Genomic DNA, 56,417 nt, shown 5'->3' with positions numbered 1-56,417 from the left:
AATATTGGTCCTAATGGAACGGTTACAGTTGACGGCGAGAAATACCCATTAAATAAACGTGATTGCTTATATGTCGGCTTAGGCAACAAAGAAGTGACATTTGAAAGTGATGATCCTACTAACCGGCTCGTTTCTATTTAGTCTCGTGTCCTGCTCATAAGCAATATCCAACAAAAGTACTTCCGATAGCGGATGCGGAGCCAACGAAGCTTGGTTCAGATGCAGAATCAAATAACCGAACCATTTATAAGTATATTCATGGTGATGGCATTCAAAGCTGCCAGCTAATGATGGGGATGACATTGCTTGAGCCGAATAACATGTGGAATACGATGCCAGCACATGTACATGACCGTCGTATGGAAGTCTACTTATACTTTGATATGGAAGAGGAATCAAGAGTGTTCCATTTCATGGGAGAACCGAGTGAAACTCGTCATCTAGTTGTGAAAAATGAGCAAGCAGTTATTTCTCCACCATGGTCAATCCATTCAGGTGTTGGAACTAATAACTATACATTTATATGGGCAATGGCAGGAGAAAACTATACATTTAAGGACATGGATTTTGTGAAAATGGAAGATCTGAAGTAAATTGATAATGGAAGGTGTTTTAAAGGGATCATCCTTTTAAAACACCTTTTTTTAAAAAACGTAATTAAAGAACTGAAAAACTCTGTCTGTATCGTAAATGTACAGGCATTGCACGTAACTAGTCTTAAAAAGATGTTCTTCTTATAGTTGCCGCGTTGATTCCTTAATATTGATTTCCGGCTCTAGAACGACCGAATTTATCGGTTCTTTCGTTTCAATCATTTTCAAGACGTACTTTGCAATTTCATTGGCAATTCTCGTCGTCGGCACACCTACTGTTGTTAAATGAATTTGTAAATCTTTTGATTGAGGTATGTTGTCATAGCTTACAATTGAAAGCTCTTTAGGCACATTAATTCCGAGCTCAGTTGCCGCACGTAAAATACCTCGTGTCAAATCATAGCTTCCACTCACAACAGCGGTTACTTTGTTATTACTGTTAAATAGCTGTTTAGCTGCCATATAGCCGTCGTGAAGCTCTAATCCGTTCGTAGCAATAATGAAATTATGTTTCTCTTTCGTGTTTTCAATTCCCGTTTCTTCAAGAAACCCCCGCAGTTTGGCAAGTTGTAATGTATTTCCCTTCGACTGGTCCCGATAAAGGCAATGTTTTGATGTCCTAATTCCTTTAAATGTTTAACGGCTAATTTAATGGCGTATTGACGATTCACATCGATTGTTGGAGCATCCTTCTTTGTTTGTACACCATAATGTAAAATTGGCACCGTTGATTTTTCGGAAAGTTCATTTACATTATCATGTTCACCAAATACGATGATCGCATCAACTTGAAAACGATTAAATGTCGCGATTGCTTGATCAACTTTATTAATAGAAAGTAAGGTTGTATAGGAATATTCCTCAAGTAATTCATTTAACTTTGTAATTAATAAAGCTGGTGCTAGACGTTCCACAGTGGGCCATATGACTCCTACTGTAAAGGACTTTTTCTGAACTAAACTTCTAGCTGCAACGTTAGGTTGATAGCCTAATTGTTCAGCTATTTGTTTAATTTTCACTTTTGTCGGTTGTTTAACTAAAGGGCTATCTCGTAAAGCCTTTGATACGGTAGAATAACTAACACCAGCTTTTTTAGCAATATCTTTAATTGTTACACTCATTTGTTCCTCCACTTATGAAAACGTTGTTATATTTACTAATTATAGCAGAATAGAGTATGATTGATAAGAGAATTATGACTGTCTTAGAATGTGGGGAATGCAGCAATGTTAAAGCAAGTAAATTCATTTTTAGAAAAAAGAATGCTATTTTTAACTCCAACGGCAGTCGTTATTGGAGTAATTTGTTCAAGCTGGCTTCATACAATGGCTCCTCTTGTTCCATGGATTTTTGCATTTATTACGTTTGTTAGTAGTTTAGGGATTAAAGTTACCCAATTAAAAAGGTCGCTTCTCCATCCATTACCGATTTTATTCTCATTAATGATTATCCAATTAATCATGCCGCTCATCGCTCTTTGCATCGGGCATCTCTTTTTTACAGACGATCTGTATACAATTGTTGGATTAATTATTGCCTTTATTATTCCAACAGGAGTTATAAGCTTAATGTGGGTATCAATATATAAAGGAGATTTATCAGTCACATTATTAATTGTTTTGATTAATACATTACTCTCACCGTTATTCGTTCCTCTATCCTTACAGCTATTTGTCGGTGCTAGCATTGAATTGGATATAGTACAATTGATGTCAAGTTTGTTTTGGATGATTGTCGTTCCTTCATTATTAGGAATAGTAATGAATGAATTTGTTATAAAATCTAGTAAAACGGTAAAGGGAATGTTATCCCCTTTTGCAAAGTTTAGTTTATTAATCGTGATTGCTGTTAATAGCTCCGTTGCGGCACCTGCATTTCAATTAAATGGACATTTAATGAAAATAACGTTTACAGTATTCATCTTAGCATCACTCGGGTATTTACTAGGAGCAGTATTTGCAAGGCTGATTCGTTCGAATGATCAAGTTACGATTAGTATGCTTTTTAATAGTGGAATGAGAAACATTAGCGTCGGAGCAACGATAGCAATTGTATATTTTCCTCCACAAGTATCTGTGCCAATTGTAATAGGAACCTTGTTCCAACAAACACTAGCAGCACTTTCGGGTAAAATATTGACATCATTCTTACATAAAATGAATCAAAATATGAAATCTATAAGTTAAGTAGTAGCGTCATTTTTGTTTAGAGAAAAGAAGTGTAGTATGATATGGAGGAATCTTTGAATTTGCAATGAAAGGGTATTATGATGAAACATTATACAATCGGTCTAGCCGGCCATATTGACCATGGGAAAACAACGTTAACAAAGGCATTAACAAATATAGATACCGACCGATTAAAAGAAGAGAAAGAACGGAAGATTTCAATTGAGTTGGGCTATGCGCCGTTACAACTAAGTGAAGATATGGAAATTTCAATAATAGATGTTCCGGGGCATGAACGATTTATTAGACAAATGATTGCCGGTGTAGCTGGGATTGACCTAGTCCTTTTAGTTGTTGCGGCTGATGAAGGGGTTATGCCGCAAACGCGTGAACATCTGGAAATTCTACAATTATTAAATATAAAACGTGGTCTAGTTGTCGTGACAAAGGTAGATCGTATTGATGAAGAGTTGAGGGAGATCGTTGAGCTCGATATTCGTGATTCCATTGAGGGGACGTTTTTAGAGGAGGCACCATTACATTTTGTAGATAGTGTAGCTAAGGATGGAATCGAAGAATTAAAAGCTACGATAAAAAAAGAGTTAGACGCTGTACCGAATCGTGATGATAGCGGTGCTTTTCGTTTACCGATAGATCAAGTTTTTACGGTTCATGGACAAGGTACGATTGTTCGGGGAACTGTTTATGAAGGCAATGTTCAAGAAGGAGATATGCTAGAGCTATACCCACAACAAATTCCTGTACGTGTTAGGCAGCTCCAAGTACATAGGCAAGAGCGAAAACAGGGAAGGGCAGGTCAACGTGTAGCAATTAATCTCGGAGGATCGCACGTGATCAAATGAAACGTGGGAATGTATTAGTAGAAAGTGGACATTTTGATCAGACGAACATTATTGATGTTTCCTTAAAAACGGTTAACGACCTGCAATATGTATTAAAACAAAGAGGAGCAATTAAAGTTCATATTGCAACAGCAGAAGTATATGGGGAAATCGTCTTTTTGATCGCAACGAACTAGTTGAGGGCGGTGTTGAAATCGTTTGTCAACTTCGTCTTGATGAGCCAATAGTGGCGAAAAGAGGTGACCGTTTCATCATTCGCCGCCCTACACCTCCAGAGACAATAGGTGGTGGGGTAGTTATAGATGCCCATGGACAAAAGTATCGTTTCGGTTTGAAAACAATTGAACGATTACAGCAAAAAATGCAATTAACGCCGAAAGAGCAATTACTAGAGCGCTTGAAGACAGAGAAGCTACTATCTCAACTAGAGGCTTGTAAAGAATTACACCTTTCAGAGGTAGAATTTAAGCGGGACGTTCTACAATTTAAATCAATTTGTATATTACCTAGTGGAGATGTAACAAGTCTTGCTGTTGTAAGCTCACTAAAATCACATGTTGCAGCAGAGCTTACTCGTTATCATAACGATTTTCCGTTACGTTCAGGAATGAATAAAGCAGAGCTTATTTCACGGTTCGTCGATCAATACCCAAAGAAACTAATAACTTGGCTAGTAGATGAGGGAGTAAAGCAAAATTGGTATAAAGGGGTGGGGCCCTACATTGCATTAACTTCCTTCAAACCTCATCCACCAGAACAATGGAAAAAAAGAGTTGACCATGTCCTTCAAGCTTTAGAGAAGGAACATGTAAAAGTTACACCACTACTAGAGCATTTGGAGGTACAACATATTCCAAATGAGCTTCATTCGGATATAAGTCATTATTTGGTTTATCAAAAGCTTGTGTTTCAATTAGATGAGAAGCTTTTTATTCATGTAAAGCCATTTAAACATGCTATTTCTTGCTTGTATAAGCAAACAGGTCAGCAATTTTCGCTTCAAGATGCCAAAGAGATTCTTGAATTATCGAGGAAATACGTCGTTCCATTCGTTGAAAAGCTTGATCAATTAGGGCTAACGATTCGTCATGAGAAGGAAAGGGAATGGAGAGTAGATCAGCTTGAAAATTGGCTCAATTCAACATCCTAAATGTTTATTTTTTACCCCTTATTATTACTCGCAGCGCGGCAATGCAATAACAGCAAGACGTCTTGTTAAGGGCTTTAAAAAGTTGGGAATGACAATTCATGTTTTTGCTTATGAGGAAGAAGTTTGGACTTCAAAATGGGAAGACTATTTAAGAGAAGCTGATATTTATCATATTTTACATTTCAAACGATTTTCCAACTGGTTAACGAAAAAAGCGGCTCATTTACAAATGAACAAGCCATATATTATCACCTCTGGTGGAACCGATATTAATGAAGATCTAAAGCATGAGGAAGTCGTTCGTTTAGTAGAATCTGTTATCGATTTGTCATGTGCGATAACGGTTTTTAGTCAAGATGGATATCAAAAATTAATCAATGTATATCCGGAACTTGTGGACAAAGTTTTTGTGATTCCCCAAAGTGTTTGGCTACCTGAAACGGACCAAAGTGTGTCTTTCCAATTAGACGGCTCACCGGCCTTTTTGTTACCTGCTGGGTTACGTGAAGTGAAGGATATCTTTTACTTATTTGACGAACTCCATTCATTGCGAGTTGACTATCCTTATTTAACATTCACGGTTGTAGGCGAGCCACTCGACCATACTATATTGAGACAGGTTAACGAATTAAGGAAAGAGCATGATTGGTTTCGTTATATAGAAGGTGTACCATTTGAACAAATGGCGGCTGTCTATAAGCAAGCAGAGATTGTTTTAAATACGTCTAAATCGGAGGGGCAATCTAACGCTTTACTTGAAGCAATGTATTGTGAAAAGCTCGTTATGGCACGCCGGAATGCGGGGAATGAAAGTGTAATAACCGATTTCGAAACAGGTCTGTTGTTTGATCACCCATCCGAATTTAGAACGAAATTTAAAGAAATTTTTCATTCAAACAAGAAAACAGAACTAAAGCAGCAAGCAAAGGCCTATATTGAAAGGAATCATTCTTTAAAAAAGGAAATGAAGCAGTTTTTGAAAGTATATGAACATTGTTTAAAATGAATAGGGAAAAGGAGAGAGAAATATGAAGAAGTGGTTACTAATATTTTCGATTGTCGTAACGTTAACGGCATGTGGAACGGTAGATGAAGCTGATGAGAATCGTGATGTAGAAGGGGTGTTTGAAATCGCCGTTATTCCATCACAATCAACAGGCGAGATGCAAACAGGGTTAAACAATCTTGAGGAATTTTTAACAGAACAACTAGGTCGCCAAGTTGTTGTTGAGCAATACCCAAATTACAATGCGGTTGTTGAAGCGTTAAATTATAATCATATAGATTTAGCGTTTTTAGGTCCATTAACGTATTTGATAGCCCATGAACAAAGTGGGGCACAAGCCATCTTAACGATCGAAGTCGATGGCAGCTCTTTTTACCATTCCTACATTATTACAAATAATAATGAGAATTGGGAAGACTTAGATGATTTATTAGCTGATGTGAATGAAGTTGACTTTGCATTTGCGAGTATTAGTTCAACATCAGGCCATTTAATTCCTGGCTTGCATTTACGACAGTTAGGGTACTATGATAGCGAAAACGAGCATTCCTTCAATCAGATTCAATTTGCCGGTTCACATGACATTGTAGCTAGTTTAGTTCAAAGTGGTGAGGTAGACGCTGGTGCAGTCGATAGTGCCATATTAGAGTCGTTAATAAATGAAGATGAAGAGGAAGGTGGAACATTAGGTGAAGATTTGAAAATAATTTGGCAGTCTGAGCCATTGTATCAATATCCATGGGTTGTTCCTGCTGAAACGAATGATGAAATAATTACGGAGATACAAAAAGCTTTTTATGAAATTGATGATCCAGAGATTTTACGAGTTTTTGGTGGAGCGAGTCGATTTGTGGAAGCTGATGACAGTCAATATGCAGATGTTTTAGAAGCAGCACGCGAGTTTGATATGTTGGATTAGAATTGGGGTCATCGACATGGTTTGGTTTAAAAAGCGCTATATCCTTTATACGCTATTTCTTTTGCTTGCTCTTTTCTGGAGTATGAACATGACCAATTTTGAATGGAGAAAGTTGCTTCAAGTTGGCAATATGATTGATATGACATCACGTTTTTTTCCGATCGAGTGGTCACTTTTTCCAAGTATGGCTTATCACAGTCTTGTTACGTTATCAATGGCCTTCCTTGGGTCCTTTCTAGCACTGATTGTGGCACTTCCATTAAGTTTTTTAGCGGCAAAAAATACGAGTGGCAACTTAGGAATGTACACAGCGGTTCGTGGTGGGCTTAGTGCCTTACGTTCCATACCAGAGATTGTATTTGGGCTTATTTTTGTTACGGCCTTTGGTTTAGGACCTTTTCCAGCTGTATTAGCGATTATTCTTCATAATATCGGAGTATTAGGGAAACTACTATCAGAATTAATTGAGGCTGCCGATGATGGCCCGCAAGAAGCGATGCGCTCTGTTGGTGCGACAAGATGGATTGGTCATATATTTGCGATCGTTCCTCAAATATGGCCTAACGTGCTCTCGCATTATTTTTATCGATTTGAAGTGGCCATTCGTACATCGTTGATTTTAGGCTTTATTGGCGGAGGAGGGATTGGCCAGCAGCTATTCAATCATTTCCAAAGCTTTTATTATTCAGCTGTTGCTCTCGATATTGTTCTTATTATGATCCTTGTTATTTTTGTAGACTTTGTTGGTGCAAAGGTACGGGCTAGGGTTATTTAAGACAGTCAAAAGTATAATCAAAGTTGGTTTATTGTTAGTTGTGTTTACATAAGAAGAGAGGGGGGTTGTTGTGTTAACAATAAATAATTTAGTTGTGCGTTATCCGAATACAAATGAAAATGCAATCGATCATTTACATCTCAAGATGCAACGTGGTGAATTTATCTGTGTTCTCGGTCAAAGTGGTGCTGGGAAGTCTACGTTTATTCGTACAATCAATCGTTTGCAGCAGCCAACCTCAGGTGAAATTATATGGGATGGTGTTGATGTTACAACTGTCACAGAAGGAAAAATGAGAGAAATTCGTTCAGATATGGTGATGATCTTTCAGCATTTTAATCTAATACCTCGTATGACTGTCTTTCAAAATACGTTAACGGGTGCGTTTGGGAAAAGACCGCCGCTAAAAAATTTACTCGGTCTATTTTCGGAAGAAGAGAAACAGCGAGCGTACAAGGCATTAAAAGAAGTAGGCTTAGAAAAACATGCTCATAAACGAGTTGAAGCACTAAGTGGAGGTCAAAAGCAACGAGTTGGAATTGCTCGTGCCCTACTTCAAGATCCCCAACTACTATTAGGAGATGAGCCTGTTGCAAGCCTTGATCCGTCAACGTCAGAAAAGATTTTTGCGTTGTTAAAGAGGATTCATGAGGAGCGTAATTTATTATCGATTATCAATGTACATGATGTTCATCTTGCCAAGCAGTTTGCGACAAGAATTATAGGATTACGTGAAGGAAAGCTGATCTTTGATGGAAAACCCGAGGATGTAGATGAACAGCAGTTTTCTATTATTTATAAAGATATTGTTTGACAAGAAAGTGAATAAAAAAGAAATCCGAACTGAATCAAATGATCGTTCGGATTTCTCTTTATCTAAAAAATTTGTTGCAACTAACATTTTCTCGACGTAGACGAATTGCAGGAAATAATAAATTGTTCCATTCTAAAGATTAATCTTGTAACGCAACTTTATTTTTAACAATGATTGGAACGCTTTGACGTTCGATAACTTGTCCGATGATCGTAGCTGTTTTTCCGGCTTGATTCATCCGCTGTATATACTCTGTTGCTTCATTTTCTGGCATGGAAATTAATAGCCCACCGGACGTAATCGCATCACATAAAATGTGCTGTTCTACCTCCGTTAGTGACTGATCATATTGGACAGAGTCCTTTAACCAGCGTACGTTTGCTTTGGATCCTCCGGGAATAATCCCTTCCTTTGCAAGTTGAATGGTACCGTCAAGCATTGGAATCGATTGATAATCAAGCTTAAATGTCACGTTACTACCTCTTGCCATTTCAAAGCTATGACCTAATAACCCAAAACCAGTAACATCAGTAACAGCATTTGGATGTAGACACTCGAGCTGGCTCGCTGCAACTTTATTTAGTTCAGCCATTGTATCAGTAACTGCTCGTTCTTGCTCATCAGTCACAGCAGCCCGTTTAATACCTGTCGTTAAAATACCAACACCAATTGGTTTTGTTAATATTAATTGGTCACCAGCTTTTGCACCGACATTTTTAAAAATGCGTTTTGGATGAGCTAGACCAGTAACTGATAAGCCAAACTTCGGCTCTTGATCGTCAATCGAATGACCACCAACTATGACGGCTCCTGCTTCTTTCGTTTTATCAGCAGCCCCTCGCAAAATATCAGCTAATACTTCATGAGGCAGCTGAGTGATAGGGAAGCCAACGATATTCATGACAGTTGTCGGTTTTCCTCCCATCGCATAAACGTCACTTAAGGCGTTAGCGGCGGCAATTTGCCCGAACATATATGGATCATCAACAACCGGCGTAAAATAGTCAACCGTTTGGATTAAAGCTAAATCTTCCGTTACTTGATAAGCTCCGGCATCATCAGATGTATCTAGACCAACGAGTAGATTTGGATCGTGTGATTGTTTAGGTAAATGTCGCAAAACTTGCGACAGGTCTTCAGGACCAATTTTGCATCCTCAACCTGCTTTTGTAGAAAAAGAAGTTAAACGAATCATATCTTTCTTTTCCAAGGTGAGCACCTCCATTTAAGGGTATAATATATGTTTTGCATCCTATCCTGTATTATCCTACAATAGAGATGAATTCAATGTAAAGGAGTTTGATTATAATGGAATTTAAAGTTAGTGTAGAATTTTGTATGATGTGAAACTACGCTCCAAAAGCCGTGAGTTTCACGGATGAAATATTGGAACATTTTCGTGGGAAAATAAAGGAAGTTACGTTAATCACAAGCTCTGGTGGTGTCTTTGAAATTGTTGTCAATAATCAATTGATTTATTCAAAAAAGGAAACAGGGGAATTTCCAGATCCAAAGGATATTATCACCATAATGGAGCAGCTTTCTTCGTAACCCCGTTATTCTTAGCTCCTTCTTGAAAGAATAATTATTCTTCGGAAGGTGCTAATTCTCTACTATTATTTAAAAAGGTGATGAAATGAATCATTTATTAAGGCAAATACCAGCCATTCATGAACTACAACAGGACAAGCGATTTAGTCAGCTATTAGAAGGCATGTCGAAACAAAGAGCAACGGAATGCTTACAAGAGGCGGTTGCTGAATTACGAGATCAGCTAGTAAATAGTCAAATAGATGACCAACAGCTACATATAACAGACGAGATCTTTTCCATTTTATCAGAGCGTCTCAGTGAGCATTCCTTACAACGATTACAAACGGTTATTAATGGGACTGGCACAGTGTTACATACTAACTTAGGTCGTGCACGACTAAGTGAAAAAGCGATGCAAAATGTTCGCGATGTAGCGATAAATTATTCAAATTTAGAATACGATTTACAAAAAGGTAAGCGTGGTTCCCGTCATGATGTCATTGAAGGGGTATTAAAAGCAGTAACTGGTGCTGAGGCAGCGATGGTCGTTAATAACAATGCAGCAGCTGTTTATTTCATTTTAAAATCTCTTGCAAAGGATCGTGAAGTGATCGTTTCAAGAGGTGAGCTTGTAGAGATTGGTGGTTCCTTTCGAGTGTCATCGATCATGGCTGAAAGTGGAGCGAAGCTTGTTGAAGTAGGTACAACGAATAAAACTCATCGCAAGGATTACGACGAAGCGATAACAGAGCAAACGGCAATGATTATGAAGGTTCATACGAGTAATTTTAAGGTGATTGGTTTTACGCAAGAAGTCCCACCAAATGAATTAAAGCAGATTTCCGAAGATAGGGGCCTTATCTTCTATGAAGATTTAGGCAGTGGTGCTTTATACGATTTTCGTCAAGATGGAATTGGTGCTGAACCGACAATTGCAGCAGCGTTAAAGCATGCGGATCTTGTTAGCTTTAGTGGCGATAAATTACTAGGTGGTCCACAAGTAGGGTTAATTGCTGGGAAAAAGCAGCTTATTGATATGCTAAAAAAGACCAGCTTGCCCGTGTACTAAGAGTTGATAAAATGACATTAGCTGCACTTGAGGCAACGCTTATCGCGTATCAAGATAAAGATCAGGCGAAAAAGGAGCTCCCAACATTACGTGCGATTTTGCAAACAAAAGCAGAAATCTACGAAAAAATACAGCGATTTATACCCCTTATAGAGGGTCATTATCAATTTGAATTACTAAGTGGCACATCACAAGTTGGCGGCGGAACGATGCCGGAAGTTAAACTTGATACGTATTTACTCGCTTTAACTAGGCATTCTCATAAATCGACACTACTTCATACCCGATTGCGTACTGGGTCACCAGCTGTTATAAGTCGAATACAGGATGGTACACTTATGTTTGATTTTCGGACGATAGAAGAAAATGAGTATGACTTGTTAGCTAGTCGACTAATTGATGTACTTAAATGATAAAGGTAGGGGATCATATGGAAGGGAAGAAAGCTTCAGAATCGAAGGCAGTAATGACCGATCTTGTTTTGCCTCCAGATACAAACTTTTTAGGCTCGATTTTTGGAGGGAACGTAATGGCATACATTGATAAAGTGGCTTGCATAAGTGCGATGAGGCATGCTCGTTCAATGGTCGTTACGGCATCAAGCGATAGCTTAGATTTTATTGCTCCAATACAGGCAGGAGAAGCGATTTGTTTAGAAAGCTTCGTTACGTTTACACATAAAACCTCAATGGAGGTGTATGTAAAAGTTGAGGCTGAGAATTTATTGACAGGTGAAAGGCGGTTAACCGCTACCTCTTATTTAACGTTTGTTGCATTAGATGAATCGGGAAAGCCAACCGAAGTTCCCCCGGTTATTTGTGTATCAGACGAAGAAAAATGGCAATATAACGGGGCAAAGAAGCGTCACTTATTACGACAGCAACGTCGTGAAGAACGGAGAAACAGATCCGCTACTGAATGAATAAATTAGCCCCTAAAATGGATGATAGGGGCTTGTAAGATGATTACTAATTCTTCCTGCGTGTGCTTGATGTGTATGGTTACGTTTTTTTACTTTTTTTGAGCCACTTAATGGAGCTGGTTGGCTGTTTGAGTGGTGATTTTTTTGGGCATTTCTTCTTTGATCTGCGTACGTATTATGCTCTGTCATCGCTGTTAACTCCTTTTATTGTCGTTTCTTTCGTTTTCTTATTATTTTGTCTTTGCATTTCTGTTAAAGGTTCCCCGCTTGCTTCTTCCATATAGAAACTATTTATACCGGCATCTTTGCCTTTGGCATTTTTGTCTGTCATGTTTGTGACTTGATGATTTGATTTCTTTTTGACCATTGATAACACCTCCAATATGTATTGTTTGTCCAATGATCGGAACTATTCACTTAACCAGATTTTAGCGAGTGTTCTGTCATAACTTTAGTATTTTGAGTAATAGTAAGCATACGTGCTATACTACGTAAGGGGAATGAAAAGATTCACCAATATCAAGAAAAATAGAAAAAGACGTTTATTCTTTTGACAACTTTTGATATTCTTAAATAGGGCTATTTACAAGTTAGTGATTAAAGCGCTTCATTTACTTGTAGACCACATATTTAGACAATAGAAAAAAGTTGATGTATGATAGTTTTGTAAAGGAGGGGCATACATATGTCGCAAAGTAAAGATGTATTTAACGCACGTTCATCCTTTTCTGTGGATGGAAAAACAATTAACTATTACTCTTTGAAAGCATTAGAAGATGCTGGTGTTGGAAACGTTTCAAGTCTTCCATATTCAATTAGAGTTTTGCTCGAATCAGTCCTTCGCCAATACGATGGATACGTAATCAAAAAAGAGCATGTAGAAAATCTCGCTAATTGGGGTACTGACAAGTTAAAGGATATTGATGTACCTTTTAAACCATCACGAGTTATTCTTCAAGATTTCACAGGGGTTCCTGCTGTTGTTGACTTAGCTTCTTTGAGAAAAGCAATGGCTGATTTGGGCGGAAATCCTGATCAAATTAACCCAGAAATCCCGGTTGATCTAGTAATTGATCACTCTGTTCAAGTTGATAAAGCAGGAACAGATGATTCATTAGAACACAATATGTTCCTTGAATTCAAGCGTAACCAAGAGCGTTACGAATTTTTGAGTTGGGCGAAAAAAGCATTTGATAACTATCGTGCGGTTCCACCAGCAACAGGTATCGTCCATCAAGTAAACTTAGAGTATTTAGCAAATGTCGTTCACTCTGTCGAAGAGGACGGTGAGACAGTTGCCTTTCCAGATACTTTAGTTGGTACTGACTCTCACACTACAATGATTAACGGTATCGGCGTACTTGGCTGGGGTGTTGGTGGTATTGAGGCTGAAGCAGGAATGCTTGGTCAACCTTCTTATTTCCCAGTACCTGAAGTAATCGGTGTGAAATTTAATGGTACGCTTCCAAGCGGAACGACAGCTACAGATGTTGCGTTAAAAGTGACACAAGTACTACGTGAGAAGAAGGTAGTTGGTAAGTTTGTTGAATTCTTCGGCCCAGGTCTTGCTGTTATGCCGCTTGCTGACCGTGCGACGATTTCAAATATGGCTCCTGAATACGGTGCGACATGTGGTTTCTTCCCAGTAGATGAAGAAGCATTAAACTACATGCGTTTAACTGGACGTTCTGAAGAGCAAATTAAGCTTGTTGAAGAATATTGTAAAGCGAATGGTTTGTTCTACGTACCTGGTGAAACAGCTGATCCTCGCTATACGGATATTGTTGAAATTGAGTTAAGTACAATCGAAGCAAATCTTTCTGGTCCGAAGCGTCCGCAAGATTTAATCGAATTAAATGACATGCAATCGTCATTCCGTAATGCAGTTGTTGCACCACAAGGTACACAAGGACTTGGTTTAACGGAAGCAGAATTTGATAAAGAAGTCGAAGTGAAACTTAACGATGGTCGTACAACGACGATGACAACAGGTTCTATTGCGATCGCAGCGATTACTAGCTGTACGAACACATCAAATCCTTATGTGTTAATTGGTGCAGGTTTAGTTGCTAAGAAAGCAGTTGAAAAAGGTTTACAAGTTCCTGATTTCGTCAAAACATCACTAGCACCTGGTTCAAAGGTTGTTACAGGATACTTAACGGATTCTGGCCTGCTTCCATATATGGAGAAGCTAGGATTTAATATTGTCGGCTACGGCTGTACGACATGTATCGGAAACTCTGGTCCACTTGCAGACGAGATCGAAGAAGCTATAGCTGCAAACGACCTAACGGTAACTTCTGTTCTTTCAGGTAACCGTAACTTTGAAGGACGTATTCATCCGTTAGTTAAAGCGAACTATTTAGCTTCACCTCCACTCGTTGTGGCATATGCTTTAGCAGGAACGGTTGATATCGATCTCCGCAATGATTCACTAGGAAAAGACCTAGAAGGCAATGATGTTTTCTTTGATGACATTTGGCCTTCTGCTGAAGAAATTTCGAAAGTTGTTAAAGAAACGGTTACTCCAGAATTATTCCATCGTGAATACAAAGACGTATTTGATAGCAATGAAAGCTGGAATAAGATTCAAACGACTGATGAGGCTCTTTATAAGTGGAATGATGACTCTACTTATATTGCTAACCCACCGTTCTTTGAAGATCTTTCTCCAGAACCTGAGGATATTAAACCATTGTCCTCACTACGTGTCATTGGTAAATTTGGAGATACGGTTACAACAGACCATATTTCACCAGCTGGTGCGATTGGTAAAGATACACCTGCAGGTAAGTATTTGATTTCAAAAGGCGTAGAGCCAAGAGAATTTCAACTCATATGGTTCAAGACGTGGTAACCACGATGTTATGATGAGAGGTACATTTGCTAACATCCGTATCCGTAACCAAATTGCTCCTGGTACAGAAGGCGGTTATACAACTTACTGGCCAACTGGTGAAGTAATGGCGATCTATGATGCAGCATGAAATATAAAGAAGATCAAACTGGACTTGCCATTTTAGCTGGGAAAGATTACGGAATGGGTAGCTCTCGTGATTGGGCAGCTAAAGGAACAAATCTACTTGGTATTAAAACAGTTATTGCTGAAAGCTATGAGCGTATTCACCGCAGTAACCTTGTACTTATGGGTGTATTACCTTTACAGTTCAAGGAAGGTGAAAGTGCTGATACTTTAGGATTAACTGGTGAAGAAGCATTTGATGTTAAAATTACAAATGATGTAAAACCTCGTGAAGTTGTTAAAGTTGTTGCAACAGCTAAAGACGGTACAACGACTGAATTTGAAGTGGTTGTTCGCTTCGATAGTGAAGTTGAAATGGATTACTATCGTCATGGTGGTATCTTACAAATGGTTTTACGTAATAAGCTTGCACAAGCAAAAGCTTAATTCAATAAAAAAGTGTCACAAAGACTTTTTAAATGTCTTTGTGGCATTTTTTTGAGTAATTTTAGAAACACGCACTTATTTAACGATCATGATAAATTTGCATGAATGACTAATACAATGTACAAACTAACGTTATCAAGAAAAGGAGTGGTTATAATGGGAAGACAAAAAAAAGGAAACGCAAATGCCGAGCGTAATAAAAATGCAAAAAAATATGGAAAAGAAAATCATCCAGAAAATAAATTTGCATCTTATGCCGAGGGTGAAGCAGAAAAGATGAATAGTGAACAAAAATAGCGAGTAACGGAGGATAATTCATTGTTCGAATTTTGGACAGGTGGCGAAGCATTGCCTGTGTGGGGGTTTGTCATACGGGCAATTGTCGTCTATTCATATATATTTCTCATTGTTAAAGTGCTAGGTCAACGTTCTATGAGTTCAATTGATGCACTTGATTTTATATTTGGTGTCGTAATTGGGGACATCTTAGGAGAACCACTCACGGATGGTTCATTACCTTTAGCTGGCCCTGTCGGAGCCGCAGCAACGATAGCAGCCCTACATCTAGGTCTTTCCTATTTTGCGTTAAAGGCACCAAGATTCAGAAGAATTATTGAAGATGAACCATTATATTAATGAGGCACGGTGTTATTTTATATGAACAATTAAGAAAAGCGAAAATTACACTTGAAGCTTTTATGATGGATTTACGCTTGAAAAGTGCAAGTGATTTAACTGAAATTGATTATGCGATATTAGAAATGAATGGACAAATAAGCATTATAAAAAAGTCGAACTATGAAAGTGTCACGTTACGTGATATGAATGAAAGTAAAGTGTCAAAAGGTTATTCTTCAGTTCTAATTGAAGATGGTAGAATTATTGAAGCTAATGTAAAAAAGTACGGAACGATTAACTGGTTACATGATGAAATTCACAGACAAGGCTATGCAAATACTAAAGAGATTTTTGTCATGACAATTGATGAAGCGGGGCAAACATACATTAGTCCGAAAAAAATACCAGATTAAAGTATAAATGCGACGTTACTGCTTCCAAATGGTCTTATGAAACAAAGGAAGAAACAATCACTATCTTCATTCATGAATATCGTTGGGAAGAAATAAGAGCTGTAAGGGATTTGGTAAATTAATGGTTGGATAGACGTAAACCGGTTTGAAATACTAAAGGTAAGGAGGGGTTACATGAAAACGAGAAGTACAAAATCAAATTTTGCACAATTTCGTCCTGACCATTTAGGTACTCAGCCTGTTAAATCCAACTCCAACAATGGGAAGAAAATGAATACGAAAAGTTCAAAACAGCCTCATTATATCCCACCTAAAGGATAACAGTTATATAGGGGTAATCCATTGAATATTGGATTACCTACCTAATACAGCCTCTTAACTTACATTAAATACTCCAATTCATTACAAATCCTTTTCATTTCACACATTCTTCAAAAGATCTGCTAAAATTTCTTCGATATGATAAAATGTTAATTTGATGCGTCTTTATTAGCTCGTCAATGCATAAAACAACTAATAGGACGAGTAATGGGAGGGGAGAAACTAGGTTGAAACGGCGTCACATATTAACATTACTATTTATTATTTACATGATGGGTTTAGTTTATATTACGTTATTTGCATGGAATTATGGTGCTTCACTTGGGCCAGAAGGGCCAGGGGGGAGAAATTACAATTTGATTCCGTTTCGCAGTATTTATCGAATTTCAATGTTTAGTCCGACAATAATGGATCCGATTCGAATATTAATAGGGAATATTATCCTTTTTATCCCATTTGGGATTTTATTAGCTGCCATTTTCCCTAAATTACGCCATAGTGCTATAGTCATTCTATTTGGTTTTATGACATCATGTTGTATTGAAATTTGTCAATTTTTATTTACATATCGTGTAGCAAATATTGATGATGTTTTATTAAATACGTCTGGTACGCTAATCGGATATTATTTGTTTTCCGTATTGTATTTCGTTAGAAAGCGTGTCATTATTTATGTCAATTAGCTCAGGCAGAGAGCTTTTTTCTGCTTGTGTATTTATATAAACGGAAAAAGAAATAAACAAACGCTAAAAAAGCTCCGTAAAAGAGCATGATATGCAATAAATCTCTTGGCTCGTTTACGATGGAGTTTCCGACAACGGCGAATAAAATCATTGATGGCATTTTTCCTAATGAGGAAGCGATTGTGTACTGTAAAAACGAAACTTTACTTAATGAAGAATAAATGTTAACGATAATGGAAGGAATGATTGGGATCAAACGTGTAATGAAGATCGTCATAAATGCATTCCGTTCAAATAAAGTCGTTATTCTTGCTAAATGTTCATAGCGATAGAGCACTTTTCCCCAAGATCTCGATAGCCATAACGTACGAAGCTAAACATGATAATGGAGGCTAGAGAAGAGCCTGTCCATGTAATTAAACTTCCTAGTACTGGACCATAAGCTGCACCAAGGACACCGCCGACGAGGGATATGGATAATCGGGAATAAAGAAAATAATGTTGCGAGAATGGCAGTTGCCAAAATATAATCGGTCCCACCAGAGCGAATCCATTGTAAAAGTGATTCTCCATATCGATATATAAATATTCCTATTATGATGTATGCGAGTAATACGATTAGCTTTTTCATGAACATTTCAATCCTTTCGAAAACATAACGTATCTATTCTCTCATGTTTATAACGTTTTGTCTTTGAGAAAAAATAATTGTGACGGAAAGTTTAAAAAATCCATATTGATTATACAAAATGGGAAGGGAGAATTAGAAATTGAAAATAAGGTTATTTTGTTTAGTTATACTTGGTTTTGCTTTTGTCTTAATGTCGCCGTTAATGGTTTTTGGACATTCGTATGTATCCGAATCTGTACCTGAGGATGGTGCAGAAGTTGATGTTGTTGAAGAAATTAATTTAACATTTAATGCAGGTATTGAAAATGTTAGTACAGCAACTGTCATTGGTGAGCAAGGCGAAATTGATGGAAGGGTTGAAGTAAATAGTCCAGTTTTAACGATTTATTTTGACGAAGCATTACCGCCAGGCAGTTACGAAGTTCAATGGCAGGCACTAGGTGAAGATACACATACGACTGAGGGCATATTATCCTTTCATGTAGCTGAAACTGAAGAAGAAGTAGAAATAGTGGAAGAAACCATTGAAGAGGTTCCAAATCAAGCAATTGAAGAGGAAGCGGATCAAGAGAATGAAGGGGTCATTGAACAAGAAGAAATCACAGAAGAACTGTTTGAAGAAGACGAAGTTGGTGAATCAAAAGAGGATGGAAACTTTGCGATCCTATTCATTGGTCTAGCTGTACTAGTGGCGATCATTGTGATCGTGCTTCTTACAAAGAGGCGACGTTCATGATTGAAGCAATAACGAATTGGCTTTTGTATGGTAGTTTATCGTTTGTGATGGGATATACGATTTTACAAGCGATATCAACTGACCGACGACCTACTATACATGCAAAAACAATTTATCAAATTTCGCTATATATGATTCCAATTTTATTAATCGTTCCTGTCGTTAGGGTAATAAATGTGTTATATAGACAATTCGGCTTAACGGTGGGAGAAAGTATTCAAACCGTTTTATTTGAATATAATGTAGGACAATCGTGGTTTATTTCGAGCGTTATCTCGTTCATTCTAATTGTGTTAACGAAGAAGAACATGGGCTGGTTTCATGTCATTTTAGCAGGCTTGTTAATAGCGGTAACGAGCTGGTCGAGTCATGCAGCTTCGATAGAGGGATGGAGTGGTTTTCTTGGCAACTATATACACTTTTTAGCAGTTACCGTATGGATCGGGGTATTAGTTGTTGTTGCATGGTTTTCTTCCAATGAATCAATTCCACCTGCTTTTTTTAAATGGTTTTCATTCATTGCCGCATGTTCAGTATCGGCCATCATTTTATCTGGTTTTCTATTAATGGGTATTATTGTACCAGAGTACGTTCAATCTTGGCTTCTGACATATGGACAATTGCTGCTCATTAAACATCTGCTCTTTTTGCCGTTACTTGCATTCGGCCTTCATCATCTCTTGCTTGGTATGAGAGAAGAAGTGAAAAGTAGCTTAAAGGTGAAGAGATCGTTTAAAATTGAAGTAGTTATCGCGTTTATTATATTATTAATATCAGCCATTATGACGGAGCAAACGCCTCCGCATGAAGTTATACGAACGTTACAAACTGAATCGGTTACACCTATTATTCAATTATTCATAGGTGAGAATGCTCCTATAGGCGTAATTCATTTAGCACATTCTATAAGCGGCCTTTTATTCATGCTTGTAGCAATTGTTGCCTTTATAAATGGATGTTACCAATTGTTTAAAAACAAAAGTCTCCAATTGTCATTAGTTTCATATGGTGTGTTTGTATTAACGATTTATTTAAGCTTAATGATGTTTGTTCAAATTGGAGCGAACGAAGTAGATGAAAAAGTTTATCCAACCGTGAAAGATGCGATTATGCTAAATTACGAAGAAGCAGCGGAGTTGAGCATTTTGCAGGAACAGCTGTATGACGACGAACTTTTTGTTGTCTATACGGTAAACGATGATGATTTAGTGGCTGAACGTCTATTAAAGGTAGAAGGTGGTTACAAGCGTTTACCTGTAGCGATGTTAACAATAGGAGGAACGTCGGTAAGAGAAGAGGATCAAAAAATTAGAACGTTCCGCGTACAGAGCGGGAATTGGCATGATGACGATTTTACGTATACGTATGTCACGTTTGGCATGATCCAAGAGCCGCCAAATGTCGCTCGTGTTCAAATTCACTATGAAGGTGGTTCTTATATTGCGGAATTAGAGCAGGAAGTATTTCTAAATGTCACTTCAACCAATGAAGATTGGGACGATCAGCATCCGATTGATTTTCTTACAGATGATGGGACGGTCATTGAGACCTATGCTCGAAATGTTATGGAAGAAGGAGTGTATTGCCATTAGGCATACACTCTTTTTCAATGTTAACAGTCAAATAGTACAAACATCTTTCTTCACTGGAATCAAATTAAAATGGAACAGTTTGTAGAAGCGAAACGTATAGTATTTTTCTTACTAGCTAGAATGATGTATCATATTTAAGTAGAAACACTTTTGACTTAAACAGAATGATAACTATACGTTTTGCAAAGCTGTGAAACATTTATAGTAGAACAATCATAATCATATTTTCTTTTGAAAGAAGGTGAAAAAGCATGATCCAAGAAAAATTGACTAAAGAGCAACTAATGAATTTGTTAAAAGAAGTGGAAGAAGGAAAGCGAGATTGGAGAGAGGCAGACCTTTGGGAGTGGCTTAATATTGCTGAAACGTATGAGGATTTTCCGACACAATTACTTTCTAAGCTCTACATATGGTTGGCGAAATCACGTTTCAAACGAACAGGTTATGTAGATGCTATTACTTCGGAATGGTTAAAGGCAGCTGAACAATCAGAGGCGATTAGTGCAGAGGTAACAGACATTTACGTCGATCAGCTCTATTCAATGATGCGTCATTTACCTCTTCCACGGCGTTTCCAGCCAATCCGTGAAACAGATAATAGTGTAACAAAAAAAGAAACAGCTGGTACATATTTCAAAGCAATAACTGAATTTCAACAACAATTCACAAAGATGAAAGATGTTTGGGAAAGAATTAAAGACCGTGTGCTAGAACAACAGACGAATCAGGAGCAAATGAACATTGTAGCTGGAATGGAGAAACTTTATGAGTTAGAGGATATGTTTCAAAAACTAGAACGACGAACGAAACGTTATTTAGACTCATTACAAGGAATTTACCATTCTGTACAGTTATATGGCGAGTTGCTGAACTTGTTAAAGCAAATAGAGGCGTTTAGTAAGAAGTGGCATGCTTTATTGAATCCGATAACGAAAAACATCAAGAGAATGCGATTCATGAGCTTGAAAAAATGGTCGGCTTGAAAGAGATCAAGTATAGGATCAAAAAGCTTTATCAATATTTAGATTATCAGCAAGAACGATTGAAAAAGGGCTATCAAACAAAAGATGGGATCAACTTACACATGATTTTAACAGGAAATCCAGGTACAGGTAAGACCCATTTAGCCCGCCTTATTGCCAAAATCTATTATGAACTTGGGCTTTTAGAACGGCCTGATGTATTAGAAGTTGATCGTTCTCAATTAGTTGGTGCCTATGTTGGGCAAACAGAAGAGCAAACGATGAGGCTTATTGAACAGGCTAAAGGCGGAGTTTTGTTCATTGATGAAGCTTATAGCTTAAAGCGTTCAGGCGTTTCAGCAAATGATTATGGACAAGCGGCGATTGATACATTAGTAGCGGCTATGACTGGTCCAATGGATGGCTCGTTTGCTGTCATACTGGCAGGTTACCCTACGGAAATGCGTGCTTTTTTACGGGCAAACCCCGGTTTGCGAAGTCGATTCCCTGATCATAATATGTTACATATTGATGATTATTCAATACAAGAGCTATTAGAAATCGGTGAAAAAATTGCAATAGAAAATGATTTTCTGTTAACAAGTCAGGCTACATTTGAGCTGAAAAGACGACTTGAAAAAGCAAAGGTCGATGAATCATTTGGAAATGCTAGAACAACTAAAGCAATTATTCTTGAATCCATTTTTCAAAAAGGAGCAAATGTTTCCATTGATTCAGCAAAAAAGGATGACTTTGTTTTATTACACGCTGAGGATTTCCGTGAAGAACAGCAGCAAGGTAAAGGGAAAAGCGGTTTAGAAGAACTTAACGATATGATCGGTTTAGAGCAAGTAAAGGAAGAAATCCATGCACTTGCTTCCTTTGTACGTATCCAACAAAAACGCCGAGAAGAAGGGTTGCAAACTCTTCCATTAGAGCTTCACTCAGTTTTTACAGGCGAACCTGGAACTGGAAAAACAACCGTAGCAAAGCTATTCGCGAAAGTACTTAACGAGTTAGATCTATTAAAAAGAGGTCATGTCGTTGTTGTTAGTCGTGCGGACTTAGTTGCAGGCTATGTTGGACAAACCGCAGAAAAAACAAAAGAGAAGGTAAAGGACGCTTTAGGTGGGGTTTTATTTATAGACGAGGCATACGGATTGATTTCTGGTGGACTTGGTGATTTTGGTCTAGAGGCAATTCATACTCTCGTTTCAGAAATGACGGAACATGGAGATAATCTAGTTGTCATTTTAGCTGGTTATGAGAGAGAAATCGATTTACTTTTAGATAGCAATCCAGGTCTTCGTTCACGCTTTAAAAAATTTATCCATTTTCATCCTTACTCAACCGACGAATTATTGCAAATCATTCAAAAGAATGCAAATGATTCTGGCTATTTACTTGCCGCTGATGCAGAGGAAAAGATGAAAGAGATTTACATGAACAGCCAAATGGACATGCGAGATTTGCTGTTGACCTCTTTAAAAAAGCAGTCCAAGCACAATCGGTACGATTAAGTTCGTTAGATTCTTTAACAAAGGAAGCATTAATGACTATTACAGCAGCAGACATTTAATAATGAAAGGATGATTCGTTTGTATATTTCAAAAAAAGAAATTCAAATTTTATATGCCGATACAGATATGATGGGTGTGATTTATCATGCCAATTATTTAAAATACTTTGAGCTAGGACGTTCAAGCTTAATTGAGGAGATTGGTTATAGTTACGTTGAAATGGAGAATAGCGGTTATTTTGCACCGGTATATGATGTGCAGGCAACCTATAAAAAGCCAGTTCGTTATGGCGACCGAGCCTTCGTTCATACGTGGATAGATATGAATGATGGCATAAAAACAATTTACGGCTATGAAATCGTCAATGGTGATGGAGATGTTTGTGTCGAGGGGAAAACTACACATATTGTTGTGAAGAAAGATACATTTAGGCCCGTTGCTTTTAAAAAGGCGTTTCCTAAGTGGTATCAAAAATATGAGGAAATCAAAAAGTAAATTCGCATAAATGAAGCAAACCTTTCCATACTATATGTGAAACCAATTCATTGGAAAGGAAGATCTTTGTGGCCAAACCAGATAACCGAAACGACAATGTAGAAAAATTACAGCAGATGAAACGAAACACGCAGCACAATATAGAAGCGGCTGAAGAAGCGATTGCCCATACGAATATGCCACAAGAGCAAAAGCAAGAAGTAAGAGCTAAGAACCAGCGTCGTGAAGAAAGTATTGCAGCATTTGAAGCAGAAATGAAAGATGAAAAGCAAGCAAGGCAAAATGGCTATCGCGAACAATAATTAAAGTTCGTCAAAAAGTGTGATGCTCACGAAGAGTAGACACACTTTTTTGCTATTCTCAAAAGAAGTGAAATTCGTTTTTCTTAATAAGGACATATGCTATACTAAAAATCAAATAGAGAAAAGGGGAAGAATATGGCTTTTGGAATTTCTCGCTCACAACTAAAAGATTGGAAAAACAAGGCTCGTCGAGGTGAGATCGCTTTTTTGACACATTATTGGTTAGATGATCGTTTTCCAGATTGTGATTCAGTCACTAAAGTAGCCTGTACAAATAAAGATTCATTAATTAAATGGGGAAAGCAATACGGTTTAAAAGAACAATGGATTCATGAGCGTGAAGAGTTTCCTCATTATGATTTGCTTGGAGAAATACAGAGAGAAGTTTTAATGAAGGAAGGGCAATTTGATCAATTAAATCGACTAAAACGAAAGGATGAGATTTTTGAACATTAAACAGCAAGAAATTATTTCTGACCTACACACAAAGCCAGAAATTAGTCCTAAAGAAGAAATTCAAAATCGGGTACAATTTTTAAAAGATTATTTGTTACATACAGGTGCAAACGGTTATGTGTTAGGGATTTCTGGTGGACAAGACTCAACGTTAACTGGGAAGCTTGCACAATTGGCAATTGATCAATTAAATGCAGAAACATCAAAAACATACGTCTTTTATGCAGTGAGATTACCATACGGAGTTCAGCTGGATGAAGAGGATGCACAAGATGCACTTCAATTTATTCAACCAACAAAAACGTTTACTGTTAATATTAAATTGGCTGTTGATGCATCTATGAAGGCGTTTGAGCAAGCAACAGGAGAAATATTATCTAATTTTAATAAAGGAAATACGAAAGCACGTGAACGAATGAAAGCACAGTATGATATTGCTGCTCACTACGGATGTCTAGTCATTGGGACAGATCATGCTGCTGAAGCGATTACTGGTTTCTTTACGAAACATGGTGACGGTGCTTGTGATATAACGCCTATTTTTGGACTGAATAAACGACAAGGACAAGCGTTATTAAAGGAATTAGGTGCACCAGAGCATTTATATTTAAAAGCACCTACAGCTGATTTAGAGGATGATAAGCAGGATTACCTGATGAAGTTGCATTAGGGATGTCATATAATCAGTTAGATAATTATTTAGAAGGAAAAGAGTTAGCAGAAGAGCTGACAACACAAATAGAAGAACGTTATGTGAAAACGGAACATAAACGTCATCTTCCTGTTACAATTTATGACCAATGGTGGAAAGCGTAAGCAAATATAAGCTAACCATGAAAATCACTCATGGTTAGCTAAATGCTTTTCATGCTTGCTTTCTATGATCGTACCATTTAATGCTTGTGTCGCTAATTTATGTGCTTCCTTATTCTGATTCCGTTCAATGAAATGGTATTCTAATTTTAGATTAATTTTGTCAGCAAGATCATCAATTCGTTTTAACCAATTTTGGTAATTTTCCTCATAGCAAGGCCACTCCCCAGATGCTTGCTTGATAACAGTTAGTGAATCAGAATAAATAGGGAAGAGTTGATTTCTCAATTCAAGTTCTTCACATGTTTGTAAGCAACGATATAGTGCAGCATATTCTGCTTCATTATTGTCAGTAAGCAAATCTAACTGGTCATTTTGACGATGTCGCCATTTTTGTTGATTTTGTTCATAATAAATAACCCAACCAATTCCTGATGCAGCTGTATGTGGGTTAAACCCACCATCTATATACGCATGAGCATTCTGAGGAATGGTTTTTTGTTGATTTAAGAAGTTTTTCATATCCTTTATAGACCACGATGAATCATATTGGTCAATAACCTGATAAGACTTCATTCGTCCTGATTGTTGTAAATCCTGTAACAGATGGAATGCGGCTTCAATCGTTAACCAATCTGTTGCCATCTCGTATCGTTTTTTTGATTTATGGATTACATAAACCCATTCAATTTTTACTTTCATTAGTTCACTTCCTTTAATAGTGGTAACAATTGCATCGATATCTCTTTCATGTTAAGGTAAATTATCGAAATAATCTATTTTATTTAGTATATCTTTACGTATGTAGTATGAAATCATACTATAATAACCATACATTTGAGTAAAAAGGAGTAAGTATCCATGCCGATTAAAGTACCTGATCATTTACCAGCTAAAGAAATTTTAAATAATGAGAATATATTCGTTATGGATGAGAGTCGTGCTTATAGTCAAGATATTCGACCTTTGAAAATTGTGATATTAAATTTAATGCCTATTAAAGAAACAACAGAAACGCAATTATTACGTTTATTAGGAAATACTCCTCTCCAAGTTGAGGTTTCATTCTTACATCCAAGTACACACGTATCGAAAAATACTTCTCATGAACATTTAAAGGCTTTTTACAAAACGTTTGATGAGATTAAAATGGATAAATATGATGGAATGATCATTACAGGTGCTCCTGTTGAAATGTTAGAATTTGAGTATGTTAATTATTGGGAAGAATTGACGCACATAATGGAATGGAGTCAAAAGTATGTTACGTCTACTTTACACATATGTTGGGCCGCACAAGCTGGCTTATATTATCACTATGGTATTTCTAAATATCATCGAAAAGAGAAAATATTTGGCGTATTCTCGCATACAATTGAAAAACAAAATGTAAAGTTATTACGAGGCTTTGATGACGAATTTTTGGCACCACATTCACGCCATACAGATGTGAAAATAGAAGATATTGAAAAGGTTGACGATTTAGAAATTCTAAGCTTATCTGAAGAGGCTGGAGTGTATATTGTTGCTTCTAAAAACGGTAAACAGATTTTTGTGACCGGACATTCTGAATATGATGCCTGTACGCTGCGCGATGAATATGAACGTGATCGAGAAAAAGGATTAAATATCCAATTGCCAGAAAATTATTTTCCGGAAGATGACGAGCGTAATCAACCACGTTTGCGTTGGCGGGCCCATTCGAATTTATTGTTCTCAAATTGGCTTAACTATTATGTCTATCAAGAAACACCGTATAATTTAAGTAATGAATCTTAGTAACAGAGTATGATATAGATTCATACAAGCATCTTACTTTTCATATTTCCTGCTCATAATACGTAAGAACGTTTGCTTTTTATTTATTCATTGAATCACTTGATCTGAATAAAGAATAAAAAGCATACGTTTTTTTTCTTTAGGCAAACTATTAAAACGAGCACCAATGTTTTTAAGGTGAGGCGAGGTGTTTATAATGGAAAATGAAATGGAACAGTCCACGGTATTTTTAAATGGTACAGACGTTTTTTATCAGTATGCTAAAGCAAAAGGGGAACTAAAAGGAACGATGGTCCTGATCCATGGGTTTGTTTCTTCTTGCTATTGTTTCCGAAAAATAATTCCAAAATTACGAAAGCACTATAACATTTATGCACTCGATTTACCTGGTTTTGGCCGTAGTGGCAAACGAAAAGATTTTGAGTATTCATTTCATAATTATGCGAATGTTATTATTTCGTTTTGTCGATTGTTTGAATTACAAAAAGTGATTTTGGTTGGTCATTCAATGGGAGGGCAAGTTGCCTTATATACGGCTTTGAATCAGCCAGATTTAGTGGAAAAATTAATTTTAATGTCAAGCTCTGGCTATTTAAAAACGTGTGAAACGTTCCCTTATTTATGCATCGTATCTCCCATTTGCAAAATCGGTTATGAGGTATTGGTTTGAAAAAAGAGATTATAAGCAATCGCTATTTAATGTTGTGTATAATAAGAAGCTCATAGACCAAAACGCGGTCTTAGAGTATACACGTCCGTTTTCAGACGAACAATTTTTTGATGCGTTAATTGGTTTAATGCGGCATCGTGAGGGAGATTTAGCGAAAGAGGATTTACAAAAAATTAAGCACCCCGTCTTGCTAATATGGGGCGAAGAGGATCGTGTCATCCCAAAACGTATCGGAAAAAGATTGTCGATTGACTTACCTCGTGCTATTTATGTTTCTATAAAGAAGACCGGTCATTTAATTCCTGAAGAAAAACCAGAGCAAGTTGTTGAGCTAATAAATACGTTTATTGAACATCATACACCTGTTCATGAAAGCGTATAAGAGTTTATGCTATACTAGATATATCGTCCGTTCATGTTCGATGTATCTTTAGGAGGTGACTAAATGGATCCGCTTGATATTATGATGAATAAAGAGAAAATCAAACCTTACTTTCAAGCAGTAGTAAGTGCGGATAAGCAGTTGGTCATTGGCTATGAAGTAATTCCTAAATATCAGTCTGGTAATGATTTCATCTCTTTAGATTGGTTTTTTCAAGATTCAACGATTCCAGATGAGTATCGGTTAGAGCTATATGATTATATCCAAATGCTAGCATTTGAAGAGCTACAACGGGAAAAACAGTCCGTTATTTTGTATTTTCATTATGATGTTGAATTGTTAGTAAAAGACCAAGGTGAGACTTTTTTAAAAAGACTGTCAACATTTGAGAAAGACGGATTTAGCTATGATAACTTTGCAATACAATTTAAAAGTGATGAAATAGTGGATAAAGCAACTGAATATAAGCACTTCTTTTTTTATTTACAAAGCTTAGGGTTACGGATTGTTATTGAGGAATTGGGTCAATCAACAAGTTCTCTTGATCATATCGTCCAGTTGAAACCTAATGTCATTAAAACAAACGTGTCTTTTATTGATGAGGAGGAGTTACCTCATATGTTTGGTGAAGTCCATCAAACGTTATCCATTTTGTCAAGAAAAATTGGTGCAACGTTGTTATTTTCTGGAATTTCAAATTTTAATCAATTGAATTATGCATGGCGTAACGGTGGTAGATATTATCAAGGAGATTATATTCAAAGCCCCCGTGCCACCTTCGTTCCATTAGATTGCAGTACGGTTCGTCTAAGAAAGAGCTTTAATCATTTCTTGGTGTATGAACGGAGGAAAATTGAAGCTCAAGTTACATTAACAAATGAGTTAAATACAAAGTTACGCGAGTCTTTGAAACTATTATCAAATGATGATGCGTTTGATGAAATGTTAATGAAAGTGGCTCAAGAGTTCAATCAGTACGCTTTTCGCCTTTACATATGTAACGCAGAAGGTTTTCAACAATCATCAAATGCACAAAAAAACGAAAACAATGAATGGGTGCTTTTAGAAGAAGGGCGTTATAAAAATTGGAGCTGGCGTCCGTATTTTTTAGAAAATATCGTACGAATGAGCATTGAAAAGAAAGGGATATTATCTGATTTATACACCGATATTGAGCGAGATGAACGAATAAGAACGTATTCGTACCCGATATCAGATGAATTATATTTATTTTTAGATATTCCATATGATTATTTATTTGAACAGGAAGGATTGCTGTAGTCTGACCTTATTCGTAAGGTCAGACTTTTCTTTCATAGGGGAGGGATTTTTTGCAAGAAGGGGCTGCTTTTCGTTTAATGGCATATTTATTCTTTATCCATTCTACGATGACCATCATTGTCGGCTATATTCCAGTTTATTTTCAAGGGGAAGGCTTATCCAATTCAGAAGTAGGGCTCCTAATGGCTATTGGACCAATAGCGACAATCATAGCTCAACCGTTTTGGGGATATATGAGTGATAAATATAAAAGTATTAAAAGAATGCTGCTTATTGCAATAAGTGGTGTTATTTTATCGGCCTTTTTGTTTCTTTTTATAAGTTTCGTTTTTAGGTTTTATGATGATTATGTTTGTCCTTTTTCTATTTATTTCACCAACAACTGCTCTAGGGGATTCATTAGCACAGCAAACCGCCAAATTGTCACAACGCTTTAGCTTCGGACAAATTCGAATGTGGGGATCGTTAGGTTTTGGCATCACTTCGTTATGTATCGGTTATTTGTTTACGATTATCGGAGTAGAAAATATTATGTACCCGATGATGATTATGGCAACGGTTGCATTCTTGTTTGCCTTACATGTTCAAGATGTACCACAAGCAAATAAACCGGTAACGATTTTTGATGCTTTTAAGTTAAGCACAAACCCCATGCTGCTCTTGTTCTTGGCTTGTGTCGTTTTTATATCCATTACACATCGCTCTAATGATACGTATTTAGGGATCTATATTGTTGAACTTGGTGGACCTGAAGCACTTATTGGATGGGCATGGTTTATCGGAGTTACGACGGAGGCTGTTGTTTTTGCGACAAGCGGATACTGGCTTAAAAAATGGTCACCATTGACTTATGTTATTATAGCTGGATTTCTTTATGCATGTCGGTGGTTTATGTTAAGCTTATTAAGTGACCCTTGGCTTTTACTCCCTTTACAAGCTTTACACGGACTGACATTTGGATTACTTTATTTAACCGCGTTTCAATTTGTAAATCAATTAATTCCAAAGCATTTACAGGCAACTGGGCATGTGTTGTTTATAACGATTGTTTTTGGATTTTCTGGAATAATTGGTTCGTTATTAGGTGGTTATATTATTGATTTAACATCTATGAATCATCTATATTTTTTCAAATCAATTAGTGCGTTCGTAGGGGCATGTGCGTTAATTTGTTTTAAACAGTTATACGATCATAGAATGGACAATAGTACGAAAGCTGCTGTATCATAATGGAAATGTAGGAGGTTAGCTAATGAATATCGAAATAACTCAAAATGCAATTGATTTTATATTACAAACAGCGTTAAATGGAAAATGTATAAGAATTCGAGCATATGATACGTATGAGTGAAGTACGATAATCGCGTACGACCTTGTTCTGGATGAACGAGGAGAAGAGGATGAAGAATTCCGAGTAGGTAAGCTTTCATTTATTTATAACAGGAAAGCAGTAGAAGAAATTGGCGATTATGTGAAGATAGATTATGTCCAATCTCAAGGGTTTAAAATGATTAATGCGAATCAAACATTAGCATACGGCTTGTCGCTTAAAAAATCGTAACTAGAAAGCTGATATTTATGAGTGGGCACTAAAGAAAGCTGAATTTTCCGCTTTTTTTAGTGCCTCTATCATTATTTTTTTACAAAAAAGCCACCCACTTGCTTAATAAGTGGACTTACTTGATTGACTGTCTTAATCACATGATCTACCGTCTGTACGGTATGATTCATATCAAATTTCCCTTCTTCGTTTGTAAAGAACGATTTTATGAATGAAGGCTTTTTAGGTGTAGGGTTTTGCATGTGCGGCATATGATAATAAGGGGCTTGATAGCCATTAGGTTGTTGCTGCATATAAGCTTGTTGCTGGTACGGTGGTGGCATATGATTCATTGGTTGTTGATATGAGTGATGCTGAGTTTGAAAATGATGATGTGGATGTGTGTAAAATGGTGGTTTCATTTAAACTTAAACCTCCTATTCAATTGAAATTTGTTTACGGTTATGAGGAATTTGAATGGTTAATAGTCCATTTTTGTAAGAGGCCTTCACGTCTTGCTCTCGAAAAGAAAATGTACATAAAGAATGCGTTCTCTGACATGGGTAGATGCTCGTTGTTGAATTTGTCCTGATTGTTCATCATTAATAATGGTTTGTTCATTATTGATCACTTGAATGCGAATTGATTGGTTATGAATATCTAGCTTAATATGATTCTTCTTAATTCCTGGAAGTTCTATGTCAGCACGCCATTGTTCGTTGTCTTCAGAAATATAAACAGGAAATGATGGTTGGAATAATGGATTATCTTGAATATGTTGGTAGCTTTGTTGGAAAAATTCATCGATTGATTGTAAAAAATCTTGATAACCTTGGGGAAGCTTTTTAATCCAAGGCTGATTATCAGACATGTTTTTCACCTCATTTATAAATAGTAGCTACTTATAATGTATGTGTTATTTCACTAAAAGGTGATTGTAATATAATTGAAAAGGTGGTTGATTCGTTATGCGATACCCTGTTGTAGATTGCCACTGTGATGCGTTATTAAAATTATGGGAACAACCTTATAGGAATTTTCGAAATTCAGAAGAAATTGATAGTAACTATGAACGTTTAGTAGAGGGACATGTGAAGTTGCAATTTTTTGCTATCTTTGTCGAACCGTGGATTAAACAGGAGCAGAAATTTCAGGTTGTAATAGAGCAAATTGATCATTTTTATAAGAGTGTATTAGTACAACCGAAAATACGCCATATTAAAAATTGGGAGGACATCAATTCTCTTCAAGAAGGAGAAATTGGTGCCGTTTTAGCATTAGAAGGTGTAGATGCGATAGGGGATGATATAACGAAATTATCGTTGTTGCGACACCTTGGTGTCTTATCGGTCGGTTTAACATGGAATCAAGCTAATTTAGTAGCTGATGGCGTCGATGAAGATCGTGGTGCTGGATTAACAAACTTTGGAAGAGAGGTCGTACAGTTTCTCAATGAACACAAACTATTAACGGATGTATCTCATATAAGTGTAAATGGATTTTGGGATGTTATGGAATTAGCTCATAAACCACTTGCGAGTCATTCAAATGCTAAGGCTCTTTGTTCACATCAAAGAAATTTAAATGATGATCAGATCCGTGCATTAGTAAAAAAGGAAGGCTTTATCGGACTCGTTTTTCATCCTTTATTTTTAATGAATGATGGTAAGGCGACGATTGAGCACATCGTTGATCATATTGATCATTTTTGTGCACTTGGGGCACGTAACTATATTGGATTCGGCTCCGATTTTGATGGTATCTCATCTTATGTAGAGCATTTGCGTCATAGTGGTCACTTTGTTTACTTAGGAGAACAATTAGAAAAGCATTATTCCTCATCGTTTGTTAAACAGCTCATGTACGAGAACGCTTTTGCATTTTTTAACAGATAAGAAGGAAAAAATGATCGAAAAATCTGATAAGAGAGACGTTTCATACGTTTTTCTTATCAGCAAAACGCATTTTTGCGGACTTCTTATTGGAAATTCGTTATACTAATGAACGAAAAGTGAGGTGAGGATGTTGAATATTACCGATCAAGCAAAAGAATTTATATTGCATACAATGAAAGAGCATCAAATGAATACCATTCGTGTTGTTTTGGCTGGTATGGGCTGAGGGGCTCCTAAATTAGGACTAGCTCTGGATGAGCCAGCAGAAACAGATATTATAAAAGACGTAAATGGAATTGAAGTTGCGTTCGAAGCCGGTGTTGTCGATTTTGTTTCTAACATAACATTAGACATTGAGAAGTCGGAAGCTGGTGAAGGTTTGGTAATTGTCGGAAACAATTTTAGCTGTTAATAATAAGGTCGATAGATTTCTGTGATTATGAAATCAGTCGACCTTATTTTTACATATTTTTTGAAATGTATAGAATTATTTCGTCTAAAGACTTGCAATAGTTGGATTTATAACGTTAAGTGATTTTAACATTTTACAATTTTGCCTATCTATCCTATATCATAGTAAGTGTTCAATGTGAAACCTTGTTCCTATATATGTTACACTTGCAATAGATTTTCTTTGAAGGGATGATAAAGACATGAAAAAGTTCGTTACGTTAGCTATTTCAGCAGGCATAGCCCTCACGCTAGTCGCATGTGGAGGAGATAATGCTAATGAAGAAGTAGACACGGATGCAGTACAAAATGATTCAGGACAAACTTTTGATTTAGGCATAAATGAGGAAGATATTCCGGAGGTAATAGGAACGGTTAATGGGCAAGAGCTGGATCGAGATTTGTTTCTTGCTTTATTACAACAGGAAGCAAATGATTTATTAATGCAAGGTGTTGAATTAAATAGTGACGAGGCTAAACAATATATGGAGCAAGCGAAGCAGACCTATTTGGAGAAATTGGTAGGTGAGTTGATTATTATTCAGGCAGCTGAAGAAGAAGGAATTTCAGCGAGTGACGAAGAGGTAGAAGAAGAGATTTCAACGTATTTAGAGACAATTCAAATGGAAGAATCTGAAATGGTTGAAATACTAGACGCACAAGGATTATCGATGGATGATGTTCGAGAAGACTTTGTTGATCTTGTGATTCGGGCAAAATATATCGATGAGCACATTACTACTCCAGAAGTGACAGAGGAAGAAATTGAAACGACTTACCAGGAATGGATTGCAAATGTTGCGGTACAAGAAGGTGAAGAGGTACCAACAATAGATGATTTTCGTGAAGACATTAAACGAATGTTACAATCACAGAAAGAACAGGAACAATTAAATGAGTTAATTGAGGAGTTAATAGAAAAGAGTGAAATTGAACGATTTATTTAAATATGATAGGGTGCCCTGTAATTGGGCACTCTTTTTTAGGTTTCCTTTATTTTTTATGTAGCCCTTTCATGGACTAATTTCTTGAAGTTAAAATTAATAGTTGCCGTTTATAACCATTCTCCTATAAACTAGAGGTAGGAATTTAGTTTCGGTAAATGGAGGAATAGCTATGGAAAAAAGCAATATTTTGCTAGAAACAGGAACAAATGAACTAGAAATTATCCTTTTCACGGTCGGGAATGGGACGTTTGGGATAAATGTCCTAAAGGTGCGAGAGATCATTAACCCATTACCGATTACAGAGACTCCAAATGAACATGAACATGTAGAGGGTGTTATTCGACTGCGTGAAGAAGTGATTCCTGTAATCGATTTATCAAAAGTGTTAAATGCACCACCTTCTGAAAAACCACAAGAAGATAAGCTCATTATTGCAGAGTTAAATAAACTAAAGGTAGCCTTTCATGTCCATAGCGTATCAAGGATTCATCGTATTTCTTGGGAACAAATTGAGAAGCCGAGTGAGCTGTCACAAGGCTCCACTCAAACAATTGGTATTGTGAAAATGGAAAACGTAATGCCGCTACTGCTTGATTTCGAAAAAATTGTTGTCGATATAAATCCTGTTTCTGGATTAAGCGTTGAGAAAGTAAAAGCAATGGGACCTAGGATGCGCTCTAAGAAGAAAATATTAGTTGCCGAAGATTCACCTATGTTGAGAAAATTGTTGCACGATACATTATCAGAGGCAGGTTACGAAAGCTTACAATTTTTTGAAAATGGGAAAATGGCGTGGGAGTATTTGGAGTTATTAGCAAAGGAAAATGAAGAAGATATTAACAAAAGAATAAACGCTATTATAACAGATATAGAAATGCCACAAATGGATGGTCATCATTTAACGAGAAGAATAAAGGAGACACCAGAACTAAAACATTTACCTGTCATCATCTTCTCATCACTGATTACTAATGACTTATTTCATAAAGGTGAAAGTGTGGGGGCATCAGCTCAAATAAGTAAACCTGAGATTGTATTATTAGTTGAAACATTAGACGAGTTATTAAACTAAAAAGCTCACAAAAAAATGCGAACCAATTCATTGGTTCGTTTCAGCCTGTCGACAAAGTCTCGCAAAAAGCGAGACAGGCGACAGGTTTTTTTATTGCCAGGAAATCGTCCTCCGACCACGCTACCGGATGGGGGGCACGCTTTGGCAGCAGGGCGTTGAACTAACCGGCACGCCGGTGGATTTCAACCTGCTCTTTCCTCCTTCAGGAGTCGGCCCTCCCATCCCGTCCGCTTTGTATAGTGCCAAAAAGGAAATTGGCTTCTCCTCAAATAAGAGACAGAAGTATTAGATCAGGCGTTTTTTTTCATTAATTAAACGTTTAGTATTGGATATTCCAAAAAGTTTACATACGATCTTCTTTTTTAAGAGCTTGTATGATGACTTTTTTTGTTGTTTATCAATAAGCTATTTTATTAAAAAAGTGGGTATAATAAATGGTTTTTTGTTTCGTACTCATTGTTCAAACTCCTTTTTTTTATATATTATGACATAAGGAAAAAAAGTTTACTTAAAGCAACATTTTAGGCGAATGATTAGACAAATGGGACCTATCATTGTTATGATGTATACATCGTACGTGTAGGGAGTGAAGTCCATTGAATATAGAGGTAACAAAACCAGCAATCCAATGGTTTAAAGATGAATTTGATTTAAATAAAGAACATCCGTATATTCGAATATTTGCTCGTTATGGCGGATGTGGTTCATTGCAGAGTGGTTTTTCTTTAGGGATCAGTGCAGAACGTCCAAATAAAATCGGAGCGAAAACAGAAGTTGATGGAATTATCTTTTATATTGAGGAACAGGACTTATGGTACTTTGATAACCATCATCTTAAAGTGAAATACAGTCGCAAGCATCAAGAAATTGAATTCGTATACGAGCAGTCAAATTAAAGAACATACAGAACAATATATAAGTATAGAAAGCAGGTATACATATGGAAAAAGCAACATTTGCCGGTGGTTGTTTTTGGTGTATGGTGAAGCCGTTCGACGAGCTTCCGGGAATTATAAAAGTTGAATCAGGGTATATGGGTGGAAATGTTCAAAACCCGACCTATGAACAAGTGAAAACAGGTACAACTGGTCATTACGAAGTCGTGCAAATTACGTATGATCCAACTTTATTTTCATATAAACAGCTATTAGAATTGTATTGGCCGCAAATTGATCCAACTGATCCGGATGGTCAGTTTCATGATCGAGGCCCACAATATCGAACTGCGATTTTTTATCATACGGAAGAACAAAAGCTTCTTGCCGAAAAATATAAAAAAGAAATTGAAAACAGTAATCGATTTTCTAAACCAATAGTAACAAAAATCATCGAAGCAGATACTTTTTATTTGGCAGAGGATTATCACCAAGATTTTTATAAGAAGAATCCAAAAGAGTACGAAACAGATAGAACGCTATCTGGAAGAGATTCATTTATTGCTGAAAATTGGAAAAAAGATTGAAGTAACAAAGTCACTTAGGGAACTGGATTTTCCTTGAGTGACTTTTTTGATTATGCAGAACGATTGATTGTTTTTCGAGTATTTAATGGTATCTGTGCCGTTTGGTGGTTTTGTAGAATAGTGGAAAAATCCAGCTATGAATATGTGAAAATATGAAATAATATGATAAAAAGCTGCACTAATTCGGTTAGATTTTGGTATACTATTAGTAAGAAAAGGGGGGAGATAAAATGAAACTTAAACAACTATGGACTGGAACAATGATCTTCTCTCTAACATTAATCGTTTGTGCATTAACAGTAATTCTCATCGTCCATCAATGGACACATACGGAAGCGGGTCGAGTCCCTCCTAAAACAGCTGTAATTTTACAGGCAGTCAATCAGAATTTAGTAACACCAGATATGAATGTGCCGCAATTTTTAACTTCTTCAGGACCGGCACGATTTACGAGTGAATACATTGAAATTCCTGTATCAGATGGAGAAACAATTATGAGTAAAATGTATAGACCGATTGAAGGGGATTCCCATCCAATTATTCTTTATTATCATGGTGGAGCCTTCATGGAAGGTTACGGTGACATTGAAACACATGATAATATTGTACGGGCATTAGCTGCACGAACAAATAGCATTGTGATTGCTGTAGGTTATCGTGTCGCTCCAACATATCCGTATCCGACTGCAATAGAAGATAGCTACGATGCGTTAAACTGGGCATATTTGAATGCGTTCTCATTTGGGGGAGATTCTAATCGGATTTCTGTTGTTGGTGATAGTGCGGGTGGAAATATTGCAACGGTTGTTTCGTTAATGGCACGTGACCGGAATGGTCCAGAAATTCAATCTCAAGTCTTGTTTTATCCGTTAACAACATTCCAAGACATCGAATTCGAGTCGAGATTGCAATATGATAGCGGCTATTATTTATTATCTCGAAATGTCATGATGCAAGCACGTGACACGTATACACCTCATGAGGTGCTTTGGAGTGATGCATATACCTCTCCGCTTAATGCACAGCTTGAAGACTTACCGCCGACCCTGATTATAACAGCAGAATTTGATCCATTACGCGATGAAGGAGAGGAATATGCAAAAAAATTAGCTGAGAGTGGTGTTCCTGTCGTGCATTATCGTTACAATGGTGTCATGCACGGGTTTGTTTCATTTTATGAGATCATGTATCGGGGAAATCATGCATTAGCTGAAGCTGCTTTATTTTTAAGAACATCTGATCAAATCACAGATGATACGTATCAATTTCACGTATTTGATGGTGGAACAAATGTGAGAGTTCAATTACGTGAAGAAGCTGAGGCTTACGCAATTGGAAGCTTTTTAATTGGTAAGCAAGTAGTGAAACTCTTTTCTAGCTTGTTTGAATAAAAATATATATAAATATATGGCAGACCGGAGACAAAACGCCTTTGAGAAGTTGATTCTCAAAGGCGTTATTACGTTATTTCGTCTATTTACTGCTGTATATCCAGTGCCAGTTGGCTTTTTTAGCTTCATGTCTGCCGACCGTCTCGCTTTTGCGAGACTTTGTCGACAGACTAAAAAAGGGAGGCCAAAAATGTACCTACCTTTTACTTTCTATCAAGAAGGTATTCGCATCATTATAAATCTATGATCTTTATCTAATCTTTACGTGTTTCTGTTATAATATAAAGGTCAAATATGTTCAAAATGACTTGCTTTGCAAGCCTTTTATAAGAGATCGAGGGAAAATAATGAACGAGACTATATTAATTGTAGAAGATGAAGACATTTTAAGGGAAATAAGTAAAGATTATTTTCAAGATGCTGGTTATGAAGTGTTAGAAGCTAAAAATGGTCTAGATGCATTAGATTTATTTGAACGATTGAATATTGATTTAATTATTCTAGATATTATGATGCCTGGATTAGATGGATGGACAGTATGTAAAAGAATTCGTGAAAAATCGGTCGTGCCAATTATTATGTTAACGGCAAGATCTGATGATGAAGATACAGTATTAGGTTTTGAATTAGGAGCAGATGATTATGTAACGAAACCTTATAGTCCGAAAATTTTGTTGGCAAGAGCTAAACGTTTGCTTCAATCGAAATTTAGCGAGAGCTTACGGGATAACGAAGATAAATTAATAAGCAACAACTTGGAGGTTGATTTACGTTCACATTCCGTTAAGATAGCTGGATTAGTCATCTCTTTAACACATACAGAATTTGAAATACTAGCCTATTTAATGAAGAATAAAAATATTGTCGTAACAAGAGAGCAGATGATTGTGAAAATTTGGGGCTATGAATATGATGGTGATGACCGTACAATAAATACACATATTCGTAATTTGCGAAATAAACTTGGTAAGCAAGCGAATCAGATTAAAACAATTGTTCGTGCTGGCTATAGGTTTGAGGACTGATTAGTAATGAGAAAAAGTATTGTAGTCAGGTTGTTTCTTTTTACAATAGGATTGTCCATGTTCATTTTGGCGAGTATATATGTTGGTCAAACAATCCTTTTTGAGAATTACTACATAAATAATAAAATAAAGCAATTAACTGAAGCAATTGGCACGTTTAAGGTTGACTATCAAAATATAGTGAATGATCATACTATGAATCAAATAGAATTAGAGCAACAATTTTATCAAGAAAATAATGCATGGATAACAGTTTTAGATGAAAATGGTTATGTAAAAGGAACTACTGAATTTGCAGTAACTTTAATTGAAAGCTATGTTACTGAAGATGATGATGATATTAATTATTCGGATTTGACCTATGTCATACCGATCGCCTATCTAATTAATGCCTATAATGAAAATGAAGAGTTTGATTTTATGAAGGAAACAGAAGAATACTTAATTGAGATTCACGGGATTGAAAAAAAGGAGAGGTTTTTCCGTATGAAGTCATTATAAGTACACTAGATTCAATTTATGACGTTCATAGTCCTTTCTACTTATTTGAAGGCGGCCTAGATAATGTGAGTTATTGGAAAAACCAAACGCTTGCAACTAAAATAGAAGAAACGAATTCCAACGAAGGTATGATTGAAAAGGTTATTTATGGAAATGTACATGATGTAAAAATCCCAAACTACAACAATCATTTTTTCGTGTCCACTCGTCAAAACCTACTGTTTTTTGAACGCATTAAGGAATTTCAAGCAGAATTAATTCTAGGTGATCTGCCAACTGGATGGCAAGCTACAAAGGAAATAGAGTATGAAGAAAACGGTATAAACTATAGAGTGTTAATTGATGAAAGTAAAGATGAAAATGGCGAAACTATTTACTTTTTTACGATGGCGTCACTACAACCTATCGATGAAGCAGTAGAAATGATGGAAGACTACTTTGTCTATCTTATTATTGCTGTAGGCGTATTAATCTTGTTAGCAGCTTTTTATTTTTCAAGAAAAATAGCCAGTCCTTTGTTAAAAATAAATACTATCACAAAACGGATTGCACATTTAGATTTTGCTGAAAAAGCACCTGTGAAATCTAATGATGAAATTGGACAATTAGCTGAGAATATTAATATTCTTTCAGATACGTTACATGCTCATATTCAAACACTTCAGCAGGATATAGAGAAAGAAAGACAATTAGAAAACACACGGAAAGAGTTTATTGCCGGCGTGTCGCATGAATTAAAAACACCTTTAAGCATTATGAAAAGTTGTATGTCTATTTTACAAGATGAAGTTGCTGTTGATAAACGTGCCCATTATTTTTCGGCAATGAATCAGGAAGTTAACCGAATGGATCGATTAATTGTAGATATGCTTGAATTAGCTAAGTACGAGTCAGGAACGTATAAAATGAATATGGAAGCATTTTTTATTAATGATTTAATCAATAATGTGTATCAGCAACTAGTAATCAAGATAGATAATAAAAGACTAATTGTTGATTTACAGCTACAATCCATTGAGGTGTTTGCTAATGAACATCGAATAGAACAGGTAGTCACGAACTTTTTGACGAATGCTATCTTTCATACTCAGGAAGAAGGTAACATTGCGATTACGACTGTCGAGGAAGCCAATCGAGTAAAAGTTTCCGTCGAGAATGAAGGTAGTCAAATTGATCAAAATCAATTGGAAAAGATATGGGATCGTTTTTACCGAAGCGAGAAAAATCAGCGTTCAAAAGAAGGAACAGGATTAGGGCTTGCAATCTCAAAAAATATTTTAATATTACATAACGCTGAATATGGGGTAAAAAATACCGAGAGCGGTGTGCAATTTTACTTTTATTTGAATAAAAAATGAATTATCTAACTGGATTGATTGCACGCAGTTAGTTATTTTCTCAATATTTTGTCGATGAAGTTTGATCTTTAGTGGATATTCACTTTATCTTTATCTAATCTTTATTTCAATATATTACTCTATCAATATCAAAGATTAATTCGAAAGTAGGAAAGGAAATGACAAAAAAAATTCAACTTTTCATCATTTGCGTTTTATCAGTTTTACTATTTTTCTTCATTTTAGATCGTAATAAAACTATATCTACAAATTCAATAGAAAATGAACAACTGATAAGTGAAGCGACAGAACACAATTTAGCAGAGCATAAATTCGAAGTTGTAAAAGCAAATGATGATCATATGGCTGATGATGAGTTTATCGCTAATGAGGAACCTGAGGTAGAGGGAATTGAAGTAGAAGAACCGATAAATAATGATGAGGATTTGAGAAAACCGGTCTATTTGACGTTTGATGATGGTCCTTCTCCTGCGACTTCGGCCATTTTAGATACGCTTCAAGAATATGATGCAAAAGCAACATTTTTCATGCTTGAACCAGCAATGCGAACATATCCAGACTTAGTATTAAGAACAGTGAAAGATGGACATGCTGTTGCATTACATGGTGTAACGCATGTAACAGAAAAGTTTTATCATTCAGAACAATCCGCATTAGAAGAAATGACGACAGCTCAAGAAACATTAGAAAACATTACAGGTATTCAATCCCATTTGATTCGTACACCTTATGGTAGCATTCCATACTTTACCGATTCTTTTAGAGATGTACTAGCAGAGAGTGGCTTTAAATTATGGGATTGGAATGTTGACAGTATTGATTGGATTTTGTCAAAAGATGAATTTGTTCAAAATGTGATTGCACAAATTGAAAAAGTTGATGAAGCTGGAAATACTCCTATCATTCTACTTCATGACCGAAGTGAAACGGCGGAATATCTGTCTAATCTACTAATATACTTACTACAAAATAATTATCGGACAGAAATAATTGATGAAGATGCTGAACCATATAGCTTTAACTGTTATGATCGTTGTTATCGTTATGGTGGATAAAACGAAGATATTATTATACTATATGAAGTGATAATATTATGATGAAAAAATAACGATATTGTCAGTAGTGATCAAGATTTGATAGAAAAGAGAGGTAGAAACAGTGAATGCCAAAAGGTCAAGGTTGAGTACATGGAACAAACGAATATTATCTATTTTATTCATATTGTTTGTTGCTATTATTGCGTATAGTGTCTACTTATTTATAAATGTCTATGATGCAACAAAAGAAGCATATGTTGATATCGACCGGATAGACAATAAGTCTGTACTTCGTGAAGAAGATGTTACAATTGGTAAAGACCCGATATCAATTTTATTAATTGGGGTAGAAGATTATGAAACAGATGGCCAGAATGGACGTGCAGATACACTAATTGTTGTAACGCTTAATCCACATACAGAACAAATGACAATGACAACCATTCCGCGTGATGCAAGAGTAGAGTTTACAGAGGAAGAGGCGGATCGATATGCAGGGTTCCATAAAATTAATGCTGCATACACTTATGGTTCTATGTTTGGTTATGGAGAAAATAAACTTACGATTGAAAAAGTAGAGCAATTGCTTAACATTCCAATTGATGAATATGTTGCAGTAGATTTTGATGGCTTTAGAGATATTGTTGATGCATTAGGTGGGGTGACGATTGATATTAAGGAGCCTTTCTGGGAAAAGAACTTTTATGTGAGCGGTGAACGCTTTGAATTTGAAAAAGGTGAAAGGAAATTAAACGGTGAAGAAGCATTAGCGTTCGTTCGAATGAGGAAACGTGACGTTAATACCATCTATTCCCGTGAAGAAAGACAGCGTCAATTTATTGAGGCAACCATTGATGAAGCTATTTCAACAAATACACTTTTTAAAGTCGGGGAGATTTCCAACATTTTAGGTGAAAACGTTTCGACTAGCTTCCGACCGATCGACATCTTCCATTTGCAGCAAATTTACTCTTCTATAAATACTTCTGATGTTAAGACGTTTGAGATAGAAGGAGAGGGTCAGATGATCAACAATATTTATTATTTTGTACCAACAGAAGAAAGTTTAGATTTTGTGTCTGAACAAATTGGGCAGGAGCTAGAACTGAATAATAGCAATGAGTTAACTGAACAGGATGTCACGAATGAAGAGTAAGCTAGTTTAGAAAAAGAATGGTTTGTCCTAATAAGACAAACCGTTCTTTATTTTTGTCAAATTGAACATCCTAGACTGAGATTATTCTTTTGCAAGCTTTATTATAAATAAATCGCTAAAAAGACATCATTTAATCAGTGCAATTATCAGCAAAAATAATTTCAATTTCAAGTCGTGCTGTATCGTCACATGCCCAAGTCTGTGGAGCATAACATAACATATCTGGATTAAAACGGGAACCTACTCCCGTACAAGATTCAAGTTATTAATCGCTCATATAGTTTACAACGTTTATGCGAAGGGGTAATAAGTTAGCTTAAACTTAATGAAAATAGGAGTTGGTAAAATGGTTATCTTAAGTTGGATGGATTTATTCATTATTATTTTTGCAACTTATCGACTGACGAGATTAATTGTTTTTGATTCCATTACAGCTTTTATTCGGAACCCATTTCTAGAGGTCACTTATATAGAGGATGAGAAAGGGCAATTATTTGAAGAAACGAAGATAAAGGGGAAAGGTTTTCAAAAGTGGGTAGGTGAATTGTTAAGCTGTTATTGGTGTATAGGTATATGGAGTGCTGCATTCGTTGTATTGCTTTATTTATTCGTAGCACAGCTCTTTGTTGTTTTTCTAATTTTAGCAGTTGCAGGAGTGGCTTCTCTTTTACAATCAAAAACTTCCGAATAATTTAGGAATGTGTTAAAAGAAATCATGGATACTTCTTATAGTGCAATCGCCTAAGTCAATATGGGGAATGGATGAATAAGATAACCATGTAATGATCAAGGAGGGGAATAGAATGAAACAATATAAACCAATTATCGTTAATCAATCAAAGTCTCAGAAAAAAAGTGTATTGACTGCAAAGTCACCAACTACAAACATTCGCCCAGTAAAGAAAGCAGGATGTTGCTTAAAAGGAAAGCGTTAAAAATATGATAGTCCCAATAGATTTGTTTAAATCTATTGGGACTATTTTAGTCGTTGTTACTGTTTTGTAGAAGCTGGCTGATGAATGTCCTGTTCTAGCTGTGAGATTTCATTATTTAGCTGTGAAATTTTTTCTTCTAATTGATGAATGAGATAATTTTTAGAATAAAGTGATTCCTCAAACTGAAACGTTTCTTCAAGTAATGTACGAAAGTAGCTTTCGAGTCTTTCAAGAAACTCCTCTTGCTTAGCACCTTCTACTAATATTTCCTTAAATGCATGTTCATTATCAAGCTCGACTAAGGAATGTCGTTTTTCTAACCGCTTTGTTAATGTTTTGTTTTCTGAGCGTGTCGTTTGTAGTTCGGTGTCTAATTTAGCGTATTGTGTTTCCTTCTCGTCTAATTTGTTTTTTATCATTGCGAAACGAGTTTGATATTGATCGATGTCTTGCTTCACTTGCTCCATTTCTTTTTGTTGTAGAGTAATCGTATTTTGTAGTTCTTCTTTTTCCTTTTCGAACTTTGTGATCATTTTTACTTGTTGTTTTTTTAGTTCGTCTTCCATTTCCTGTACTTTTAATTGTGATTGATTTTCAAAGTTCATTTAATTTCGTTTTGAGTTGCTCATTCTCTTCCTTTAATTCTTTAAGTTGTGCATAATGATAATTATTTTCGTATTGTTCAACCTTTGAACGGTATTTAGCCAATTCAGATTTATAATAAATTAATTTTTGTTGTAGTTGGATAAACGATTGATTTGAGTTCATATAATAACCTCCCGTGGTAATATATGTTTTCATGAGTAACAAAGTGCCTATTCATTTATCCACTTTTCTAACTCGGTATTTATTTGTTGAAATTCTTGTTGTATAGGACGTATAGTAGCTTCACATTCTTTAAGTATTTCCTTAAGGTCATGATTCGTCTGTAGAGATACTTGCGATTGTGCTTCACGATTAGGCGTTATTGAGCGTAATAAGAGCGGGATTATTTGCATAAGCGTTTCGTGTTCTAAATAAACAAAACTTGAATTGTTCGTGATACGATCAGACTTAAGCTGTCGAAGTTGTTTCACTAGTACTTGACGAACGAGGTATTTCATATATAGCTCTTGTTCTTGTTCGGACATTACAATACCTCCTTTTTACGACTAGAACAAGTGGAAATCACTCTGGGATCCTTCAAATTTCAATTTTTATGACTTACTGATAAAAATTTGATTTAAAGCGTTTACCCCATCTTTATATTCATCGCAATATGTAAAGCCCATTACGTTACAAGAAAAGGGCTCAGATTGATTCCATTTCAACTGAAAATTTGAGAATGATAACGTACCGAATGGTTTGATTTGTTGATCATAAAATGGCTTTAACCAATATTCAAAGCGGTTTGTATGGTCATTTATCTTTTCCCAAGCTCCCTTCGGTTGCCTGGTAGAATGGCTAGGTTTGTATACATATTTACCGGAAAAATGTAGGGGAGATTCATCATCTAGTTTTATACAAATATATGGATTCGTAATGAATGTATGACTGAGGTTCTGAATATGATAAGTACCAATAATGAAATGATCTTCGTTATCATTATTTGCTAGATTAAGTGAATACGTAAAGTAACTAATGATTTGTTGTTTTTTTTGTTCTTCTAATGCCGTAATTGTTTTCTTCACCTGTGATAATAAGGTTAACGTATCATGATTCCATTCACGAATTAGTGCCAGTATTTTTTGTTTATCTGTCATGATCATCACCTCAAAAAAATGAGAGGATTATCCTCTCATTTATAATATGCATAAGCTGGATTATTCATCACCATTATTATTCGGGAATATCACTGGGCATTGTGGTGGTATTGTTGGCGTAGGACATCCAGAAACAATCGGTAATAATTCTCTTGGTTCACAGAACTCTGCAAAAATTTCAAGTGTTACAGGGAATGTCGATTGAATGCTTTGACATAGACGAACAGTTACACCTACATCAAGTGTTCCTACACCAGGAGTAACATCATCACAATTGAATACACATACGAAGCAATCAACATCTGTATACGTTACGTTAACTTCTGTATCCTCAGGTGCACATAAGATTACTTGTTCGCAACGCGTGAAAGGAAATGTTCCTGCTTCAACTGATTGCCCAGCTGTTGTGTTAATAATGATCGTTACGTCGAAGTTCTTTTGGATTGTAACTAGTTGAAGTGTTATAGGTGTACCATCAATGACGTATGGACGGTCTTCTCGGTTAAGCTCTTCTGAATCGTTCGTTTCGACTTCACACGTGACATTGTCTATATCATCACAAGTTAACTGTACCCCATTTACAATTGGTAATTCGATGTCGTCTATTGTTAAGTCGAATGTAGCTTCATTAAGAATCCAGTCATATACTTTCTCTGTATTTATGCAAAGGAGTTCTCCGTCTCCATTTACGTGTTTTGCCTGCATGAAGTAAACACCTCCGGGTAAGATTAATTTCTTTTCACTTGTAGCATATGATTATAAATAAATATGGTTACATGTTTAAAACAATTTTTTGCAGCTAGTTACATGAAATGTTAGTAGGGTAAGTAAAAAGGTAAGTCACGGCTGCACACAATACTGGATTTTTGATTACAAAGGAGAGGGTGTTGTTCAATGGAACATACTAATTGGAGTGAACTAGAAAGAAAATTGAAGCAGTACAAGGAAACTTTGCAATCGTTAAAGAGTGGTCACGTTGTTGATGATTATTTATTATTAAAGGATGAATTAACGCAATTAAAAGAGAGCTACTTGGCATGCTTGCAACAAGTAGAGGAGTTAACAAAAACAGTGAATCAAGAACAAGAGAGACTACAAAAGCTTGAGGAAAATCAGATAAGGTTGTTAAAACAAAATAATCAACAAAGCCAATTACTTGAACAAGTTGAACAAGTCTTCGACCGCTTGCATCAAGAAGATGAAAATAAACATTTATTGGATAAAATTGAGAATATAGTTAGAGATATGTTAGAACGTATGAAGTCTTATGACGATAAGCTAGAAAAAATGGAGGAACGAATTGATCAAGAAGAAGAGAATGATATTGAAGTTGATCAATGGACGCAACCAATTGCTCGTCGTTCAGGCTCGGATTACAAGCAATTGCAAAAACTAATTGAGTCATCTAACGAATTACAGGAAAATCAACAGCATATAGCGAACAGACCCATATCGCCATCCAAAATGAATCAGTATGATAAGTCAAAATCAACGCCTAGCCTCCCCCCAATTGGTAAAACAATCAAGCGTCCTCGTATTACGAGAAAAGACGATAGGTAAACACCGTTTCATATGTAATGCAATAATCAGTTTTTGTGCAAGAGTTCAATATTAAATTGGGCTCTTGTCTTTTTTATTTTGCTTTGATGTAACAAGTTTCGTTTTGAAATTCGTTCATCCAATTAGGTAATTGTTTAAAGGAACTGAACGTGAACATCAATTCTTCATATTCGTCGATTTTATTACTTTTACTAGAGAATGTCCCATTGCTCTTTCAATTAAAATCAAATCATTCATGTACCTTCTAATTATCTTTTAGAACCTGATAGTTTTTACTAAATATATATGATTCGTAAAAACTCTACTTGATTGTTTTTGACCTCTAACAATCGAGGTGTAGTTTATATGAACCGTCAAGCATTTTTTAGCATATACAAAAAGAGGGTAGCTTTTAGAATAGCAATTTAGGAGTATTATGAGCGGATGGATTCAGATAGAAAGGAGGTCGTTGTATGAAAGGAGTCATTTTAGCTGGTGGAACAGGCACCCGATTAGCCCCTTTTACATCGATCATCAATAAACACCTATTGCCAGTTGGTCCTAAACCGATGATCTATTGGTCGATCTTAAAACTGAAGGAAGCTGAAGTTAATCATATATTAATCATAACAAATCGAGAAAGTTTGAGCTATTTCATACAATTATTTGGATATGGAGAAGAACTCGGTGTCCAGTTAATGTATAAAATTCAAAAGCAAGCAAAAGGGATTGCAGATGGAATTTCTCTTGCGAAGGATTTTGTTCAAGATGAACGGTTTATCGTCATGCTAGGTGATAATTTGTTTGAAGATTCATTAAAGCCATTTATTGAAACATATAACGCACAACCTGATGGTGCAATGGTTTTGGTTAAACAAGTGGAAGATCCGGAACGTTTCGGCATTGCTGAAGTTGATAAAAACAACAAACGAGTTCTATCGATTATTGAAAAACCTCATAAACCGAAAACGAATTATTGTGTTGTAGGGATATATATGTACGATCATAACGTGTTCCAATATATTGATAGCGTAAAGCCTTCGAAACGTGGTGAATTAGAGGTAACAGACATCAATAATGATTATGTCAAAAATCAACAGCTTACATTTGAGGAATTAACCGGCTGGTGGATTGATGCTGGGACACATAATTCCTTATATGAAGCTAATGTTCTTATGCATAAGGAACTTCAGAAAAGAAAGGACAATTGAAGATGGAGTTATTAGTAACAGGTGGAGCAGGGTTTATAGGGTCTCACTTTATTCGTTTGCTTTTAAAGAGAGAGGATGTATCAATTACAAATGTTGATGCGTTAACATATGCTGGAGATATTCGTAATACAGAGGATTTTAGCAATCACCCTAAGTATCGTTTTATCCAAGCAGATTTAACTATAGCAGAACAATTAGATGAAGCATTTGATCGAGTGTACGATTGGATTATTCATTTTGCTGCAGAATCCCATGTTGATCGAAGTATTCAAGACGCTGCTGTCTTCTTGGATACAAATATTAAAGGCACCTATGCTTTGTTGGAAAAGGTAAGAAAGGGTTGTGCCAAGAAAATGATCCATATTTCAACGGACGAAGTGTATGGGTCATTGGAACAAGAGGAAAGCCCTTTTCATGAGGAACGAGCACTTTCACCAAATAACCCTTATGCAGCAAGTAAAGCAGGTGCAGATTTGCTTGTTCGCTCCTTTTACCAAACGTATCAACTTCCTGTACTAATTACACGCTGCTCGAACAATTACGGCCCATATCAGCATCCAGAGAAATTTATCCCTAAAGTGATCTATTGTGCACTAAACGAGAAGCGAATTCCGCTTTATGGAGATGGGCTTAATATTCGAGACTGGCTATTTGTCGAAGATCATTGCCGAGCGATTGAGTGTGTAATGGAAAAGGGCAAGATTGGTGAAATATATAATGTGGGTGGACATAATGAGAGAACAAATAAGGAAGTTATATTAGAAATATTACGATATTTAGGTAAAGAAGAAACATTAATAACATATGTAGAAGACCGATTAGGCCACGATCGACGATATGCCATTGATGAAACGAAAATTAATACAACTCTTCAATGGAAAGCAGCACATTCCTTTTCAGAAGGTTTACGCAAAACGATTGATTGGTATGTTGAAAATGAAAAGTGGTTTTATAAAGGACTGAAACGATCATGAACTATTTAATAACAGGAGCAAACGGTCAATTAGGAAAGGCACTTAAAAACAGATTGAATCCTCGAAATCATACAGTTGCTTTAAGTAAAGAAGAGTTAGATGTGACAAATGAATCAAGTGTGTATCAAACGATTACGAGTTTGAAACCTGATGTCGTGTTTCATGCGGCAGCCTATACAAAGGTTGATTTAGCCGAAGATGAACGAACATTAGCTTTTCAGGTAAATGCATTAGGTGCTGCTCATGTTGCCAAGGCATGTAAAGTGATAGGGGCAAAAATGGTTTACATTAGCACTGATTATGTATTTGATGGTCAAACGAAATTAGCTTATGAAGAAGGGGATGCCGTTAATCCGCTCAATACGTATGGATTAAGTAAGTGGATTGGAGAAACGTTCGTTGAAAAGCTTATCAAGGAACATTATATCATTCGCACTTCATGGTTATATGGCCACGGTGGGAAGCATTTCGTCGACACGATGTTAACAAGGGCTTTTCAAAAAAAGGAAGTCAACGTCGTTTCCGATCAAATCGGTTCACCGACTTATATCGAAGATCTTGTGGATATTCTTTGTGCCATTATTGAAAAGCCATATGGCATTTATCACGTTCAAAATGACGGTTCGTGTACATGGTCGGATTTTGCTAAAGAGATTTATAAGCTAGTAGAAGCTGAACCAACGTTAGTTCAGCCGATCTCGACTAACGATTTCGGTGCCAAAGCGGCTAGACCATCATTCTCCCAATTGAGTATGCGAAAGCTAGAGAAAGTAGGTTTAAATCGCCCGCCAATGTGGCAAGAGGGCCTAAAGTCTTATTTACAAAGGGAGGGGCTTTTATGATAGAGGGTGTAAAAATAAAACAACTTAAGAGATATTGTGATGATCGTGGTTTTTTTCTGAATTAGTTCGTGATGATGAAGGGTTGCTGGAAAGGTTTGGGCAAGCTTCATTATCAATGAGCTATCCTGGGGTTATTAAAGCTTTCCATTATCATGAAAACCAAGATGACCTATGGTTCTTTCCATCTGGCAATGCACAAGTAGTGTTGTATGATTTACGTGATTCATCAACAAAAGGGCAAACAGACGTTTACTACATGGGCGAGGAAAACCCTATTTTACTATTAATTCCTAAAGGAGTAGCTCATGGGTACCGCGTATTAGGACCGACTCCTGCTACCATCATTTATTTTACTACGCAATCATATGATGCAAAGGATCCTGATGAAAAGAGAATCCCATGGAATGATAAGAACATTGGCTTTGATTGGGCGACGAAAAATAGATAAAACGCAATAAAGCGGTTATTGCTAGAAATGTTATTAATGATAATGTCAAAAAAGCTAATAGTTGCCTACTATGTCTGTTATCGCATAGTAGGCTTTAAGCTAAGAATTATAGATATGTTAATAGAAAAAAAATAATCCATTTCTAGGAATAAGGATGTGATTCTATGAGAATTGATGGCAGAAAACCAAAAGTAGTTTGCATACTAGGAATGCATCGTAGTGGCACATCAATGACCGCTAGAATGCTTAATCTTCTAGGTGTACATTTGGGGAATCCAATTGAAATCATTAGTAAGGGTGGGCAATTTAATCAGAAAGGCTTTTGGGAGCATAAAGGCATTACAAGAACGCAACAGCAATTATTACGTGCTTTATCCTACTCATGGGATACAACGCGACCATTGCCCGAGAGATGGTGGAAAAGCAAGAAAATTGAACCACATAGAAAGTCTTTAGAAGCGATCATCAAAAGGGACTTTTCAAAAGTGAAATTATGGGGCTGGAAGGATCCACGTACTTGTTTATTAGTTCCATTGTGGAATGAATTACTGCTAGATAAACATGTTAATAGTAACTATTTAATTGTTGTACGGAATCCGCTAGATGTGGCACGTTCATTAGAAGCTCGAAACAGCTTTAGTCTAGAGAAGTCCTTTCAAATTTGGCTATTGTATACGCTGAGTGCATTATATTGGACAAACGGAAAAAAACGAATGCTTATTGAATATGATGACTTCTTACAAAATTGGGAAGAAAGGATTAGTGATATTGTGACAAAGTTACAATTACAACCTCCAAATCAATCAGTAAGAGAAAAAATGAGTACGTTTATCAGCCCATCTTTACAACATAACTGCTCTACCATAGAAGAACTTAAGGATTGTGAGAAAGCTCCACAACAAGTGATTCAAACGTATCAACTAGTTCAAAAAGTACGAATTGCTCCAACCTTTTTGTCATCAGAAGAATGTAGAAAAGAAATACAAGTATTGTATCAATCGCAATTCGGGAAGAGACGTTAGAAATGAAACTATTATTTGTTTCTTCAGGAAATATGTCGTTTTCGAATCTTGACGAAAATATCATTCACGGTTTTCAGGAGATTGAAACGAATCATCTAGTGAATCCTTTTCATTTTCATCATCCAATATTGCAATCGATTGAAGATGTTCATGAACAGCTCAACAAAAATAAGCCTGATATTGTACTAGTATTGAAAAGAAAACTACCCATTGAATGGATCCAACTTTTTCAGCAGCATCGTATACCTGTCGGCCTATGGGTTGTAGATGATCCATATTTAATTAAAGTGCACTTATCACAGGGGAAGCCGTATGATTTTCTTATAACACAAGAAATTAATGGGCCTGCCTTTTACGCGAATAAAGGAATGAAAGCATATTATCTTCCTTTAGCTGTAAATGAAACCATTTATTTTCCGAAAAAAGTGGATCGTGATTATCAATCTGACATTTGTTTTGTTGGTTCTGGAATGCCAAACCGGATTCGCTTATTTCAGCAACTAACAGATTATTTTAAAGATAAGAAAATCACGATTATTGGTCGTTGGTGGGAACCTCTAAAAAAGCAAGTCAATTGGCATCGTAAAGTGATAAACAAAACGATTAAACCAGAAGAGACTTCGCGTTATTATAGCGGTGCAAAAATTGTTTTAAATATACACAGACAATCCTCAGATAAAACATATAACCCATTCCCGTTAAAAGCAAATACCCCAAATAATCGCACGTTTGATATTGCTGCTTGTCGTGCTTTCCAGCTATCATCTTTTAGAAAATCAATGAGTGACTTTTACGGGGCTGATGAAATCGTTCAATACTATACACCAAATGATTTAGTCGAGAAATTGGAATACTATTTAACCAATCACGAAGAAAGAGAAGCTATTTCACATAAGGCTTATGAACGAACTCTATATGAACACACCTACGTGCATCGAATGAAGCAACTTATAGCGTTACTACGTGAGAATGTGTTGCACAGTGCAAAATAAAGCCACTTGAATGGCATGAACTCGGCATTGGACCGGGATCATGCTTTTTAATTTTTTTATAAAAAGAACACCCCAATTGACTACTTTTAACAAATGGGGTGTAGTTGGAATAGGATAGGTATTAATCCCAATCAAACTTTTGTCCTAATAGTTCGTAAAGCTTAAGATTATATGGTTTAAAATAGTGAGTGAGTGATCTTCTTGTTTTTGAAGAAAGCGGTGAATAGGAACCTTGATGGTGGATCTTATAAGAGCGAGTAAGATTTTGTTTCAATTCTAAAAAGTCAAATGTTCGTTTCATCACCTTTTCAGGCTGCTGGTAAAGTGTCTCGCTCTCTAGAATGTGAAATTGCTGTAATTGGAATAATTCTAACCATTTCTTCAGTTGCTGATAATAGATACCTTTCACTAAATATTTATTTCCTAATTTCGTTTCGAGCGTTTCTTCAAATGTAAGGAAGGATGAGGAGTTGTTTCGTTTAAGCTTTTCTGATTGATTCCGCAAATCCATTTGGTAATTAGAAAAAGCTCGATCGATCGGATTACGTAACAATACGATCAGCTTCATGTTAGGATTATACTGATAAACGCGAATCGGACATTTGCTATGAAATAAATAACGTGGTGTTGCCTCACCTGTTATTTCATGCTTATTGAGAGAGGGGAATTGTTTATCATACCAGTCTGTACCTTTATCATAATAGACATCAAAAAAATGAATCTCTTTTCTATTAGCTCCTTTTATATGAGGGTGCTCTACTAAATAATTGTAAAGCGAAGTTGTACCACACTTTTGTGCACCGATAATCAAAAAAGAAGGAGAAGTCACTTTGTTAATCCCTCCTTACTTATTAATGTTTTTTTAATTGTGGGTCAAGAAATTGCTTGACCTATTTAAATGACTAGTTTGGTCTTTACCAAGAATAGAGTTAATTTGATGCACATAAGGTGTAGGATCTTTTATCATCTCGTTAAATTCAATATCAATTATTTGATCTTTAGAGATCTCACTTTCGTTGCGATAATAGTTAAAGCGGTCCAAATATGTTTGGAGAATTTTCCGTGCTTTTCTTTTTGGATACCGATTTCTTTTAGCAAGTGAGTTGACAGATGATTGAAATGGGCGATGTACAAAAACGTAGGTTATCGTTGACAATTGCTTAAGTGCAGGTAGTAATACATCCAATGTTAATAGTGTACGTGGATCCTTTAGTCCCCAGAAAGGGTAAACTTCTGATGAGAGTCGATTAACGATTTCTTTTTTTGTAAAAGGAGTCGTTTGGACGAGCTCACGCGATGGGGGGGTGTTCCAACTATGGTTTACGCTCCGCAAAATAGCATTGTTTAAATTTACGATTTTCCGATTTTCAAAGTGGCCTTTCTGATTATACTCACTGGAGCCTAATAAACGATTACCCATATGAATTCCTAATTCATTCAGCACACCGGCAGTTGCACTTGAGCCAGAACGATGTAGGCATAGTAGTAAAAATAAATGACTTTTCATGATTACTCACCTCTAGCTTCTGTTAAAATGTTTGCAACGTCCTTTAGTTGTTTTGTCGTAAAAATGGAAATATCGTGCTCTTTATATCGATTGATCGAAGAAGGCTTTCTTACAATTGAAGCAAGATGATCAATTGGTGTAGTTTGAGACAATTTAAGGAAGGAAATGATTTTGTTAATTTCTTCCTCAGGTTGATTACATAACGATTCGAATCTAATGATCAAAGCCCGCTTTTTTAATTTATCTTGACAAAGGTTTAAAGCCCGTTTATTAGCCTTTATCCAATAATCTAGAGATGATTGGACAAGCTCTGTTTTGTTGGTTGGCTTAGGTATTTGATAAAAAGCTCCCCATCTTTTTAATTGTTCTTTATTTCCACTATATGCCATGTCTAATCCATTACGGATTACATGTATATATCGTAAATTAGGAAAATGGTTCATAAGGAAAGGTAAATAAATATGAGTAATTGGGTTTTTCCATCCCCAGCCAATCTTATCGGTTTTTTCTAATTGGTTCACCATTTCATCTTCAAAACGTTGTAGTCTACTATAGATTGCTTGTTTATTATTTTGGGATTTAGCGAAGAACCAATCAGGTTGTCTAAAATATGAAGCAAATTTACGATTGTCATTGGCTTTGTTTAAAGGACCTAAATAGTATCCTAGTGCTTTCAATATTTCAGCTACAACCCTAGTACCGCTTCCTCCTACTCCTCCAATTACGATAGGTGAATTTCTTTTGTTTGAATTCATTTGAATCTCTCCTTCAACTTAAAAAATTCGATTGATATAGCCTTTTGATCGACAAAATAATAAGTGATCGAAGTATGAGGCGTAAGAAATTACTTTTTGTTGATTGATTGTAATTGTTCAAGTATGGATTCAATCCGTACTTTATACGTATGATCTCGAAGCGTTCGCTGATAGGCTCTATCGGCAATTTCATTTCGTTCTGTAGGATGTTCTAAATAATAGGATATTTGCTCTTTCAATTCATGTCTGTTTTGAAAACAGATGATCTCACTGTTTGGTTCATAGAAGGTTTCTACTCCTTTTAAACAAGCAGTAAGCTGAAACGATTGACAAGCCGCAATATCAAACGTTCGATTGTTAGGAGTTGTCGCTTTTACTTTATTGCTGTTAAATCCTACATCGTTAATTGGACGGTTTAAATTTAAAACAATTTTAGCCCCGTTATAATATTTAGCTACCTCATGAGGTGGGATCGTTTGATTCTTAATGTTTCGTTGTAATGCTGAAAAATATTTCAGCTGATTCCAATTAGGTCCAATGATCACCGTTTTCTTATCTTTCAGTAAATCAGCTAGTGAATCAATAATCGTGAGTCTATTTTTATAAGGTGTACCGATGAAGCAAATATCAGATGAGTAATGATCGGATACTTCCATCGGGTAATATTCATTTTCATTAGTTGCTAAAGGTCCGTGAATCCCTTTTATATGATGTCGTTCATAAACAGGAACACAGCTTGCCTCTTGTGTGATGACGAAATCATATTGTTTACTTCTAGCTAAATGCTTATCTATTCTATGTGGATCATCGACGACCCAGCGTCCAACCGGAATGTGTAATTGTTTTAAAGCAGATAATAAAGAAGAGGCAAGGGAAACACGAAAAACTATCACATAATCTGGATTAAATTGCTTTATTTTTGCAAGAAGGGTAGGAATATTTCGCTTAGTATATGTTAGTACTTTAATTTTGTATTTGGATTCACGATTGATCATTTCGTATGCACGAGTCATGTTATAATCTAAATTTGATAATGATGGAACACCTGACGTTATATGAAGAATTCTCATTTAAACCACTCCTCTATTTGAATGAGCGAATAACTTTTAATTCAATAGGTAGTGTATTTAGTAATGAAGCGACCCTTTCTTTATACGTATGTTCTCGTAATGCACGTAAATAGCCATTTTTTGCAATTGTTTCACGTAGCTCTTTGTGAACGTTATAATGGTTAATTTTTTGAGCTAAATCATTCACATGATCAAACGCTACGATCTCCTTATTTAATTCAAAATAATTGCCTAATTCCTCACGATAAGAAATGAGCTGAAATGAATTAGTTGCACAAATATCAAACGTTCGATTGTTAGGTGTTAACGCCTTTAGTCGATAAGGGTTTTTATTTTGATCATTAGAACTTCTATGAAGATTTAAAACGATTTTTGATTGATTATAAATTTGACATACTTCTTTTGGTGAGATTAATTTTAACTGGATCTGATTGATATACTTTTTATATTGACTTAGATCTTTCCAGCCTTTTCCAATTAGAATAAAGTCATCACATTTAATTTTCTTAAGTAATGAATTAAAAAAGGCAATTCTACTTGGTGTTGCATTTCCAATAAAGGAAAAATCATATCTTTTTTTTAGTTTTGGGATAGGATAATAGTTTCGTTCATTAACTGCGAGCGGAAAATGAAACGATTGTATATTTAGCTCTTTTTTGTAAAATGGTACG

At 36.1% G+C, this 56,417-nt stretch carries 66 protein-coding genes and 8 pseudogenes (2 of these 74 only partly in view); 53 read left to right on the top strand and 21 right to left on the bottom strand.

The annotated features are described in order from the left end of the window. Positions 1-593: pseudogene (gene kduI, locus JCM19034_RS03355) on the top strand (5-dehydro-4-deoxy-D-glucuronate isomerase); it begins 237 nt to the left of the window's first position. A gap of 141 nt (positions 594-734) precedes the next feature. Here the strand turns inward: kduI and JCM19034_RS03350 are convergent. Together JCM19034_RS03350 and JCM19034_RS03345 are read right to left on the bottom strand one after the other, a co-directional pair. Further along, positions 735-1,151, bottom strand: coding sequence for a substrate-binding domain-containing protein (locus JCM19034_RS03350; RefSeq protein WP_082393705.1), 417 nt, complete (start codon positions 1,149-1,151; stop codon positions 735-737). Continuing rightward, complete coding sequence (locus JCM19034_RS03345) at positions 1,073-1,714, bottom strand: LacI family DNA-binding transcriptional regulator (protein ID WP_062047258.1); 642 nt, start codon at positions 1,712-1,714, stop codon at positions 1,073-1,075. The genes JCM19034_RS03350 and JCM19034_RS03345 overlap by 79 nt, the downstream gene beginning before the upstream one ends. A 105-nt stretch (positions 1,715-1,819) precedes the next feature. Here JCM19034_RS03345 and JCM19034_RS03340 point away from each other — a divergent pair, with 105 nt between their 5' ends. From JCM19034_RS03340 to phnC, 8 genes are all read left to right on the top strand, one after another. Continuing rightward, a complete protein-coding gene (locus JCM19034_RS03340) occupies positions 1,820-2,779 on the top strand; it encodes a bile acid:sodium symporter family protein (RefSeq protein WP_062047256.1) in 960 nt (319 codons plus the stop codon). Between the two features lie 83 nt (positions 2,780-2,862). Continuing rightward, a complete protein-coding gene (gene selB / locus JCM19034_RS24575; protein ID WP_370621795.1) occupies positions 2,863-3,624 on the top strand; it encodes a selenocysteine-specific translation elongation factor in 762 nt (253 codons plus the stop codon). After that, positions 3,621-3,800 (top strand): hypothetical protein, encoded by a 180-nt coding sequence (locus tag JCM19034_RS24570; protein WP_370621794.1) that lies wholly within the window; start codon positions 3,621-3,623, stop codon positions 3,798-3,800. Before selB ends, JCM19034_RS24570 begins: the two co-directional genes overlap by 4 nt. A gap of 50 nt (positions 3,801-3,850) precedes the next feature. Further along, positions 3,851-4,774 carry a SelB C-terminal domain-containing protein gene (locus tag JCM19034_RS24565; protein WP_370621793.1) on the top strand — a complete coding sequence of 308 codons (924 nt, stop codon included), beginning with the start codon at positions 3,851-3,853 and terminating at the stop codon, positions 4,772-4,774. Continuing rightward, positions 4,746-5,780, top strand: a complete 1,035-nt coding sequence (locus tag JCM19034_RS03330; protein WP_062047254.1) for a glycosyltransferase family 4 protein — start codon at positions 4,746-4,748, stop codon at positions 5,778-5,780. Before JCM19034_RS24565 ends, JCM19034_RS03330 begins: the two co-directional genes overlap by 29 nt. 22 nt (positions 5,781-5,802) lie before the next feature. After that, positions 5,803-6,699 (top strand): phosphate/phosphite/phosphonate ABC transporter substrate-binding protein, encoded by an 897-nt coding sequence (phnD, locus tag JCM19034_RS03325; RefSeq protein WP_062047252.1) that lies wholly within the window; start codon positions 5,803-5,805, stop codon positions 6,697-6,699. Positions 6,700-6,715: 16 nt separating this feature from the next. Further along, positions 6,716-7,474, top strand: coding sequence for a phosphonate ABC transporter, permease protein PhnE (gene phnE / locus JCM19034_RS03320; RefSeq protein WP_062047250.1), 759 nt, complete (start codon positions 6,716-6,718; stop codon positions 7,472-7,474). 70 nt (positions 7,475-7,544) lie between these two features. Then, positions 7,545-8,288 carry a phosphonate ABC transporter ATP-binding protein gene (phnC, locus tag JCM19034_RS03315; RefSeq protein ID WP_062047249.1) on the top strand — a complete coding sequence of 248 codons (744 nt, stop codon included), beginning with the start codon at positions 7,545-7,547 and terminating at the stop codon, positions 8,286-8,288. A gap of 139 nt (positions 8,289-8,427) precedes the next feature. Here the strand turns inward: phnC and selD are convergent, their stop codons facing one another. Then, positions 8,428-9,483, bottom strand: a complete 1,056-nt coding sequence (gene selD / locus JCM19034_RS03310) for a selenide, water dikinase SelD (protein ID WP_370621807.1) — start codon at positions 9,481-9,483, stop codon at positions 8,428-8,430. 164 nt (positions 9,484-9,647) lie between these two features. Between selD and JCM19034_RS03305 the strand changes: the two are divergent. From JCM19034_RS03305 to JCM19034_RS03295, 3 genes and pseudogenes are all read left to right on the top strand, one after another. After that, a pseudogene (locus JCM19034_RS03305) lies at positions 9,648-9,839 on the top strand (Rdx family protein); the annotation flags it as partial. A gap of 85 nt (positions 9,840-9,924) precedes the next feature. After that, positions 9,925-11,303 (top strand): annotated as a pseudogene (selA, locus tag JCM19034_RS03300) (L-seryl-tRNA(Sec) selenium transferase). Positions 11,304-11,320: 17 nt separating this feature from the next. After that, entirely contained in the window at positions 11,321-11,812 is a 492-nt protein-coding gene (locus JCM19034_RS03295) for an acyl-CoA thioesterase (RefSeq protein WP_062047241.1), read from the top strand. Between the two features lie 12 nt (positions 11,813-11,824). Here the strand turns inward: JCM19034_RS03295 and JCM19034_RS03290 are convergent, their stop codons facing one another. Continuing rightward, the gene (locus JCM19034_RS03290) at positions 11,825-12,001 is read right to left on the bottom strand and encodes a small acid-soluble spore protein P (RefSeq protein ID WP_062047239.1); all 177 of its coding nucleotides are present in this window, start codon (positions 11,999-12,001) and stop codon (positions 11,825-11,827) included. Next, positions 11,988-12,179 (bottom strand): small acid-soluble spore protein O, encoded by a 192-nt coding sequence (sspO, locus tag JCM19034_RS03285; protein ID WP_062047237.1) that lies wholly within the window; start codon positions 12,177-12,179, stop codon positions 11,988-11,990. Before sspO ends, JCM19034_RS03290 begins: the two co-directional genes overlap by 14 nt. A 318-nt stretch (positions 12,180-12,497) precedes the next feature. Between sspO and acnA the strand changes: the two are divergent. From acnA to JCM19034_RS03265, 6 genes and pseudogenes are all read left to right on the top strand, one after another. After that, a pseudogene (gene acnA / locus JCM19034_RS03280) lies at positions 12,498-15,221 on the top strand (aconitate hydratase AcnA). A gap of 156 nt (positions 15,222-15,377) precedes the next feature. Beyond that, the gene (locus JCM19034_RS22165) at positions 15,378-15,518 is read left to right on the top strand and encodes a hypothetical protein (RefSeq protein WP_197276332.1); all 141 of its coding nucleotides are present in this window, start codon (positions 15,378-15,380) and stop codon (positions 15,516-15,518) included. Between the two features lie 21 nt (positions 15,519-15,539). Further along, entirely contained in the window at positions 15,540-15,857 is a 318-nt protein-coding gene (locus JCM19034_RS24560) for a hypothetical protein (protein ID WP_370621792.1), read from the top strand. Further along, positions 15,857-16,252 (top strand): DUF421 domain-containing protein, encoded by a 396-nt coding sequence (locus tag JCM19034_RS24555; protein ID WP_370621791.1) that lies wholly within the window; start codon positions 15,857-15,859, stop codon positions 16,250-16,252. The genes JCM19034_RS24560 and JCM19034_RS24555 overlap by 1 nt, the downstream gene beginning before the upstream one ends. A gap of 174 nt (positions 16,253-16,426) precedes the next feature. Further along, on the top strand, positions 16,427-16,573 hold the full coding sequence (locus JCM19034_RS03270) for an acid-soluble spore protein N (RefSeq protein WP_062047235.1): 147 nt from the start codon (positions 16,427-16,429) through the stop codon (positions 16,571-16,573). Between the two features lie 227 nt (positions 16,574-16,800). Beyond that, positions 16,801-17,256, top strand: coding sequence for a VanZ family protein (locus tag JCM19034_RS03265; RefSeq protein WP_231686781.1), 456 nt, complete (start codon positions 16,801-16,803; stop codon positions 17,254-17,256). Between the two features lies 1 nt (position 17,257). Here the strand turns inward: JCM19034_RS03265 and JCM19034_RS24550 are convergent, their stop codons facing one another. Continuing rightward, positions 17,258-17,593 (bottom strand): TVP38/TMEM64 family protein, encoded by a 336-nt coding sequence (locus tag JCM19034_RS24550; RefSeq protein WP_370621790.1) that lies wholly within the window; start codon positions 17,591-17,593, stop codon positions 17,258-17,260. Continuing rightward, positions 17,569-17,796 (bottom strand): hypothetical protein, encoded by a 228-nt coding sequence (locus JCM19034_RS24545; protein ID WP_370621789.1) that lies wholly within the window; start codon positions 17,794-17,796, stop codon positions 17,569-17,571. Before JCM19034_RS24545 ends, JCM19034_RS24550 begins: the two co-directional genes overlap by 25 nt. Before the next feature lie 230 nt (positions 17,797-18,026). Here JCM19034_RS24545 and JCM19034_RS03255 point away from each other — a divergent pair, with 230 nt between their 5' ends. The 9 genes and pseudogenes from JCM19034_RS03255 to nadE all read left to right on the top strand — a co-directional run bounded on the left by JCM19034_RS03255 (position 18,027) and on the right by nadE (position 24,766). Then, complete coding sequence (locus JCM19034_RS03255) at positions 18,027-18,623, top strand: copper resistance protein CopC (protein ID WP_062047233.1); 597 nt, start codon at positions 18,027-18,029, stop codon at positions 18,621-18,623. Further along, entirely contained in the window at positions 18,620-20,215 is a 1,596-nt protein-coding gene (locus JCM19034_RS03250; protein WP_062047231.1) for a copper resistance D family protein, read from the top strand. The genes JCM19034_RS03255 and JCM19034_RS03250 overlap by 4 nt, the downstream gene beginning before the upstream one ends. Before the next feature lie 251 nt (positions 20,216-20,466). Further along, entirely contained in the window at positions 20,467-21,198 is a 732-nt protein-coding gene (locus JCM19034_RS03245; protein WP_062047229.1) for a hypothetical protein, read from the top strand. Continuing rightward, the gene (locus tag JCM19034_RS03240) at positions 21,186-22,697 is read left to right on the top strand and encodes an AAA family ATPase (protein ID WP_370621806.1); all 1,512 of its coding nucleotides are present in this window, start codon (positions 21,186-21,188) and stop codon (positions 22,695-22,697) included. Before JCM19034_RS03245 ends, JCM19034_RS03240 begins: the two co-directional genes overlap by 13 nt. After that, a pseudogene (locus tag JCM19034_RS24540) lies at positions 22,688-22,756 on the top strand (hypothetical protein); the annotation flags it as partial. The gene JCM19034_RS03240 and the pseudogene JCM19034_RS24540, both read left to right, overlap by 10 nt. 19 nt (positions 22,757-22,775) lie before the next feature. After that, entirely contained in the window at positions 22,776-23,192 is a 417-nt protein-coding gene (locus JCM19034_RS03235; protein WP_062047224.1) for a thioesterase family protein, read from the top strand. Positions 23,193-23,260: 68 nt separating this feature from the next. Next, positions 23,261-23,494 carry a small acid-soluble spore protein Tlp gene (gene tlp, locus JCM19034_RS03230; protein ID WP_082393701.1) on the top strand — a complete coding sequence of 78 codons (234 nt, stop codon included), beginning with the start codon at positions 23,261-23,263 and terminating at the stop codon, positions 23,492-23,494. Between the two features lie 135 nt (positions 23,495-23,629). Further along, positions 23,630-23,950 carry a hypothetical protein gene (locus JCM19034_RS03225; protein WP_062047222.1) on the top strand — a complete coding sequence of 107 codons (321 nt, stop codon included), beginning with the start codon at positions 23,630-23,632 and terminating at the stop codon, positions 23,948-23,950. Next, positions 23,931-24,766 (top strand): annotated as a pseudogene (gene nadE, locus JCM19034_RS03220) (ammonia-dependent NAD(+) synthetase). The gene JCM19034_RS03225 and the pseudogene nadE overlap by 20 nt, the downstream one beginning before the upstream one ends. 24 nt (positions 24,767-24,790) lie before the next feature. On the opposite strand, the gene JCM19034_RS03215 reads toward nadE, so the two are convergent. Beyond that, positions 24,791-25,465 (bottom strand): reverse transcriptase-like protein, encoded by a 675-nt coding sequence (locus JCM19034_RS03215; protein ID WP_062047220.1) that lies wholly within the window; start codon positions 25,463-25,465, stop codon positions 24,791-24,793. Between the two features lie 159 nt (positions 25,466-25,624). On the opposite strand from JCM19034_RS03215, the gene metA reads away from it, so the two are divergent. From metA to JCM19034_RS03195, 6 genes are all read left to right on the top strand, one after another. After that, the gene (gene metA / locus JCM19034_RS03210) at positions 25,625-26,542 is read left to right on the top strand and encodes a homoserine O-succinyltransferase (protein WP_062047219.1); all 918 of its coding nucleotides are present in this window, start codon (positions 25,625-25,627) and stop codon (positions 26,540-26,542) included. A 196-nt stretch (positions 26,543-26,738) separates the two neighbouring features. After that, complete coding sequence (locus tag JCM19034_RS22760; RefSeq protein ID WP_231686780.1) at positions 26,739-27,212, top strand: alpha/beta fold hydrolase; 474 nt, start codon at positions 26,739-26,741, stop codon at positions 27,210-27,212. Further along, positions 27,196-27,594 (top strand): alpha/beta fold hydrolase, encoded by a 399-nt coding sequence (locus tag JCM19034_RS22755; protein ID WP_231686779.1) that lies wholly within the window; start codon positions 27,196-27,198, stop codon positions 27,592-27,594. The genes JCM19034_RS22760 and JCM19034_RS22755 overlap by 17 nt, the downstream gene beginning before the upstream one ends. Before the next feature lie 63 nt (positions 27,595-27,657). Beyond that, the gene (locus tag JCM19034_RS03200; protein ID WP_062047216.1) at positions 27,658-28,875 is read left to right on the top strand and encodes an EAL-associated domain-containing protein; all 1,218 of its coding nucleotides are present in this window, start codon (positions 27,658-27,660) and stop codon (positions 28,873-28,875) included. A gap of 50 nt (positions 28,876-28,925) precedes the next feature. Further along, positions 28,926-29,312 carry an MFS transporter gene (locus JCM19034_RS23900; protein WP_269431652.1) on the top strand — a complete coding sequence of 129 codons (387 nt, stop codon included), beginning with the start codon at positions 28,926-28,928 and terminating at the stop codon, positions 29,310-29,312. Next, on the top strand, positions 29,215-30,105 hold the full coding sequence (locus tag JCM19034_RS03195; protein ID WP_370621788.1) for an MFS transporter: 891 nt from the start codon (positions 29,215-29,217) through the stop codon (positions 30,103-30,105). Before JCM19034_RS23900 ends, JCM19034_RS03195 begins: the two co-directional genes overlap by 98 nt. Positions 30,106-30,507: 402 nt before the next feature. Here JCM19034_RS03195 and JCM19034_RS03190 read toward each other — a convergent pair whose 3' ends face one another. Further along, on the bottom strand, positions 30,508-30,837 hold the full coding sequence (locus tag JCM19034_RS03190) for a YppG family protein (RefSeq protein WP_062047214.1): 330 nt from the start codon (positions 30,835-30,837) through the stop codon (positions 30,508-30,510). Positions 30,838-30,923: 86 nt separating this feature from the next. Beyond that, a complete protein-coding gene (locus JCM19034_RS03185) occupies positions 30,924-31,286 on the bottom strand; it encodes an Hsp20/alpha crystallin family protein (protein ID WP_062047212.1) in 363 nt (120 codons plus the stop codon). A gap of 97 nt (positions 31,287-31,383) precedes the next feature. On the opposite strand from JCM19034_RS03185, the gene JCM19034_RS03180 reads away from it, so the two are divergent. From JCM19034_RS03180 to JCM19034_RS03125, 11 genes are all read left to right on the top strand, one after another. After that, entirely contained in the window at positions 31,384-32,310 is a 927-nt protein-coding gene (locus JCM19034_RS03180; RefSeq protein ID WP_062047210.1) for a dipeptidase, read from the top strand. A 653-nt stretch (positions 32,311-32,963) separates the two neighbouring features. After that, entirely contained in the window at positions 32,964-33,707 is a 744-nt protein-coding gene (locus JCM19034_RS03175; RefSeq protein ID WP_062047208.1) for a SurA N-terminal domain-containing protein, read from the top strand. A gap of 169 nt (positions 33,708-33,876) precedes the next feature. Further along, on the top strand, positions 33,877-34,779 hold the full coding sequence (locus tag JCM19034_RS03170) for a chemotaxis protein (protein ID WP_062047206.1): 903 nt from the start codon (positions 33,877-33,879) through the stop codon (positions 34,777-34,779). A 596-nt stretch (positions 34,780-35,375) separates the two neighbouring features. Next, a complete protein-coding gene (locus JCM19034_RS03165; protein WP_062047204.1) occupies positions 35,376-35,675 on the top strand; it encodes a HesB/YadR/YfhF family protein in 300 nt (99 codons plus the stop codon). 44 nt (positions 35,676-35,719) lie between these two features. Then, the gene (gene msrA / locus JCM19034_RS03160; protein WP_062047202.1) at positions 35,720-36,241 is read left to right on the top strand and encodes a peptide-methionine (S)-S-oxide reductase MsrA; all 522 of its coding nucleotides are present in this window, start codon (positions 35,720-35,722) and stop codon (positions 36,239-36,241) included. A gap of 230 nt (positions 36,242-36,471) precedes the next feature. Then, entirely contained in the window at positions 36,472-37,632 is a 1,161-nt protein-coding gene (locus tag JCM19034_RS03155; RefSeq protein ID WP_062047199.1) for an alpha/beta hydrolase, read from the top strand. 347 nt (positions 37,633-37,979) lie between these two features. After that, positions 37,980-38,657, top strand: coding sequence for a response regulator transcription factor (locus JCM19034_RS03145; protein ID WP_062047196.1), 678 nt, complete (start codon positions 37,980-37,982; stop codon positions 38,655-38,657). A 6-nt stretch (positions 38,658-38,663) separates the two neighbouring features. Next, positions 38,664-39,158, top strand: a complete 495-nt coding sequence (locus JCM19034_RS03140) for a hypothetical protein (protein WP_156323856.1) — start codon at positions 38,664-38,666, stop codon at positions 39,156-39,158. A 65-nt stretch (positions 39,159-39,223) separates the two neighbouring features. Further along, a complete protein-coding gene (locus JCM19034_RS03135) occupies positions 39,224-40,516 on the top strand; it encodes a sensor histidine kinase (RefSeq protein ID WP_062047194.1) in 1,293 nt (430 codons plus the stop codon). A gap of 158 nt (positions 40,517-40,674) precedes the next feature. Next, a complete protein-coding gene (locus JCM19034_RS03130; RefSeq protein WP_062047192.1) occupies positions 40,675-41,571 on the top strand; it encodes a polysaccharide deacetylase family protein in 897 nt (298 codons plus the stop codon). Positions 41,572-41,695: 124 nt separating this feature from the next. Further along, complete coding sequence (locus tag JCM19034_RS03125; RefSeq protein WP_231686778.1) at positions 41,696-42,709, top strand: LCP family protein; 1,014 nt, start codon at positions 41,696-41,698, stop codon at positions 42,707-42,709. A 130-nt stretch (positions 42,710-42,839) separates the two neighbouring features. Here JCM19034_RS03125 and JCM19034_RS24535 read toward each other — a convergent pair. Then, positions 42,840-42,959, bottom strand: a pseudogene (locus JCM19034_RS24535) (hypothetical protein); the annotation flags it as partial. A gap of 96 nt (positions 42,960-43,055) precedes the next feature. Between JCM19034_RS24535 and JCM19034_RS03120 the strand changes: the two are divergent. Both JCM19034_RS03120 and JCM19034_RS23895 read left to right on the top strand, forming a co-directional pair. Then, positions 43,056-43,400: a DUF1360 domain-containing protein gene (locus JCM19034_RS03120; protein ID WP_062047188.1), complete on the top strand. Its 345-nt coding sequence runs from the start codon at positions 43,056-43,058 to the stop codon at positions 43,398-43,400. Between the two features lie 112 nt (positions 43,401-43,512). Next, entirely contained in the window at positions 43,513-43,644 is a 132-nt protein-coding gene (locus JCM19034_RS23895; protein ID WP_269431651.1) for a hypothetical protein, read from the top strand. A gap of 56 nt (positions 43,645-43,700) precedes the next feature. Here JCM19034_RS23895 and JCM19034_RS03115 read toward each other — a convergent pair whose 3' ends face one another. The 5 genes from JCM19034_RS03115 to JCM19034_RS03100 all read right to left on the bottom strand — a co-directional run bounded on the left by JCM19034_RS03115 (position 43,701) and on the right by JCM19034_RS03100 (position 46,091). Beyond that, entirely contained in the window at positions 43,701-44,249 is a 549-nt protein-coding gene (locus JCM19034_RS03115) for a hypothetical protein (RefSeq protein ID WP_062047186.1), read from the bottom strand. Next, positions 44,239-44,412: a hypothetical protein gene (locus JCM19034_RS21505; protein WP_156323855.1), complete on the bottom strand. Its 174-nt coding sequence runs from the start codon at positions 44,410-44,412 to the stop codon at positions 44,239-44,241. The genes JCM19034_RS03115 and JCM19034_RS21505 overlap by 11 nt, the downstream gene beginning before the upstream one ends. Positions 44,413-44,459: 47 nt before the next feature. Beyond that, positions 44,460-44,774 (bottom strand): hypothetical protein, encoded by a 315-nt coding sequence (locus JCM19034_RS03110; RefSeq protein WP_062047184.1) that lies wholly within the window; start codon positions 44,772-44,774, stop codon positions 44,460-44,462. Positions 44,775-44,840: 66 nt separating this feature from the next. Next, on the bottom strand, positions 44,841-45,386 hold the full coding sequence (locus JCM19034_RS03105) for a hypothetical protein (protein ID WP_082393699.1): 546 nt from the start codon (positions 45,384-45,386) through the stop codon (positions 44,841-44,843). A gap of 60 nt (positions 45,387-45,446) precedes the next feature. After that, positions 45,447-46,091: a hypothetical protein gene (locus JCM19034_RS03100; protein ID WP_062047179.1), complete on the bottom strand. Its 645-nt coding sequence runs from the start codon at positions 46,089-46,091 to the stop codon at positions 45,447-45,449. 189 nt (positions 46,092-46,280) lie between these two features. On the opposite strand from JCM19034_RS03100, the gene JCM19034_RS03095 reads away from it, so the two are divergent. The 7 genes and pseudogenes from JCM19034_RS03095 to JCM19034_RS03065 all read left to right on the top strand — a co-directional run bounded on the left by JCM19034_RS03095 (position 46,281) and on the right by JCM19034_RS03065 (position 52,414). Beyond that, complete coding sequence (locus JCM19034_RS03095) at positions 46,281-46,946, top strand: hypothetical protein (protein ID WP_062047177.1); 666 nt, start codon at positions 46,281-46,283, stop codon at positions 46,944-46,946. 452 nt (positions 46,947-47,398) lie between these two features. Continuing rightward, positions 47,399-48,136 carry a sugar phosphate nucleotidyltransferase gene (locus JCM19034_RS03090; protein ID WP_062047175.1) on the top strand — a complete coding sequence of 246 codons (738 nt, stop codon included), beginning with the start codon at positions 47,399-47,401 and terminating at the stop codon, positions 48,134-48,136. Positions 48,137-48,138: 2 nt separating this feature from the next. After that, on the top strand, positions 48,139-49,110 hold the full coding sequence (rfbB, locus tag JCM19034_RS03085) for a dTDP-glucose 4,6-dehydratase (RefSeq protein WP_062047174.1): 972 nt from the start codon (positions 48,139-48,141) through the stop codon (positions 49,108-49,110). Then, a complete protein-coding gene (gene rfbD, locus JCM19034_RS03080; protein ID WP_062047172.1) occupies positions 49,107-49,952 on the top strand; it encodes a dTDP-4-dehydrorhamnose reductase in 846 nt (281 codons plus the stop codon). The genes rfbB and rfbD overlap by 4 nt, the downstream gene beginning before the upstream one ends. Further along, positions 49,949-50,400: pseudogene (locus JCM19034_RS03075) on the top strand (dTDP-4-dehydrorhamnose 3,5-epimerase family protein). Before rfbD ends, JCM19034_RS03075 begins: the two are co-directional and overlap by 4 nt. A 164-nt stretch (positions 50,401-50,564) precedes the next feature. Continuing rightward, positions 50,565-51,422, top strand: a complete 858-nt coding sequence (locus tag JCM19034_RS03070; RefSeq protein ID WP_062047170.1) for a sulfotransferase family protein — start codon at positions 50,565-50,567, stop codon at positions 51,420-51,422. A 2-nt stretch (positions 51,423-51,424) separates the two neighbouring features. After that, positions 51,425-52,414, top strand: coding sequence for a glycosyltransferase (locus JCM19034_RS03065; protein ID WP_062047168.1), 990 nt, complete (start codon positions 51,425-51,427; stop codon positions 52,412-52,414). A 121-nt stretch (positions 52,415-52,535) separates the two neighbouring features. Here the strand turns inward: JCM19034_RS03065 and JCM19034_RS03060 are convergent, their stop codons facing one another. The 5 genes from JCM19034_RS03060 to JCM19034_RS03040 form a co-directional block, all read right to left on the bottom strand. After that, positions 52,536-53,243 carry a sulfotransferase domain-containing protein gene (locus JCM19034_RS03060; protein WP_062047166.1) on the bottom strand — a complete coding sequence of 236 codons (708 nt, stop codon included), beginning with the start codon at positions 53,241-53,243 and terminating at the stop codon, positions 52,536-52,538. 33 nt (positions 53,244-53,276) lie between these two features. After that, positions 53,277-53,921, bottom strand: coding sequence for a sulfotransferase (locus JCM19034_RS03055; protein WP_062047164.1), 645 nt, complete (start codon positions 53,919-53,921; stop codon positions 53,277-53,279). Positions 53,922-53,923: 2 nt separating this feature from the next. After that, positions 53,924-54,676 (bottom strand): sulfotransferase, encoded by a 753-nt coding sequence (locus tag JCM19034_RS03050; RefSeq protein ID WP_062047162.1) that lies wholly within the window; start codon positions 54,674-54,676, stop codon positions 53,924-53,926. An 89-nt stretch (positions 54,677-54,765) separates the two neighbouring features. Continuing rightward, a complete protein-coding gene (locus JCM19034_RS03045; RefSeq protein ID WP_062047160.1) occupies positions 54,766-55,746 on the bottom strand; it encodes a glycosyltransferase in 981 nt (326 codons plus the stop codon). 13 nt (positions 55,747-55,759) lie between these two features. Then, positions 55,760-56,417, bottom strand: the 3' portion of a protein-coding gene (locus JCM19034_RS03040) for a glycosyltransferase (RefSeq protein WP_062047158.1). 107 nt of this gene lie beyond the right edge of the window; only the last 658 of its 765 coding nucleotides appear in the window; its start codon lies beyond the right edge, outside the window; it ends in the stop codon at positions 55,760-55,762.

The organism is Bacillus sp. JCM 19034, assembly GCF_001310635.1.
Classification (GTDB): domain Bacteria; phylum Bacillota; class Bacilli; order Bacillales; family Bacillaceae_D; genus Halalkalibacter.
This window is presented reverse-complemented; position numbering and strand designations above follow the sequence as displayed.

What these genes read in the sequence shown, in the direction of transcription:
- JCM19034_RS03225 (WP_062047222.1), top strand. Translation starts at nt 23,630, where the DNA reads ATGGCTTTTGGAATTTCTCGCTCACAACTAAAAGATTGGAAAAACAAG.
- JCM19034_RS03110 (WP_062047184.1), bottom strand. Translation starts at nt 44,774, where the DNA reads ATGTCCGAACAAGAACAAGAGCTATATATGAAATACCTCGTTCGTCAA.
- JCM19034_RS22755 (WP_231686779.1), top strand. Translation starts at nt 27,196, where the DNA reads ATGAGGTATTGGTTTGAAAAAAGAGATTATAAGCAATCGCTATTTAAT.
- JCM19034_RS24570 (WP_370621794.1), top strand. Translation starts at nt 3,621, where the DNA reads ATGAAACGTGGGAATGTATTAGTAGAAAGTGGACATTTTGATCAGACG.
- JCM19034_RS03175 (WP_062047208.1), top strand. Translation starts at nt 32,964, where the DNA reads ATGAAAAAGTTCGTTACGTTAGCTATTTCAGCAGGCATAGCCCTCACG.
- JCM19034_RS03290 (WP_062047239.1), bottom strand. Translation starts at nt 12,001, where the DNA reads ATGACAGAGCATAATACGTACGCAGATCAAAGAAGAAATGCCCAAAAA.
- JCM19034_RS03250 (WP_062047231.1), top strand. Translation starts at nt 18,620, where the DNA reads ATGATTGAAGCAATAACGAATTGGCTTTTGTATGGTAGTTTATCGTTT.
- phnE (WP_062047250.1), top strand. Translation starts at nt 6,716, where the DNA reads ATGGTTTGGTTTAAAAAGCGCTATATCCTTTATACGCTATTTCTTTTG.
- JCM19034_RS03170 (WP_062047206.1), top strand. Translation starts at nt 33,877, where the DNA reads ATGGAAAAAAGCAATATTTTGCTAGAAACAGGAACAAATGAACTAGAA.
- JCM19034_RS03120 (WP_062047188.1), top strand. Translation starts at nt 43,056, where the DNA reads ATGGTTATCTTAAGTTGGATGGATTTATTCATTATTATTTTTGCAACT.
- JCM19034_RS03065 (WP_062047168.1), top strand. Translation starts at nt 51,425, where the DNA reads ATGAAACTATTATTTGTTTCTTCAGGAAATATGTCGTTTTCGAATCTT.
- JCM19034_RS03055 (WP_062047164.1), bottom strand. Translation starts at nt 53,921, where the DNA reads ATGAAAAGTCATTTATTTTTACTACTATGCCTACATCGTTCTGGCTCA.
- metA (WP_062047219.1), top strand. Translation starts at nt 25,625, where the DNA reads ATGCCGATTAAAGTACCTGATCATTTACCAGCTAAAGAAATTTTAAAT.
- JCM19034_RS03045 (WP_062047160.1), bottom strand. Translation starts at nt 55,746, where the DNA reads ATGAGAATTCTTCATATAACGTCAGGTGTTCCATCATTATCAAATTTA.
- JCM19034_RS22165 (WP_197276332.1), top strand. Translation starts at nt 15,378, where the DNA reads ATGGGAAGACAAAAAAAAGGAAACGCAAATGCCGAGCGTAATAAAAAT.
- JCM19034_RS03295 (WP_062047241.1), top strand. Translation starts at nt 11,321, where the DNA reads ATGGAAGGGAAGAAAGCTTCAGAATCGAAGGCAGTAATGACCGATCTT.
- JCM19034_RS03245 (WP_062047229.1), top strand. Translation starts at nt 20,467, where the DNA reads ATGATCCAAGAAAAATTGACTAAAGAGCAACTAATGAATTTGTTAAAA.
- JCM19034_RS03115 (WP_062047186.1), bottom strand. Translation starts at nt 44,249, where the DNA reads ATGAACTTTGAAAATCAATCACAATTAAAAGTACAGGAAATGGAAGAC.
- JCM19034_RS21505 (WP_156323855.1), bottom strand. Translation starts at nt 44,412, where the DNA reads ATGAACTCAAATCAATCGTTTATCCAACTACAACAAAAATTAATTTAT.
- msrA (WP_062047202.1), top strand. Translation starts at nt 35,720, where the DNA reads ATGGAAAAAGCAACATTTGCCGGTGGTTGTTTTTGGTGTATGGTGAAG.
- JCM19034_RS03140 (WP_156323856.1), top strand. Translation starts at nt 38,664, where the DNA reads ATGAGAAAAAGTATTGTAGTCAGGTTGTTTCTTTTTACAATAGGATTG.
- phnD (WP_062047252.1), top strand. Translation starts at nt 5,803, where the DNA reads ATGAAGAAGTGGTTACTAATATTTTCGATTGTCGTAACGTTAACGGCA.
- JCM19034_RS03155 (WP_062047199.1), top strand. Translation starts at nt 36,472, where the DNA reads ATGAAACTTAAACAACTATGGACTGGAACAATGATCTTCTCTCTAACA.
- rfbD (WP_062047172.1), top strand. Translation starts at nt 49,107, where the DNA reads ATGAACTATTTAATAACAGGAGCAAACGGTCAATTAGGAAAGGCACTT.
- selB (WP_370621795.1), top strand. Translation starts at nt 2,863, where the DNA reads ATGAAACATTATACAATCGGTCTAGCCGGCCATATTGACCATGGGAAA.
- JCM19034_RS03200 (WP_062047216.1), top strand. Translation starts at nt 27,658, where the DNA reads ATGGATCCGCTTGATATTATGATGAATAAAGAGAAAATCAAACCTTAC.
- JCM19034_RS03070 (WP_062047170.1), top strand. Translation starts at nt 50,565, where the DNA reads ATGAGAATTGATGGCAGAAAACCAAAAGTAGTTTGCATACTAGGAATG.
- sspO (WP_062047237.1), bottom strand. Translation starts at nt 12,179, where the DNA reads ATGGTCAAAAAGAAATCAAATCATCAAGTCACAAACATGACAGACAAA.
- JCM19034_RS03100 (WP_062047179.1), bottom strand. Translation starts at nt 46,091, where the DNA reads ATGCAGGCAAAACACGTAAATGGAGACGGAGAACTCCTTTGCATAAAT.
- JCM19034_RS03145 (WP_062047196.1), top strand. Translation starts at nt 37,980, where the DNA reads ATGAACGAGACTATATTAATTGTAGAAGATGAAGACATTTTAAGGGAA.
- JCM19034_RS03340 (WP_062047256.1), top strand. Translation starts at nt 1,820, where the DNA reads ATGTTAAAGCAAGTAAATTCATTTTTAGAAAAAAGAATGCTATTTTTA.
- JCM19034_RS03095 (WP_062047177.1), top strand. Translation starts at nt 46,281, where the DNA reads ATGGAACATACTAATTGGAGTGAACTAGAAAGAAAATTGAAGCAGTAC.
- JCM19034_RS03180 (WP_062047210.1), top strand. Translation starts at nt 31,384, where the DNA reads ATGCGATACCCTGTTGTAGATTGCCACTGTGATGCGTTATTAAAATTA.
- JCM19034_RS23895 (WP_269431651.1), top strand. Translation starts at nt 43,513, where the DNA reads ATGAAACAATATAAACCAATTATCGTTAATCAATCAAAGTCTCAGAAA.
- JCM19034_RS03215 (WP_062047220.1), bottom strand. Translation starts at nt 25,465, where the DNA reads ATGAAAGTAAAAATTGAATGGGTTTATGTAATCCATAAATCAAAAAAA.
- JCM19034_RS03090 (WP_062047175.1), top strand. Translation starts at nt 47,399, where the DNA reads ATGAAAGGAGTCATTTTAGCTGGTGGAACAGGCACCCGATTAGCCCCT.
- JCM19034_RS03240 (WP_370621806.1), top strand. Translation starts at nt 21,186, where the DNA reads ATGGTCGGCTTGAAAGAGATCAAGTATAGGATCAAAAAGCTTTATCAA.
- JCM19034_RS03105 (WP_082393699.1), bottom strand. Translation starts at nt 45,386, where the DNA reads ATGACAGATAAACAAAAAATACTGGCACTAATTCGTGAATGGAATCAT.
- rfbB (WP_062047174.1), top strand. Translation starts at nt 48,139, where the DNA reads ATGGAGTTATTAGTAACAGGTGGAGCAGGGTTTATAGGGTCTCACTTT.
- JCM19034_RS03185 (WP_062047212.1), bottom strand. Translation starts at nt 31,286, where the DNA reads ATGTCTGATAATCAGCCTTGGATTAAAAAGCTTCCCCAAGGTTATCAA.
- JCM19034_RS03130 (WP_062047192.1), top strand. Translation starts at nt 40,675, where the DNA reads ATGACAAAAAAAATTCAACTTTTCATCATTTGCGTTTTATCAGTTTTA.
- JCM19034_RS03050 (WP_062047162.1), bottom strand. Translation starts at nt 54,676, where the DNA reads ATGAATTCAAACAAAAGAAATTCACCTATCGTAATTGGAGGAGTAGGA.
- JCM19034_RS03345 (WP_062047258.1), bottom strand. Translation starts at nt 1,714, where the DNA reads ATGAGTGTAACAATTAAAGATATTGCTAAAAAAGCTGGTGTTAGTTAT.
- JCM19034_RS03270 (WP_062047235.1), top strand. Translation starts at nt 16,427, where the DNA reads ATGAAAACGAGAAGTACAAAATCAAATTTTGCACAATTTCGTCCTGAC.
- JCM19034_RS22760 (WP_231686780.1), top strand. Translation starts at nt 26,739, where the DNA reads ATGGAAAATGAAATGGAACAGTCCACGGTATTTTTAAATGGTACAGAC.
- JCM19034_RS03190 (WP_062047214.1), bottom strand. Translation starts at nt 30,837, where the DNA reads ATGAAACCACCATTTTACACACATCCACATCATCATTTTCAAACTCAG.
- JCM19034_RS24555 (WP_370621791.1), top strand. Translation starts at nt 15,857, where the DNA reads ATGAGGCACGGTGTTATTTTATATGAACAATTAAGAAAAGCGAAAATT.
- JCM19034_RS03195 (WP_370621788.1), top strand. Translation starts at nt 29,215, where the DNA reads ATGATGATTATGTTTGTCCTTTTTCTATTTATTTCACCAACAACTGCT.